Annotated in this window: 31 protein-coding genes; 8 read left to right on the top strand and 23 right to left on the bottom strand. The window is 62.8% G+C overall.

Annotation, left to right across the window (positions count from 1 at the left end; all coding sequences use genetic code 11):
- Positions 1 to 281: 281 nt before the first annotated feature.
- The 3 genes from E2H86_RS23210 to E2H86_RS23200 form a co-directional block, all read right to left on the bottom strand.
- Positions 282 to 1,040 carry a siderophore-interacting protein gene (locus tag E2H86_RS23210; protein WP_133331861.1) on the bottom strand — a complete coding sequence of 253 codons (759 nt, stop codon included), beginning with the start codon at positions 1,038 to 1,040 and terminating at the stop codon, positions 282 to 284.
- The gene (locus E2H86_RS23205) at positions 1,033 to 1,578 is read right to left on the bottom strand and encodes a PadR family transcriptional regulator (protein ID WP_133331860.1); all 546 of its coding nucleotides are present in this window, start codon (positions 1,576 to 1,578) and stop codon (positions 1,033 to 1,035) included. The genes E2H86_RS23210 and E2H86_RS23205 overlap by 8 nt, the downstream gene beginning before the upstream one ends.
- A gap of 90 nt (positions 1,579 to 1,668) precedes the next feature.
- On the bottom strand, positions 1,669 to 4,806 hold the full coding sequence (locus tag E2H86_RS23200) for a transglycosylase domain-containing protein (protein WP_133331859.1): 3,138 nt from the start codon (positions 4,804 to 4,806) through the stop codon (positions 1,669 to 1,671).
- Positions 4,807 to 5,077: 271 nt separating this feature from the next.
- Between E2H86_RS23200 and E2H86_RS23195 the strand changes: the two genes are divergently transcribed.
- Positions 5,078 to 6,541, top strand: a complete 1,464-nt coding sequence (locus E2H86_RS23195; RefSeq protein ID WP_133331858.1) for a glycosyltransferase family 39 protein — start codon at positions 5,078 to 5,080, stop codon at positions 6,539 to 6,541.
- Here E2H86_RS23195 and E2H86_RS23190 read toward each other — a convergent pair.
- Together E2H86_RS23190 and E2H86_RS23185 are read right to left on the bottom strand one after the other, a co-directional pair.
- A complete protein-coding gene (locus tag E2H86_RS23190; protein WP_133331857.1) occupies positions 6,530 to 8,140 on the bottom strand; it encodes an FMN-binding glutamate synthase family protein in 1,611 nt (536 codons plus the stop codon). The genes E2H86_RS23195 and E2H86_RS23190 overlap by 12 nt on opposite strands.
- A 122-nt stretch (positions 8,141 to 8,262) precedes the next feature.
- Positions 8,263 to 12,543 carry a DEAD/DEAH box helicase gene (locus E2H86_RS23185; RefSeq protein ID WP_133331862.1) on the bottom strand — a complete coding sequence of 1,427 codons (4,281 nt, stop codon included), beginning with the start codon at positions 12,541 to 12,543 and terminating at the stop codon, positions 8,263 to 8,265.
- A 100-nt stretch (positions 12,544 to 12,643) separates the two neighbouring features.
- Between E2H86_RS23185 and E2H86_RS23180 the strand changes: the two genes are divergently transcribed.
- On the top strand, positions 12,644 to 13,057 hold the full coding sequence (locus E2H86_RS23180) for an NUDIX hydrolase (RefSeq protein WP_133331856.1): 414 nt from the start codon (positions 12,644 to 12,646) through the stop codon (positions 13,055 to 13,057).
- On the opposite strand, the gene metR is transcribed toward E2H86_RS23180, so the two are convergent.
- Positions 13,041 to 13,958: a transcriptional regulator MetR gene (metR, locus tag E2H86_RS23175; protein WP_133331855.1), complete on the bottom strand. Its 918-nt coding sequence runs from the start codon at positions 13,956 to 13,958 to the stop codon at positions 13,041 to 13,043. The two genes, E2H86_RS23180 and metR, sit on opposite strands and share 17 nt — an antisense overlap.
- A gap of 196 nt (positions 13,959 to 14,154) precedes the next feature.
- On the opposite strand from metR, the gene E2H86_RS23170 reads away from it, so the two are divergent.
- A complete protein-coding gene (locus E2H86_RS23170) occupies positions 14,155 to 15,150 on the top strand; it encodes an alpha/beta fold hydrolase (protein ID WP_133331854.1) in 996 nt (331 codons plus the stop codon).
- 12 nt (positions 15,151 to 15,162) lie between these two features.
- Here the strand turns inward: E2H86_RS23170 and E2H86_RS23165 are convergent, their stop codons facing one another.
- From E2H86_RS23165 to E2H86_RS23135, 7 genes are all read right to left on the bottom strand, one after another.
- Entirely contained in the window at positions 15,163 to 15,498 is a 336-nt protein-coding gene (locus E2H86_RS23165; protein ID WP_133331853.1) for a GlpM family protein, read from the bottom strand.
- Between the two features lie 25 nt (positions 15,499 to 15,523).
- Entirely contained in the window at positions 15,524 to 16,852 is a 1,329-nt protein-coding gene (locus tag E2H86_RS23160) for a sigma-54-dependent transcriptional regulator (RefSeq protein ID WP_133331852.1), read from the bottom strand.
- Complete coding sequence (locus E2H86_RS23155; protein WP_133331851.1) at positions 16,849 to 18,753, bottom strand: sensor histidine kinase; 1,905 nt, start codon at positions 18,751 to 18,753, stop codon at positions 16,849 to 16,851. Before E2H86_RS23155 ends, E2H86_RS23160 begins: the two co-directional genes overlap by 4 nt.
- Before the next feature lie 68 nt (positions 18,754 to 18,821).
- On the bottom strand, positions 18,822 to 19,556 hold the full coding sequence (locus tag E2H86_RS23150; RefSeq protein WP_133331850.1) for an amino acid ABC transporter ATP-binding protein: 735 nt from the start codon (positions 19,554 to 19,556) through the stop codon (positions 18,822 to 18,824).
- The gene (locus tag E2H86_RS23145; protein ID WP_133331849.1) at positions 19,553 to 20,224 is read right to left on the bottom strand and encodes an amino acid ABC transporter permease; all 672 of its coding nucleotides are present in this window, start codon (positions 20,222 to 20,224) and stop codon (positions 19,553 to 19,555) included. Before E2H86_RS23145 ends, E2H86_RS23150 begins: the two co-directional genes overlap by 4 nt.
- Positions 20,225 to 20,971 (bottom strand): amino acid ABC transporter permease, encoded by a 747-nt coding sequence (locus E2H86_RS23140; protein WP_133331848.1) that lies wholly within the window; start codon positions 20,969 to 20,971, stop codon positions 20,225 to 20,227.
- A 141-nt stretch (positions 20,972 to 21,112) separates the two neighbouring features.
- A complete protein-coding gene (locus tag E2H86_RS23135) occupies positions 21,113 to 22,030 on the bottom strand; it encodes a glutamate/aspartate ABC transporter substrate-binding protein (protein WP_133331847.1) in 918 nt (305 codons plus the stop codon).
- A gap of 315 nt (positions 22,031 to 22,345) precedes the next feature.
- Between E2H86_RS23135 and E2H86_RS23130 the strand changes: the two genes are divergently transcribed.
- Positions 22,346 to 26,665 (top strand): NEL-type E3 ubiquitin ligase domain-containing protein, encoded by a 4,320-nt coding sequence (locus tag E2H86_RS23130; protein ID WP_133331846.1) that lies wholly within the window; start codon positions 22,346 to 22,348, stop codon positions 26,663 to 26,665.
- A 54-nt stretch (positions 26,666 to 26,719) separates the two neighbouring features.
- Here the strand turns inward: E2H86_RS23130 and glpD are convergent, their stop codons facing one another.
- The 4 genes from glpD to E2H86_RS23110 form a co-directional block, all read right to left on the bottom strand.
- Entirely contained in the window at positions 26,720 to 28,258 is a 1,539-nt protein-coding gene (gene glpD, locus E2H86_RS23125; protein WP_133331845.1) for a glycerol-3-phosphate dehydrogenase, read from the bottom strand.
- Positions 28,259 to 28,507: 249 nt separating this feature from the next.
- Positions 28,508 to 29,263 (bottom strand): DNA-binding transcriptional repressor GlpR, encoded by a 756-nt coding sequence (gene glpR / locus E2H86_RS23120; protein WP_133331844.1) that lies wholly within the window; start codon positions 29,261 to 29,263, stop codon positions 28,508 to 28,510.
- Positions 29,264 to 29,452: 189 nt separating this feature from the next.
- The gene (glpK, locus tag E2H86_RS23115) at positions 29,453 to 30,952 is read right to left on the bottom strand and encodes a glycerol kinase GlpK (protein WP_133331843.1); all 1,500 of its coding nucleotides are present in this window, start codon (positions 30,950 to 30,952) and stop codon (positions 29,453 to 29,455) included.
- 50 nt (positions 30,953 to 31,002) lie between these two features.
- Positions 31,003 to 31,854 (bottom strand): MIP/aquaporin family protein, encoded by an 852-nt coding sequence (locus E2H86_RS23110; RefSeq protein ID WP_133331842.1) that lies wholly within the window; start codon positions 31,852 to 31,854, stop codon positions 31,003 to 31,005.
- Positions 31,855 to 32,157: 303 nt separating this feature from the next.
- Here E2H86_RS23110 and ybaK point away from each other — a divergent pair, with 303 nt between their 5' ends.
- Positions 32,158 to 32,628 carry a Cys-tRNA(Pro) deacylase gene (gene ybaK, locus E2H86_RS23105; RefSeq protein WP_133331841.1) on the top strand — a complete coding sequence of 157 codons (471 nt, stop codon included), beginning with the start codon at positions 32,158 to 32,160 and terminating at the stop codon, positions 32,626 to 32,628.
- Positions 32,629 to 32,666: 38 nt separating this feature from the next.
- Here ybaK and E2H86_RS23100 read toward each other — a convergent pair whose 3' ends face one another.
- Positions 32,667 to 33,776, bottom strand: coding sequence for an ABC transporter ATP-binding protein (locus E2H86_RS23100; RefSeq protein WP_133331840.1), 1,110 nt, complete (start codon positions 33,774 to 33,776; stop codon positions 32,667 to 32,669).
- Positions 33,773 to 34,693, bottom strand: coding sequence for an ornithine carbamoyltransferase (argF, locus tag E2H86_RS23095; RefSeq protein WP_133331839.1), 921 nt, complete (start codon positions 34,691 to 34,693; stop codon positions 33,773 to 33,775). Before argF ends, E2H86_RS23100 begins: the two co-directional genes overlap by 4 nt.
- 364 nt (positions 34,694 to 35,057) lie before the next feature.
- On the opposite strand from argF, the gene E2H86_RS23090 reads away from it, so the two are divergent.
- Both E2H86_RS23090 and grxD read left to right on the top strand, forming a co-directional pair.
- The gene (locus E2H86_RS23090; protein WP_133331838.1) at positions 35,058 to 37,166 is read left to right on the top strand and encodes a molybdopterin oxidoreductase family protein; all 2,109 of its coding nucleotides are present in this window, start codon (positions 35,058 to 35,060) and stop codon (positions 37,164 to 37,166) included.
- 91 nt (positions 37,167 to 37,257) lie between these two features.
- Positions 37,258 to 37,593: a Grx4 family monothiol glutaredoxin gene (grxD, locus tag E2H86_RS23085; protein ID WP_010952251.1), complete on the top strand. Its 336-nt coding sequence runs from the start codon at positions 37,258 to 37,260 to the stop codon at positions 37,591 to 37,593.
- A 71-nt stretch (positions 37,594 to 37,664) separates the two neighbouring features.
- On the opposite strand, the gene bfr is transcribed toward grxD, so the two are convergent.
- Positions 37,665 to 38,138, bottom strand: coding sequence for a bacterioferritin (bfr, locus tag E2H86_RS23080; RefSeq protein ID WP_133331837.1), 474 nt, complete (start codon positions 38,136 to 38,138; stop codon positions 37,665 to 37,667).
- Positions 38,139 to 38,338: 200 nt separating this feature from the next.
- On the bottom strand, positions 38,339 to 38,560 hold the full coding sequence (locus E2H86_RS23075; RefSeq protein ID WP_133331836.1) for a bacterioferritin-associated ferredoxin: 222 nt from the start codon (positions 38,558 to 38,560) through the stop codon (positions 38,339 to 38,341).
- 213 nt (positions 38,561 to 38,773) lie between these two features.
- On the opposite strand from E2H86_RS23075, the gene E2H86_RS23070 reads away from it, so the two are divergent.
- On the top strand, positions 38,774 to 39,376 hold the full coding sequence (locus E2H86_RS23070) for a peroxiredoxin (RefSeq protein ID WP_133331835.1): 603 nt from the start codon (positions 38,774 to 38,776) through the stop codon (positions 39,374 to 39,376).
- A 61-nt stretch (positions 39,377 to 39,437) separates the two neighbouring features.
- Here the strand turns inward: E2H86_RS23070 and rnt are convergent, their stop codons facing one another.
- Positions 39,438 to 40,049 (bottom strand): ribonuclease T, encoded by a 612-nt coding sequence (gene rnt / locus E2H86_RS23065; RefSeq protein ID WP_230385459.1) that lies wholly within the window; start codon positions 40,047 to 40,049, stop codon positions 39,438 to 39,440.
- A gap of 59 nt (positions 40,050 to 40,108) precedes the next feature.
- Entirely contained in the window at positions 40,109 to 41,155 is a 1,047-nt protein-coding gene (gene pyrC, locus E2H86_RS23060; RefSeq protein WP_133331833.1) for a dihydroorotase, read from the bottom strand.
- Positions 41,156 to 41,178 lie beyond the last annotated feature (23 nt).

Below are 41,178 nucleotides of genomic sequence, written 5' to 3'. Positions count from 1 at the left end.
GCGCGGGCCCGGAAGGCGCCGTAGCGAGGGGACCCGTAGCGAAGCGGAGGGCCGGATGCAGGAGCAAGCGGTTTTGCGTCCCTTTTTGCCAAGACAAAAGGGACCCGCCGTAAAGGCGGAAGGGGCCAGTAGCGCCGCTACACACAATGGATCAACTCACGATCTAAATGCCAAGCCAAGCCAAGCCAAGCCAACTCCCCGACACCCCGCGAAGAACCAAGTGTGTAGCGGTCCACCGCGGGTGCAGGTCAGCCGGCGAAGCCGCTACGGGCACCGATGCCTCACGCGTCGTCGGCCCCCCCATCGGCGCGCCAGTAAGCTGCGGCCTTGAGCGCGTCGTCCGCCACGCCCCGGTCCAGCAGCAGCGCCTTGACCTGGCGGGTCAGGGATTTCTCCAGGGCCACCCAGCTATACAACTTGCCATCGGGCAGAGGCAGCGACTCGATCAGCGCCAGCAGGTTCTCCCCACGTTTCACCCAGAGCACCTCGAGCTGCGCCTGGCTTGGTAGCGGCTGGCGCTCCTGGTCGTCCTCGATCTGGATTACCGCCAGCACCTTGCGGCCCGCGGGCAGTTCCTCAAGGCGCCGACCTATGGCCGGAATGGCGGTTTCGTCGCCGATCAGCAGATAGCTGTCGAAGATATCCGGTACCACCATCGAGGCCCGTGGTCCGGCGATGTTCAACTCCTGCCCCGGAGCCGCCTGGGCCGCCCACGTCGAGGCAGGGCCGTCGCCGTGCAGTACGAAATCGATGTCCAGCTCGTTGATCGTAAGGTCGATTCGTCGCGGTGTGTATTCGCGCATGGTCGGCCGCACGCCGCCGTCCCGGCCCAGGCCGCCTGCCTCCAGGGCCTGTTGTTGCTCAGGCGTTTCGGCAAACAGCAGCTTGACGTGGTCATCGCTGCCCAGGCTGATGAAACCCTGCAGCTCGGGGCCGCCCAAAGTGATACGGCGCATGCGCGGGGTCAGATCGGTGACGCGCAGCACTTGCAGGCGACGGCGACGGATTTCGTGGTTGACGCGATGAATGGTGTCACTCATGGGGGATCTCCGTGACGGGTGCGGCTGGCCCGGAGGCGATGGCCTTGGCGGTTTCGTTGAGCAGGCCACGGACCCGTTCGATTTCTTCGGGGGTCCAGTGGCCACTGTGCATGTGCAGGGCATGGCGGAGGTTGCCCACCGCCTCGTGGATTTCTGGCGGACGGTCATGCCCACGCAGGGCTCGCTTGCTGACATCGATGCGCATGCGTACCCCATCCAGGGCGACGGCCTGTTCGGTCAGAGCCTGGCGGCCAGCATCGGTGATGCCATACAGGCGTTTGCTGCCTTGCACCTGGCCGCTGATCAACTCGGCTTCTTCGAGGAAGTTGAGGGTGGGATAAATGACCCCCGGGCTGGGGCTGTAGCTGCCATCGAAGAGTTTTTCGATTTGGCGGATCAGGTCGTAGCCGTGTCCCGGCTGCTCGGCCAGCATCGACAGGATCAGCAGCTTGAGGTCGCCAGGGGCGAAGACCCGAGGGCCGCGCTCACCCCGCCCTGGGCGGCGCTCCAGAGGGTCATGGGCGTAAGGGTCGCGCATGGGCAGAGGCTCCGTGTGTGTTTAGATATATCGGAAGATATTACTCAAGATATATCTAAACACAAGCCCCAGAATGCTGATGATTATCATCTAGCTTTTCGATGGGTTGGCCGAATGCATCGCCACCTGGGGCGGTTTGCATTCGTTCGGGTTGCCAGGTTGCAAATAGGGCATGAGGATCGGTGCCATGCCCTTGAGCACTTGCACCGGCAGCGCCGAGGTGAACGTGAAGGCCTCGGCGCTTCTGCCTGGGACGAAGGCGGTAAGGGTGCCGAAGTGGTTGTCGCCCAGGTAGAACACGAACGTGGCGGTCCGGTTGAGCGAACGCGAGCCGATCAACCGACCGCCGGCGCCGAAACTCTCGATACGGTTATCGCCGGTTCCGGTCTTGCCGCCCATGACCAGCGGGGTGCCGTCCTGCAGCTTGAAACTGCCGGAAATACGCCGCGCGGTACCGGCATCGACCACCTGCGACATCGCACCTTTCAGAGCCCGCGCCACTTCCACCGGCAGGATGCGCTGACCCCGGTCCGGATCGCTGATCAGTTTGGTCTCATAAGGCGTATTGGCAGCGAAGTGCAGCGTGTCGATGCGCAGCGTCGGCAGGCGCACGCCATCGTTCTGGATGATGCCGACCAGCTCGGAGAGGGCGGCAGGGCGGTCGCCGGAACTGCCAATGGCGGTGGCCAATGAGGGCACCAGGTGGTCGAAGGGGTAGCCTACGCGTTTCCAGCGTTGGTGGATCTCGGTGAAGGCTTCGATCTCGACCATGGTGCGGATGCGGCTATCGCGTGCGCCTTGGTGGCGGCTCTTGAACAACCAGCCGTAGACCTCCTGGCGTTCGAAGTAACTGGCGTTGAGCATTTCGGTGAGGGTGGCGCTGGGGTTCTTCAGCAGGTAGCCCAGCAGCCAGAGGTCGAGCGGGTGGACCTTGGCGATGAAGCCCTGGTCGGGCAGGTTGTACCTGCCTGGGCCGTAAGCGTCGTACATCTCCACCAGGCGGCTGTCGGTGAGTTTGGCCTGGGCTGCCTTGTCGTCCTTGCTGTGTGCGCGAACGAAGGCGTTGAAGGTGTCCTGCCCGGCCTCCGGGAACAGGTAGCGGTGCACTGCAGCCAGTCGCTGCGGCGTGACCCGCATGCTGTCGAGGAAGGTATCCAGACGCTGCTGGGAAGTCTTGCGCTGGTATTTTCTCCAGAAGCGCATCAGGTAGGTGCTGCCTTCCTTGTTGGCGAAGCGCGCCAGGTACTCCTGGCGGCGTGGATCGGAATCATCCTTGAGCAGCGGTACTCGGTTGTACGGCTGCTGGTAGGTGACGTAACGCACGAGGTCACGCATCAGGCGGATGAAGGGCAGGTTGATCGATTCGCGCAGGGCATCCTTGAGCGTCGGGTTGCGGCCGTTGTCCTCTTTGCGGAAGTTGTTGAACACGTGCATGCCGCCACCGGTGAAGAACGCTTCGCCGGTGTTGGCCGAGTATTTGCGTTCGAGCGCCGCGTCGAGAATGGCGTCAAGGCTCTGGTTCTTGCTGTTGAGCGCCAGCCACTCCAGCGACCACTGGGTGATGCGATCGAGGTCGGCGACCTCGACCTTCTTCAGCTCGGCAGGTGGCTTGCCGGCGTATTTGTCGTGCAACTCGGCGATGATTTCCAGGTAGGTGGTGAGCACGCGGAGCTTGGCGGTCGAACCGAGCTCTAGTTTGCTGCCTTCGTTGATATCGAAGGGCTGGTCGGTACTGTCGGTTTGCACCCGTACCCGTGAGCCATCGGCGGTGCGCTCGAACAGGGTAAAGCTGTAGCTCACCTTGTCCGTGGTCTTGGCAGTCAGCAGGCGCTCGCCGATCAGCCCCAACTGCCCGGCGAACTCGGGGTCGGCGAGGTTTCTCAGGTACTGGCTGACCTGCACCTGCAGGTCGGCCTGCAAGGTACTGGTGGCTGACAGATCGAGGCGGTCGAGGTCGTAGAGAGGTCGGTTGAGCATGCCTGCCAGGCGGTTGCGGGCCAGGCTGATGCCCTTGTTGGTGACGATCGGGACGATGGTCGGCTGGGCCACCCAGTCGCGGTAAACCGCTTTGCTGGCCAGTGCCGCGTCGGCCAGCGGCTGGTCGATCACATGGTTGGCGGCCAGCACGCGAATGTGCGAGTCGGTGAGTTCGGCCAGGTCGATGCGGCCCTTGGACAGGTAATAAGACGGCCGACGTTGGGCGATCATCAGTGACAGCACCTCGCGCAGGGCCAGGCCACGTGCCGCCATGCTTTCGGCGTCGCTGGCGGTCGAGGTCAGGGCCTGGTTGACCTTGTCGAAGTCGGCGCCGTACCACACCCGAAGGCCTTCGGCCATGCCATGCACCTCGCCGTGCCCCGGCACCGCCGACAGCGGCACGCTGTTGAGGTAGTCGCGGACGATGCGCTGGCGTGCCTCGGTGGTGTCCGGGCCGCCCTGATAGGCGCGCACGCTGGCGGAAATCATCTGGCGAATCTTCTCGGCGCCCGAGACGGTCAGGCCGTCGGGCGAGTGACGGTACTTCTCCAGTTGTGTCGCCAGGGTACTGCCCCCGGCAGACTGGCCAGGCAGGGCAAGGTACTTGGCGACCTGGCTGTAGGCAGCCTTGGCGAAACGAGGCCAGTCCACTGCCGGGTTGTTGCGCGGGTCCTGGGCGTCCAGCAAGTCGCGGTTCTCGATGAACAGCAGGCTGTTGACCATCACTGGCGGGATGGCGGCGAAATTGGGGTAGACGTGCTGCGGGTAATTGTACTGGTAGAGCGATTCGCCTCGGCAATCGGTGATCGACAGGCCCGCCTGGCTTTTCTCGATGAAGGGTGGGAACAGGCCGTGCTCGACATAGCTCATCAGGGCCGGTGAAAACTTGACTTGGTCGCTGATCAGGTAGTCGCGCTTGAGCAGGCGCGGAAGAAATTCGCCCAGCGCGCTGTAGCCCAGGCGTTTGTCGAACGGGCCTTCGCCGGGGTACACGATGGCATCGCTGGGGCCAGGCTCCAGGGAGTAGGTCAGGGTGCTGGCCAGGCGGCTGAACTCGCGCGACTGCAGTTCCGAGGTGCGGAACTCGTCATAGGCGGCGAATCCGATGGCGACGAACGCCACCAGCAGGATCAGCAGGATCAGCCGCCACCACAGCCGGCGCTGACGGGGTGACTTGGGCTGTGGCGCTTCGGCCTGAGGTGTCGTGGGTGCTTCCGTTCTGCTTGGTTCCGATTGCCACAGTGCGCCCATAGTCTTCAATCCGGCCAGGTGTTTTCGTCTTGCTTGACTGAAGCTTAGACGTTGGCGGGGTGAGGTGAAAAAATTGTGGAAAGGGGAGAAACACCTAGTTGGATGGTCGATGCCTGGCAACTGGTATTTCTGCCAGTAGCACATTCGGCCGGACTTTGCCTAATGTACCCGCCAGCGCAAGTCAGGGAGAGTTGGGTTGGAAGCGACAGCAAGATCGAGCCGCCGCGGGCGGGTTTTCCTGGTTGCCGGCATCCTGCTTGTTGCGCTGGTCGTGCGTGTCTATCAACTGAGCTTGCCACTGATCTGGCTTGACGAGGCGTATAGCATCCGCCTCGGGCAGTTACCCGTCGCGCAGATCATTTTCCACACCACTCGGGATGTCCATCCTCCGCTTTACTACGTGATCCTGCACTACTGGATGCTGATGTTCGGCAGTGGCGAGTACGCCGTCCGTGGGTTGAGCGTGGTCATCGGCACGGCCACCGTAGGCATGGCCATGTTGCTGACCTGGCGCTTGGGCAACTGGCGTGCAGCCGTGATCGGTGGGTTGCTGCTCGCTGTGCTGCCTGCCGCGGTCTGGTACAGCCAGCAGGTGCGGATGTACGCCTTGGTGGGCCTGTGCTTGATGACCGCGACCTATCTGTTGTGGCGCTGGGCAAGCACTCGGCGAACGCATTACTTGGCAGGCTATGGCTGCATGATGTTGGCCGCGATGTACACGCATTATCTTGCGGCGCCTTGTGTACTGGCGCATTGGGCGTTCGTCCTGGGTGTCAGTGGAATCCGTGAAGGCAGCCTTGGCAGATCACGCGCCTGGTGGATCTGTCACTTGGTCATGCTGCTGGGTTACCTGCCTTGGTTACCCCATCTGCTTTTTCAATGGGAAAACCGGCAAATGGTATCGCTGTGGCTGACCCAGGACGTCAGCTTCGTGAGCGGTGCCCAGCGCGATCCGCTGACCTTGATAGACGCGCCCTGGTTTGCCTTCTCGGCATTCGATCAGAACTTGCCGGTTCCACTCCTGCCAAGTCTGATGTTGGTTGCGGTGCTGTCGGTCGCGGCGATCCGCGTCTGGCGGCAAGGTCCCCAGGGCTTGCGAGCAGGTCTGTTGCTGCTGGGCTACTGCTTCATCCCGGTGGTGCTGACCTGGGCGGTGTCGCCGACCTATATGCACCGCTATATGCTTTATGCGCTCCTGGGGCTGCCACTGGTGCTGGCCATTGCCGTCGTGACCGTCCGCAAGTCATGGGGGATCGCTTGCCTTACCGCCATTCTGGTGTTCGAAGGTGTCCATCTGGCGCGCTACTACGAACGACAGGTCGCGCAGACGCCGGGGCCGGTGATGGCCCGGATCAATGCCCAATGGCGGCCCGGCGATGCGATATTGGCCGCTGATTATTGGATCCTCTACACGACCGAGTTCTATAACGAAACTGGGCAGGAAGTATTGCTCTACACCCAGAATCCGCCCGACAGCAGTGGCACGCACCCCGCGACCTTTGGCGTCTATTCGTTGCTCTACGGCAGATCCCCCGCAATCTATGTGGCGGACCCGATACGCCTGCTGGGGCGCTACCGGAGGGTCTGGCTGGTGTCGCAAAAGTCGCGGTCCGCGTTGGAAGACCAACTCGACGCAGTGTGGAAGCCACTCGAGACCGTGCAGGACGGTAGCTTGCGCACCGTGTTGTTCGCCGTCCCCGCAGATCGTCCTGGCTTCGCCCATTCAAGCCGATAACGGTTCGAAACTGTCGGCCCTCGCCATCCGCCACATCCGCGAATAGAACTCGCCGTCGATCTCGCCGGTCAGCAACTCGCCGGGTTTGAGAAACACATGCATCTGCGAGAACAGCTTGATCTCGGTGGCCGACACGCGTCGGACCAGGTGCTTGGCCTCCAGTTGCGCCGGGTGCTCCAGCCCTGCCGCAGCGAGCATTTCGGCCAGTGCGCGCAGGGTGTTGTGGTGGAAGTTCAGCACCCGTTGCGCCTTGTCCGGCACCACCAGCGCACGCTGGCGCAGGGGGTCCTGGGTGGCCACGCCGGTCGGGCACTTGTTGGTATGACAGCTTTGCGACTGGATGCAACCGATGGCGAACATGAAGCCACGCGCCGAGTTCGCCCAGTCGGCGCCGATGGCCAGTACGCTGGCGATGTCGAAGGCGCTGACGATCTTGCCGCTGGCGCCGAGCTTGATCTTGTCGCGCAGGTTGAGGCCGACCAGGGTGTTGTGCACGAACAGCAAGCCCTCGCGCAGCGGTACGCCGATGTGGTCGGTGAACTCCACCGGTGCTGCGCCGGTGCCGCCTTCCTTGCCATCGATGACGATGAAGTCGGGCAGGATGCCGGTCTCGAGCATGGCCTTGGCGATGCCCATGAACTCCCAGGGATGGCCCAGGCACAGTTTGAAGCCCACCGGCTTGCCTTCAGACAACTCACGCAGTTGGGCGATGAAGTGCATCATCTCGACCGGTGTGGAAAACGCGCTGTGGCGCGAAGGCGAAATGCAGTCCTCGCCCATCAGCACGCCACGGGTCTCGGCGATTTCCTGAGTCACCTTGTGCTTGGGCAGGATGCCGCCATGGCCTGGCTTGGCGCCTTGGCTCATCTTGATCTCGATCATCCGCACCTGGGGGTTGCGCGCCTGTTCAGCGAAGCGCTGTGGGTCGAATCGCCCATCGGCGGTGCGGCAACCGAAATAACCGCTGCCCAGTTCCCAGACCAGGTCACCGCCGTGTTCTCGGTGGTACGGGCTGATGCTGCCCTCGCCGGTGTCGTGGGCGAAGTTGCCGAGCTTGGCGCCTTCGTTGAGGGCACGGATGGCGTTGGCGCTGAGGGCGCCGAAACTCATCGCCGAGATGTTGAAGATCGAGGCCGAGTAAGGTTGGGTGCACTGCGGCCCGCCGATGATGATGCGAAAGCTCGCCGGGTCGGACAGCGGGGCCGGCCGCATGGAGTGGCCGATGAACTCGAAGCCCGACTGGTACACGTCGATCAGGGTACCGAAGGGCTTGTCCGCCCCTTCGTTCTTGGCCCGCGCGTACACCAACGAGCGCTGCGCGCGGGAGAACGGCAAGGCCTCGCTATCAGCCTCGAGCAGGTATTGGCGGATCTCTGGGCGGATGCCTTCGACCAGGTAGCGGATATTGCCGAGGATCGGATAGTTGCGACGCACCGCGTGGCGGGTCTGCAGCAGGTCGAACAGGCCGATCAGGCTGAGAACGCCGGTGGTCAGGGTGAAGGGCCACAGCCATTCGTGGTGCAACAGCGGCAGACTGGCCAGGGTGAACAACACACAGGCGGCGAAGACGGCATAGCGACTGAGAAGTGACAGGCTCATACAGGGTCCTTGCGATGGCTCGGTCAGGCTCAGGGCCTGGGCAAACCCCGACCATAGCCGGGATGGGCGGCGGTTGAAAATTAAAAATCGCGGTAGCGAAAATCATTCGCGGATGAAAGGGCTCAAAGCGTGTCGCGCAGCAGCTTCTGCCGCCAGCTCTCCTGTTCAATGGGCGGTGCGTCGACCAGGTAGGCGTAGTGCCCGGCAACCCGTGTCGCCACTGGCAGCCCGTCGCGGTACAGCAAGCGGTTGCCGCCGATTGCCGGAACCTTCGTCCCAGGCAGCAATGAGCCGACCAGGTTCAAGGGATCACTGGCGCTGATTACCGTCAGTGCGCCGTCGGGCGCGCGCCGACGGACCTGCCTGAGCAAGCCGACGGCCTCCGGCAGGGCGAATTGCTCGCCAGCCAGCCCAGCGATGAAGCGCCCGCCGCGGATCTCGCCGCGTGCCTCCAGACGGTGATAGCAGCGCAGCAGGTCGCGCCAGGGCGGCAGTACATCGCTTTCGCGCTCCAACAGCCGCCAGCAGATCACCCCATAGCGGCGCAGCAGCGCATGGGCGATATGCTCCAACCGCTGCTGCTCGTCCAGCGTACCTGAACCCCGGCGCAGCAGGGCCCAACGCCCAGCGTGGGCCATGCTGCTGGCGAGTGGCGCGTGGCCGCGCCGGCTATTGCGCGATGAGCGTTTAGCCGCCGGCGTGATCAGGCTGCGCAGGCCGCTGAAGCTGTCGGCACCGACCAGCCCGGCACCGACCAGCGCCTGCAGGGCGGTTTCGAGCTCGCTGGGCAACAGGTGGGCCTCCTGGCTCAGTTCATCGAAGAACAACGCCCCTTGCTCCAGCAATACGCCATGCACACGTTGCGCCCGGGCGCCCAGAGTGTCCGGCGCGACAGCCGGAGCGAGGCTGCGCCAATAGCCCAGGTGTTCCCTTGGCAGCAGTACCAGCGGTGTACTGGACAAGGTGCTGCTGGACACGCTCGTCGCCAGCCGACACCAGCTGAACTGGCCGCTGCGGCAGGCCTCATCGAGCCAATGCGGGCTATAGTCGGCGATTCGTGCTGGCAGCAGCTCGGCCTCCCACGCCCCCGCCGCACTGGGAAAACCCTGCAACTGGCCCAGCACCTCGGCCACCGCCTGAGGCCCACGCAAGCGCTCGGCGCCGGCCAGATGCTGCCAGTCGAAGAGAAAGCGCATGAAGTCCTGCAGGCTGACCGGTTCGATCTCCCGCCTCAGGCGTTTGACCGTGTAACGATGGATGCGCGCCAACAGGTGGCGTTCGCACCACTGCACATTGGCCTGTCCTGGGGTGAAATGGCCGCGCAGCACATAGCCTTCGGCTTCCAGGCGAGCCAGAGCCTGTTCGATTGCAGGTCCGGATTTGCCCAACGGCGCGGCAATCTGCGTCAGGGTCATGGGGCCATGTCCGCTCAGGCGCGCGCGCAGCAGTTCGCACAGTGCGGTGTCGGGGTCGATGACTTGGTCAAAACCAGGTAGCAGCTCCAGCGCGGGCTCCATCGGCAGGTTGGGATATAGCGCCTGCAACAGGTTCTGCCGCTCACGGGCCAGCCACAGTTTGTGTTGCGCCAGACGCAGGGCACGTCCGCCCTTGGCCAGTTGCCGCAGTAGCAGATCCCAGCTGGGGTTGGCCTGGACTTCATCCTGGCTGATAGCGCCCAGGCTCATCAGGGCTTCGTGCATCTCATCCGCCCCGTTGGGTTGTGGCCAGGCTTCCATGGCCACGGCAGCGATCGCATCGGCGTCCAGCGCGCCCAGATCGTCGCCGCTGTGCACCTCGTTCCAGCGCCGGTTGAGCACCGCCTGGGTGCGCCGCTCCTCCAGCGGCGCATCGTCCAGGAAGGCATAGGGACGCGCATTGAGAATGGCCGAGGCCAGCGGCGAAGGGGCGGGCAGGTCGCGGCTGAGCAGGCGCACTTCACCACGCTCCATGCGCCGCAACAGGGCCAGCCAGCCTTCGCTGTCCATCGCTTCGTGCAAGCAATCGTCGAGTGTCTGTTCCACCAGGGGATGTTCGGGAATCTCCCGCTCGCCGGCGAGGTTTTCCAGGCAAGCGATCTGGTCGGGGAACACCGCGGCGATCAGGTCTTCGCTTTTCATCCGCTGGATCTGCGGCGCCACCTTGCGACCGCCCACATAGCGCGGCAAGGCCATGGCCACGGCGGCGTTCCAGCGCCAGCGCACGCCGAACAACGGCGCGTCGAGCAGCGCCTGGATCAGAATGGCTTCGGCGCTGCGGCTGTTCAGGTAACGCCACACCTCGTCCAGTTCGAAACTGTGACTGGTCGACAGCGACAAGACGATCGCATCCTCGCTGGCTGCCGCCTGCAGCTCGAAGTTGAAGGTGCGGCAGAAGCGCTTGCGCAAGGCCAGCCCCCAGGCCCTGTTGATCCGGCTGCCGTAGGGCGAATGGATGATCAGCTGGGTACCGCCGGACTCGTCGAAAAAGCGCTCCATCACCAAGGTTTGCTGGGACGGCAGGGCACCGAGCACTTCGCGGGTACGCCCCAGGTAGTCGAGCAGTTGGCTGGCGCTGTCCTCGCCCAATGCGAAGGTCGCCTGCAGCCAGGCCAGCACCTGCGCGCAGTCGCCACCGGCCAGTGTCAACTGCTCATCGAGGCGAGCCTGCAGCCGCGCCACGGCGGCGGACAGTTCGTCACTGCGCCCCGGTGCTTCGCCAAGCCAGAATGGGATGGTCGGCGGCAGCCCGTGGGCGTCCTCCACGCGCACGCGCCCTGGCTCCACGCGCAGGATGCGGTAAGAAGCATTGCCCAGCTGAAAGATATCGCCGGCGATGCTCTCCACGGCGAAGTCCTCGTTGACGCTGCCGATGTTCAGCGCCTGGGGTTCGAGTAGCACGGCATAGTCGGCGGTTTCGGGAATGGTCCCGCCACTGGTCAAGGCGGTCAGCTGGCTGCCCCGGCGCCCGCGCAGCATGCCGCTGACGGCATCGCGGTGCAGGTAGGCGCTACGCACGCCCTGGCGACCGTTGTAGCCCTCGGCGAGCATGTGCAACAGAGCCTGGTAGTGAGCAAGGTCAAGGTCGGCGTAGGGGGTGGCCTGACGCAGGCAATCGAACAGCGCCTGCTCGGCCCAGGGGTGGTTGCTGGTCTCGGCCACGATCTGCTGGGCGAGCACGTCCAACGGCGCCTTGGGAATGTGCAACTGGTCGAGTTCGCCCCGGCCGATGCAGTCGAGCAGCGCCACGCATTCGATCAAGTCGTCCCGCGAGGTGGGGAACAGGCGTCCCTTGGGAATGCCCTCGACTTGGTGGCCGGACCTGCCGACGCGCTGCAGGAATGCGGCAATCGAGCCCGGCGAGGCGATCTGGCAGACCAGGTCGACATCGCCGATGTCGATGCCCAGCTCCAGCGAAGCGGTCGCCACCAGCACCTGCAACTGGCCATTCTTCAGGCGTTGTTCGGCCTCCAGACGCAGCTCCTTGGCCAGGCTGCCGTGATGCGCGGCGACTGCGTCCTTGCCCAGACGGTCGCTGAGGTGGCGGGTCAGGCGCTCGGCCAGGCGGCGAGTGTTGACGAATACCAGCGTCGTGCGGTGTTCGCGGGCCAGGGCCGCCAGGCGGTCGTACACCAGGTTCCAGACATCGGTGGCCATGACCGCGCCCAGTGGTACAGGTGGTACCTCGATGGCCAGGTCGCGTTGGCGCGCATGGCCGACGTCGACGATCGCGCATGGCCGTTGCTGGCCAACCAGAAACTGCGCCACCCGTTCGACCGGGCGCTGGGTGGCGGACAGCCCGATGCGCCGCAGCGGTCGGCCGCACAGGCTTTGCAGGCGCTCCAGGGTCAATGCCAGGTGACAACCGCGCTTGTTGCCGGCCAAGGCGTGGATCTCGTCGACGATCACCGTGCGCACGTCGGCCAGCCCCTGGCGACCGGAGGCCGATCCCATCAGCACATACAGCGATTCAGGAGTGGTCACCAGGATGTGCGGAGCCAGCTTACGCATGGCGGCCCGCTCCTTCTGCGGAGTATCGCCGGTGCGCACCGCGGTGGTGATGTGCGGTGCCGGCAGGCCTTGCTCGGTGAGGACCTGGCCGATGCCTTCCAGCGGGGCTTGCAGATTCAAGCGGATATCGTTGGACAGTGCCTTGAGCGGCGAGACATAGACCACCTGGGTGCGTGCGGGCAGCTCGCCGCCGTGGGCCAAGCCCTGGCGAAACAGCTCGTCCAGGACCGCGAGAAAAGCGCTGAGGGTCTTGCCCGAACCGGTCGGGGCGGCGAGCAGCATCGACTGGCCGGCATGGATCAGCGGCCAGGCGCGGGCTTGGGCGTCGGTGACCGTGGCGAAATGGCGACGGAACCAGGCGCCGACGGCTGGGTGGAACAGCTCGAGCACCGGGTGTTGGTGAGCTGGCAGGTTCATAGAGTGGTTATGGTGGGAACGACCGGTTTTAGCAAGGGGCCGTTCGTCGCGGATCACGGTAGACTGCTGCGCCTCTTCACTTCTGTCCAGCGAGCTCCTCATGCCCAACACCATTCGCATCGCCGCCGCCCTGCTGATCGACTCTCAAGGTCGCACCCTGCTGGTGCGCAAGCGCGGCACCCAGGCCTTCATGCAACCCGGTGGCAAGATCGATGCAGGGGAGACGGCAGTCCAGGCCCTGGCGCGCGAGCTGCACGAAGAGCTCGGCCTGTGCATCGACCCGGCCCAGGCTGTCCATCTGGGCCAGTTCAGCGCCCCTGCGGCCAACGAGCCGGGTTTCGAGGTACAGGCGCAGTTGTATCGGGTCGAGACCGATGCCGTGGTCACCCCCGCTGCGGAAATCGAGGAAGTGTTCTGGTTGGCCCCCGATCAGGTGCCGGCCCTGGAGCTGGCGCCACTGACCCGTGACCTGATCCTTCCGTTGTACCGCCAGGCCATCAGCGCACTGCGCTGACGCCGTCGAGGGTGGCGAACGAGGTGTCCTTGGCGGTCAGCAGGAAGTCGCGCATGTACGGCGCATCGAGCATGTCGGTGCGCACCGCTGCGTAGAGTGTGGCGAACAGGCCTTTTTCGCCGAGGCGCTTGCCTTTCACGTAGCCGCGCGAACTGTACTCGTGCAATGCCCAGTGCGGCATGCCGCACACGCCACGGCCGCTGGCCACCAACTGCATCATCATCACCGTCAGTTCCGAGGTGCGTACCGCAGCCGGCTCGATGTCGGCGGGTTCGAGGAACCGGGTGAAGATATCCAGGCGATCGCGTTCCACTGGATAGGTGATCAACGTCTGGTCGATCAGGTCCTGAGGCACGATGTAGGGTTTGTTCGCCAGCGGATGCTGGTTGGCCACCGCCAGCATGGCTTCGTAGGTGAACAGCGGCACGTAAGTGATGCCTGCCAGGTCCAGGGGATCGGACGTCACCACCAGATCCAGGTCGCCGCGAGCCAAGGCGGGCAGGGGGGCGAAAGCGAAGCCCGAGGCCAGGTCCAACTCGACCTCAGGCCAGGCGTCGCGGAACTGGTCGATGGTCGGCATCAGCCACTGGAAGCAGCTGTGGCATTCGATGGCCATGTGCAGGCGTCCGGCGGTGCCGCCGGCCAGCCGGGCAATGTCGCGTTCGGCACCCCGCAGCAGCGGCAGGGTGGCGTCGGCCAATTGCAGCAGGCGCAATCCGGCACTGGTGAAGCGGATCGGCTTGGTCTTGCGCACGAACAACGGCAGGCCCAGACGCTCTTCAAGCTCCTTGAACTGGTGCGACAGCGCCGACTGAGTCAGGTGCAGGCGCTCGGCGGCCTCCACCAAGCTGTCGGCTTCGCGCAGGGCATGAAGGGTTTTCAGGTGGCGCATCTCCAGCACGGCTGACTCCGGGAACAAGAATAGGGTGATAGACGGGATAAGTTGAGTTTCCCTCATGTTGGCGGCGCTGTCGACAGGTGCTTGTCGCTGACCGCTCGGCAGCGGTCACCAAACTGTCACTGAACTGTGGCAGCGCGACCGTCGGGAATTCATCAGACTCCCGATCTACTGGGGATCTGCATTCTGGTGTTTTTTCATGCGGGCTTTACTTGCTTTTGTCTTCTTTCTGTTCAGCACCTGCACGGCGTTCGCCGAACAGCGTTGCGACACCTCTGTCACGGTGCAACGTGCCGAGGTGGGCGCAGTCAGCCTGGTCTATCAGAGCGTGGGCGCGCCCCGTGACCCGGCATTGCTGCTGGTGATGGGGCTGGGCGGACAGTTGATCCACTGGCCCGACGACGTGGTCGAGGCCTTGTGCCGCCAAGGCTTCCGGGTGATCCGCTATGACAATCGCGACGTCGGTCTTTCGCGTTGGAACCAGCCGCCACCGGGGGCCAACCTCACCGTCGAACTGCTGCGTTACAAGCTGGGGCTGCCGGTGGCTGCGCCCTACACCCTGACCGACATGGCCGCTGATGGCCTCGGCCTGATGGATGCACTGGAAGTCCGTCAGTTCCACGTGCTGGGCGTGAGCATGGGCGGGATGATCGCCCAGCACATGGCGGCCATGGCGCCTGAGCGGGTGCACAGCCTGACCTTGGTGATGTCGAGCTCCGGTGCAGCTGGGCTGCCGGCCCCTGCCCCGGCGCTGGTCACCCTACTGGCCCGGCGTAGTGCGCCCAACCGCGAGATGGCCATCGAGCAGCAGGCCGATCTGCTGGCAGCGCTGGGCAGTCCCCAGGTCCAGGATGATCGTCAGGCGCTGTTGCAACAGGCCGCGGAGGCCTACGATCGGGCGTTCAATCCCGAAGGGGCGAAGCGGCAGATCATGGCGATTCTCGCCGAGCCGAGCAGGGTCGAGTTGCTCAACCGACTACGGGTGCCGACCCTGGTGGTGCATGGCACGGCCGATCCGTTGCTGCCGGTGATGCATGGCGTGCACCTGGCGGCGCACATCCGGGGCAGCCAGCTGCGGCTGATTCCAGGTTTGGCCCATCGCTTCCAGGAGCCGTTCAAGGCGCCTTTGCTGGGGGCCGTGCTGCCCTATCTGCAAGCGCACCGGCAGGACATGACCCATCTGGCCGGGCTGTAGGCCGGCGCTGCCTCAGTGCAGTCGCACCCACAGCGTCACCAGCACCGTCGCAGCCATCAGCCAGGCGACCGTGGCCAGGGCCAGCGAAGCCTCCAGGCGCAGGCGATCGACCAGCACATACAGCGTCGCCAGGTACACGAAGTACGGAATGATCGACCACATGCCGAAAGCGATGGTGGTCTTCAGGTCGTCCACGCCGCGCCCCTTGCCGACGATATAGTGGGCAATCAGGGCAAAGGTCGGGAACAGCGGTACCAGGCCCGCGATGTAGTAGTTGCGCGTCTTCGACAGAATCGCCAGCAGTACCACCACGCCAGCGCCCAGGGCAGCTTTGAAAACCAGGTCCACGTCGTCTATCCAGCAGAGGTTGAGGTCAGCCGAGGCCGTATTTTTTCACTTTGTCGAACAGGGTGGTCTTGGCCATGCCCAGCTCCTGGCTGGCCTGGCTGAGGTTGCCACCGGTGCGTTGCAATGCATCGCTCAGCAGGTTGCGCTCGAACGCCTCCACCGCCTCGGCGAATCCCAAGCCCTGGTTGGCACTGCCGCTGGGCCCTTTCTTGAATGCCGGCAGGCCAAGGGCATAGCGCTCGGCGACGTTGCGCAGTTCGCGCACGTTGCCCGGCCAGTCATGGGTCATCAACCGCGACAGGGTCTGGCTGTCGAGCGTCGGTACCTCCCGGTCGAAGCGCAATGCCGATTGCTGCAGGAAGTGCTCGAACAATTGCAGGATGTCTTCCCGGCGCTCGCGCAGCGGTGGCAGCTCCAGGGTCACCACGTTCAGGCGGTAGTAGAGATCGCTGCGGAACTGGCCGCTCTGGCCCAGGGCATCGAGGTCGGCCTTGGTGGCGGCGATCACCCGGCAATCCACCGGGATGCTCTGGTTCGAACCCAGGCGCTCCAGGGTACGTTCCTGCAGCACACGCAATAGCTTGATCTGCAGATTGATCGGCATGCTCTCGACCTCGTCGAGGAACAGCGTGCCGCCGTTGGCGTGTTCGATCTTGCCGATGCGGCGCTTGCCGGCACCGGTGAAGGCGTTGGCCTCGTGGCCGAAAATTTCGCTTTCGAACAGGTTTTCCGGCAGCCCACCGCAGTTCAAGGCGACGAAGGGTTTGCCCTGGCGTCGACTGGTGTCGTGCAGGCAGCGTGCGACCAGCTCCTTGCCAGTACCGGTCTCCCCTTCGATCAGCACGTTGGCCGAGGTGTCGGCGACGTTGGCGATCAGTTCGCGCAGCTGCTGCATGGCCGGCGAGCGACCGATGATCCGGCCCTCCAGGCTGCCCTGTTCGGCCAGTTGCCGGCGCAGGGCCGACACTTCGCGCGACAGCCCGCGTTGCTCCAAGGCGCGGCGTACCACGTCGACCAGGCGTTCGGGGGAGAACGGTTTCTCCATGAAATCGTAGGCGCCATTGCGCATGGCACCGACCGCCATGTCGATATCGCCATGACCGGTGATCAACACCACAGGCAGGCTACGATCGCGAGCCTTGAGGCGATTGAGCAGCTCCAGGCCGTCGATGCCGGGCAGGCGAATATCGCTGACGACGATGCCGGCGAAGTCATCGTCGATGCGCTCCAGGGCCTGCTCGGCGCTGCTGACGCCTTCACAGGCGATGTCTTCCAGGGCCAGAGCCTGTTGGCAGCCGAGCAACACATGCGGGTCGTCTTCGACGATCAGGACGGTGAGAGGCGTTGGCTTCATGGGTGCTCCGCAGGTTCCTGAAGGGGGTTGGTCAGGGGCAGGACGAGGATGAATGCCGTGCCGCCGCTGGCGGGGTGCTCGACGTTCAGGCTGCCCTTGGCGGCGGCGGCCAGGCTCGCCGAGAGAGTCAGGCCCAGGCCGAGGCCGTGCTCGCCGGGCTTGGTAGTGAAGAACGGCTCGAACAGGTGCTTGCGCGCCTCGTTGTCGATCCCGTGGCCGTTATCACGCACGCGCAGACGGTACTTGTCACCCTGCAGCTCGCCTTCAAGCCAGAGTTGCGGCTGCGGCTGGTGGGTCATGGCGTCGAGGGCATTGCCGATGAGATTGACCAGGATTTGTTCCAGGCGGGTCTGGTCGATGGCCAGGCCCACGTCATCGAACTGACTGTGCGTGCGCAACTGACAGGCGCTGATACGGTTACCCAGCACCTGCAGGCTGGCCTCCACGGCTTTGGCCAAGGACGCCTGGCCGCTGTCGTCGGCGCGTCGGGCGAACGAGCGCAGGCTTGCGGTGATCCGACCCATACGGTCGATCAGGTCGTTCATGGTGCGCAGGTTGGTGCTGGCGGTGTCCAGCGCGCCGCGCTCGAGAAACCGCACGGTATTGCCCGACAACGTGCGCAGTGCGGCCAGCGGCTGATTCAGTTCGTGGGCGATACTGGTCGACATCTGGCCGATGGCCGCCAGTTTACCGGCTTGTACCAATTCGTCCTGGGCATGACGCAGGGTCTGCTCGGCATGGCGGCGCTCGCGGATCTGGCCCTTGAGTCGTTCATTGCTGGCGCGCAGGTCGGCGGTGCGCTCGGTGATGCGCCGCTCCAGCTGGCTGTTGGCTTCTTCCAGCGCTTCGCGAGCAGCCAGCCGGGTGGCGATCACCTTACGCCGCTCGTTCCAGGCAATGCCGAGGATGGCCAGCAAGGCGAAGGCTACGCCGACCAGTATGCCCTGCACCATGGATTCACGGCGTAGGTCCTGCAGGGGGGTGAGCAGCGTGAAGTGCCAGGGGGTGTCCACCAAGCGCCGGGTCTGGGCCAGGTACGCCACTTCGTGGGGCTTGCCCTGTGCGATTTCGCTGTTGGCCGGGAAGGTGAGTTTTTCCACGCCGTCGGCGAGGATTTCGCGATCCAGCGGCTGCAGCTCGTTGAGCGGCCACCAGTAGTATTGCAGGCTGCGGGCGAGGCGCTCTTTGATCTGCGGGGTCAGCGGGCGCACCGACTTCAGGCGCCGGGCCGGATCGCTGGAGAGAATGATGATGCCGTTCTCGTCGCTGACGAAGGCTTCCAGACGGGCGCGCTGCCAGCGTTCCTCGAGAGTATCGAGGCGCACCTTGATCACCGCCACGCCAATGATCTTGCCATGCTCTTCCAGGCCGTGGGCCAGGTAGTAGCCGGCCTCCCCAGTGGTGCTACCGATGCCGTAGAAGCGCCCGGGTTCGCCGCGCACGGCAGTCTGGAAATAGGCACGGAACGACAGGTCTTCGCCTAGAAACGAGTCGGCATCGCGCCAGTTGCTGGTGGCCTGGACGCGGCCATTGGTATCGAGGACGAAGATCGCCCGGCTGCGGCTGCGCCGATTCAGGCCTTCGAGGTATTCGTTGACGGTCTGGCGGTTACCGCCGTCGGGATTGGTGAGCAGTTGCGAGACGCTGTCTTCGAGTTCCAGCAGGCTCGGCAGGTAGGTGTACTTGCTGATTTCGCTCTCGACCGTGCGCGCGTGCAGCTCGAGCTGGCGCTCGCCGTTTTCGCTCAGGGTGCGGATGCCGTTGTTCTCGCTGATCAGATAGCCGGCAAAACCCAGGCCGACCATCAGCAGGATGATCAACGGTGGCAGCAGCAATTGGCGGATCAGGCGGGATTTCACGACAGGCTTGGCAGGGAGAAGAAGCGAGGGGTCGCATTTCATCACAGTGGCCTTGTCACGACCAGCGTCCGCTGCCCGAAGGCGCTCGGGCAGCGGAAACGGGAGCCGACTTAGTGTTGCAGGATCTTGCTGAGGAAGTGCTGAGTGCGTTGGTCGCGGGCGCTCTGGTCACCGAAGAACTCTTCCTTGGTGCAGTCCTCGATGATGCTGCCTTTGTCCATGAAGATGACCCGGTTGGCGACCTTGCGGGCAAAGCCCATCTCGTGGGTCACGCACATCATGGTCATGCCCTCCTGAGCCAGTTGCACCATCACATCCAGGACCTCGCTGACCATCTCCGGGTCCAGTGCCGAGGTCGGTTCGTCGAACAGCATGACGATCGGGTCCATCGCCAGTGCACGGGCAATCGCCACGCGCTGCTGCTGGCCACCGGAGAGCTGGCCAGGGTGCTTCTTGGCGTGGGCACTGAGGCCGACGCGCTCGAGCAGGGCCAGGCCTTTCTTGCTGGCCTCCGCCTCGCTGCGACCGAGCACCTTGCGCTGGGCGATGGTCAGGTTCTCGGTGATGGTCAGGTGCGGGAACAGCTCGAAGTGCTGGAACACCATGCCCACCCGTGAGCGCAGTTTCGGCAGGTTGGTCTTGGGATCGGCAATGGAGGTGCCATCGACCACGATGTCGCCCTTCTGGAACGGCTCCAGCGCGTTGACGCACTTGATCAGGGTCGATTTACCCGAGCCCGATGGGCCGCAGACCACCACCACCTCACCCTTCTTGACCTCGGTGCTGCAGTCGGTCAGTACCTGGAAGTCGCCGTACCACTTGTTGACGTTCTTGATGGAAATCATACGGTGATCCTTTTTTGCAGGCGCTTGACCAGCCAGGAAGCGGAGAAGCTGATGAGGAAGTAGACGACGCCGGCGAAAATCAGGAACTCGTGTGAGCGCCCGATGATGTCGCCGTTGGAGCGTGCCGAATTGAGGAAGTCCACCAGGCCCACGGTGTACACCAGCGAGGTGTCCTGGAACAGGATGATGCTCTGCTGCAGCAGCAATGGGGTCATCTTGCGGAAGGCCTGGGGCAGGATGATCAGGCGCATGGTCTGCGCGTAATTCATGCCCAATGCCTGCGCCGCGCCCATCTGTCCTTTGGAGATCGACTGCACGCCGGCACGGACGATTTCGCAGAAGTAGGCGGCCTCGAACATCATGAAGGCGACCACGCAGGAGGTGAACGCACCGACCGGGGTATCCTCGCCGGTGATCCAACGCAGCACGAACGGCACCGCCAGGTAGAACCAGGTGATCACCAGCAGCAGCGGGATCGAACGGAAGTAGTTGACGTAGGCGCCGGCCAGATTCGACAGCAGCTTGCTCGAGGACAGCCGCATCAACGCCAGTATGGTGCCCAGCACGATACCGCCGATCACGCCCATGACCATCAACTTGAGGGTCATGACCATGCCCTCCCAGAGGGCGGGCAGGGCGGGGATGATTTCGCTGAAATCCATGTCCATTTACTTACCTCCCACGGAAATCAGACCGGGCACGGCGACTTTCTTCTCGACCAGGCGCATGAGCAACATCAGGCCCATATTCAGGGTGAAGTAGATCAGCGTGGCGAGGGTGAACGCCTCGAACAGGTTGGCGGAGAATTCGGCGGTCTGCTTGGTCTGCGCCAGCAGCTCCATCAGGCCGATCAGCGAGGCCACCGAGGAGTTCTTGAAGACGTTGAGAAACTCGGAGGTGAGCGGCGGAATGATGATCCGGTAGGCCTGTGGCAGCAGCACGTTGTTGTAGATCTGCGGGAGGCTGAAGCCCATTGCCCGGGCGGCGGCTTCCTGGCCTCTGGGCAGCGCCTGGATACCGGTACGTACCTGCTCGCAGACCCGCGCGGCGGTGAACAGCCCCAGGCAAATGACCACGCTGATCAGTGCCGAGGTCGTCGGGTTGAGGTCTTGCTTGAACCACACCTGCAGGCCCTCGGGCAGCAGGTCCGGCACCAGGAAGTACCAGATGAACAGTTGCACCAGCAGCGGTACGTTGCGGAACAGTTCCACATACGCGGTGGCGATACCCGATACCAAGCGGTTGGGTACGGTACGCATGACGCCGAGGACCGACCCCAGCAGCAGCGCGATGATCCAGGCGGTGATGGCGATGGCGATGGTCCAGCCCAGACCGGTGATGTACCAGTCCAGATAGGTTTCGCTGCCCACGCCGGTGGACTTGAAGAACACGCCCCAGTCCCAGTTGTAATTCATCGGGATTTCCCCTCAGACGGTTGTTTCACGGGCACCTTCGAACATCCGGGGGCGCGAACGCCCTCGGATGAAAGGTTAGACACTAATGGGTGGCCTGCAGGATTGATTGGCGCCCGTGGGCGCCGGGCCACAATCAGAGGGTCAGGACTTCTTCTCGTCCGCCGCCTTGTCGGTCGGCTCGGCGATCAGCTTCTTCAACTCGTCGCTCATCTTGAAATTGAGGTTCAGGCCTTTCGGAGGAATCGGTTGCTGGAACCACTTGTCGTAGCTCTTGTTGACCTCGCCCGACTTGAAGTAAGCCACGATGGCATCGTCCACGGCTTTCTTGAACGGAGCATCGCCCTTGCGCATCATGCAGCCGTAGATTTCGTAGGACTGAGGGGTCCCGGTGATGACCCAGTCCGACGGCTTGCGGGCTTTGGCCATTTCGCCGGCCAGCAGGGCGTCGTCCATCATGAAGGCGACAGCGCGGCCGCTCTCGAGCATGTTGAAGGCTTCGCCGTGGTCCTTGGCGGAAATCACGTTCATCTTCATCTGCTTGTCGGCGTTCATCGACTTGAGGATGCGCTCGGAAGTGGTGCCCGCGGTGGTGACCACGTTCTTGCCAGCCAGGTCCTGGAAGTCCTTGTAAGCGGGTTGACCATCCTTGACCTTGGTCAGCAGGCGGGTACCGACCTCGAAGATGCCGACCGAGAAGTCAACCTGCTGCTGGCGCTCGACGTTGTTGGTGGTGGAGCCGCACTCAAGGTCGACGGTGCCGTTCTGCACCAGCGGAATACGGGTCTGGGAGGTGACGAGGTTGTAGCGCACCTTGATGTCGGTGCCCAGTTGCTTCTTCAGGGCATCGACGACAGCCAGTTGGATGTCGTGGGAGTAGCCCACCGGTTCCGGCTTGCCAGCCAGGTAGGAAAACGGAATGGAGGAGTCGCGGTGGCCCAGGGTAATGGTGCCGGATTCCTTGATCTTCTTCAGGGTACCGGTCAGCTCATCGGCCATGGCCGGCGAAGCGATGACCGCAGCCGCGATAGCGGCACCCAGCAATTGACGAACGATACGCATCAAATTTTCCTCGACGTGTTTGTTTTTCTTATGGAGCCGTTGGCGGGGCTCTTCGTTCAACGAATACAGCATGAAGCGATGTGCATTCGGTTGAAGAGTGTAGAGCATGAGTCGTGCCAAGCTACCGATATCGATCATAGCGCCCGAGAACCCTAGGTATCAGAGTTTTCATACAGATTAAATCGGACGTAAATCCGAACGATGCGCACTTGGGCGTCCGGAAATCCGAATGAATGGTCTCCGTGACATATCCTGTTACCTCAATGGTCGCTGCATTGCTCGTCTAATGGTGTGCTTTCTTGTCAAGGAGGCCCCATGGTCGCTGCGAGCTTCGCCCCAGATACAATCGACGCCCTTATCACAACGCGCCTGCCAGCATGGCTTCGTACGGCGAGCGTTGACAGGTTCAACGGCTTGCGCAGGGCGCTACTGCGCCAGCAGCAAGCCTCCCAGCTGCTCCAGGGCATACTTGGCCAGATCCCTGACTTGGATACCTTTGCCGAGCCATTGCTCACGCAGGCGCTGGGCAAGTTGGGCCTGACGGAGGTCCAGCCACGCCAGGCGCAGGTATGGATCGAGCAAACCCTCGTGTTGCCAACAGCGGCCCCCCATTTACCGCCCCCCAGGGTGCCGCATTGTTCCAGGCAGTCCCTGCTGGCGGCAGCGTTGCACAATTACCACAGTGACGAGACGCGTAAGGGCTTGCAGCGGCGCGGCTACTTGCGAGCTGCGCAGAAGGGGCCGGACCTGCCCTTGTCCTTCGAGCGGTTCGCCAGTCTGTGTCGATCGTTGGATATCGGTAAGCGCTACCAGACAGTGTTGAAACATCATCTCAAGCCCATGGATGGCCCAGGGGAGCCTGCCGGGCAAGCCGCAGGCAGGGTGCGTGCGCGCATAGCGTCGAGCGTGCAGGCGCATTTCGAGGTCGCCATACGCCAGGCTGCCCTCCAGGGGGAGCTGGATGAATCGGTATTTCTGCAACTGTTGCCGTTGGTATCGTCCAAGCCCGTCGTACCGCCTGCTGCCGGGACGCGGACGGCTCGGCAGTTGTACCTGTTGGGCAAGTGCGTACGCGGCATCGTCACCGTCGAGTTACGGCAAAAGCCCGATGGACCGGTTACCGGTATCGTGGTCTGGATCCCTGGCGACCCGCGCGCCAGCGTGGGCCACTACGGTTCCTGGCAAGCCTTGTTCGATGAGTTGGGCATGCGCTTGGCGGTTGTCGAGTACAGGCAATTCTTCGGCCGATTCATCAGCGAACGCGATCGCCCGCAGTTCTTCGGCGTCCTTAAGCAGCGCTTGGAGTCGGGTTCGACGGCCGCGAAGGTTGAGCTCGATGGTCGCAATCTGCCCATTGAGACGGGACTGTTCGATCACTTGGCCAACCAGTTCGTGGAAAAGTTGCTCGATGATGCCCGGGTACTGGCCGTGCCAACCGACGATGAAGATGAGCCGGCGCGCCGCCGGCGGCTCGATGCCTACGTCGAACTGTCGCTGGATGTGGTCAGTCTGGCGGCGCTGTTCGTGCCAGTGTTGGGCGAGGTGCTGCTGGCGGTCGGCGCCGTGCAGATTGCGGGGGAGGTCTACGAAGGGTATCAGGATTGGCAAATCGGCGATCGGCAAGGCGCGCTGGATCACCTGTTCAATGTAGCGGGCAATGTCGTGGCAGGGCTGGCCATAGGCGCTGGCAGTTCCGTGGCCATGGGCGCGTTGGCCCGGGTTCCCTTTGTCGACGATCTGGTACCGATTCGCAACGCTTCGGGGCAGGTCAAGTTGTGCGCGAAGGACTTGCCTGGATATCGCCTGGGTGAAGCGGATCTGGTGTCCCTGGCGCCCGCTTCGGACCCCTCGTATTGGCAGTTGCATCAAGGTGACGCCATCTTCAAGGCTGAGACGGATCCCGCGACCGGAGCGAGCCGGCTACGCCATCCGCAACGCAGCGGCGCATACGCCCCGGCGCTGGAGGAAAATGCTGCCGGCGGCTGGCGGCACGCCTTGGAGCAGCCACAGGAATGGCAAGGCGCCCGCAAGCTAATGCGTCGCTTGGGGCTGGCGCTATCCGAACTGGACGATACGACTGCCGAATACCTGATGCTGACGACCGGGTTCGGCGAGGCCCGTTTGCGCCGTCTGCACCTGGAAAATGCCAATGTCCCGGCCAGGCTGCTCGATGCCTTGGAGTGGTATCGACTGCATGAGCAGTTCACGACGTTGCCTCGCAATGGCTTGGAGATGCAGATCAGCGCGCGTCAGGCACAGCCAGGTTCACTGGAGGCCCTGTTGTTGCGCGATTTTTCAGGTCTATCGGTACGCACGGCGCGCGAGCTCGTCAGCCAGGCCAGTGGCGACGAAATGGATGCCATGGTGGCTCGCCGACGCGTGCCGTTGACGCTAGCGGAGCGAGCGCGCTGGGTGGCCCGTGACAGCCGCTTGGACCGCGCCTTGGCCGGGGTGCGGTTGCCTCGTCTGATGAACGCCGACGGTGAGCGCCTGGTCCTGGGTTTGTTGCCCGAGACAGGATCGTGGCCCAGCGAGGTCGGTATCGAACTGCGTGACGGGGCGGCCGGCGGGGCGTTGCTGGGTAGGCTGGGCGCGGAGGCTGCGCAAAGCCTTCGGCACATCATCCGGGGGTCTGAAGGTTACCAGTTGGCGGGTAGTTCGACGTCGCCTTCAGGTTTGCTGCAGGTTGTGGTGCAATGCCGGCCTGAGGTCGATGTTGCGCTCACATCGGAGCAATTGGCCTCGCGCCTGTTGGCGCTCGCCGCAGCCGATCGCGAACGAGCTGCTCAGTTAGTTGGCATCGCGCCGATAGGCGGTGGCTTCCGTCCTCCCAGGCGTCTGGGCGATGGCCGACTGGGTTATACGCTGAGCGGGCGCGGTGAAAGCAGTCGCCAGGCCATCCGGCGCGGCATTCACCAGATTTTCCCTCTGATGAGCAATGGGGAGCTGGATGCTTACCTGATGGCATTGCTCGAGCGTCGGGAGGATCTCTGGGCGCACTATGCACGCTTGCAGGAGCAGTTGACGGGTATCCGCACCAGCCTTCGCGCATGGCAACGCACTGCGAGCAACCCGCTGGACGCCATCCGCAGGCGTCGAGTCGCCAACCAGCTGCGCAGAAGTTGGCGCCGCAAGCTTGTCAATGAGGGCGGAGAGTACGTACTGGTGATCGAGGGCGAGCGGGTGGGGCAGATGCCAAGCTTGCCGGACGGCGTTGACTATTCCCATGTCAGGCGTCTGGTGCTGCGCGGTATGAATCTCGCTGATCTCGACGAATCGTTCCTGGGGCGTTTCACCCGGTTGTACGAATTGGATCTGCGGGACAATCACCTGACCGCTATCCCTCCGGGCATCGAACTCATGAGCCAACTGCGTCAACTTCATTTATCGAGCAACCGCATCGTCATGGACGTGTCGGGTGAGCGTCGGCTTTCGGCCTTGCGCCACTTGCAGGTGCTGGATCTGAGTCATAACCCGCTCGGGCGTGCGCCCATTCTCCCGCGACTGCGTAATCTACGTGACGTGCGGCTGCGCAGCGTCGGATTGCAGGTCTCGCCTTCGCGCAGTTACTGGCGAGCCTATATCGACGCCCGTGATAACCGCATTCGAGAGTTGCGGCAGGGACTGCGCCAGCTGGGGGACAGGTTGGGGCGAATGGCTCTGCACGATAACCCACTCGATCAAGCCAGCGCTGCTTTGGTCGAGGGCCAAGGGGGCGTCCATCCGGGTGCACGGCGTAGCCCCGCTTATCAACATGAAGCGGTGACGGAGACTGTGCGCGACCGTTGGCTGGGAAGTGTCCACGTGAGTTTACGGGCCGAGCGGGAGCGGCGCTGGGAAGCCTTGCGGGCCGAGCCGGGTTCTGATGGGTTGTTTCGCTTTCTGGCCGATTTCTCTCGTAGCGAGGACTTCGATGCCCATCCGGGCCACTATCGAAACAGGGTGTGGCGCATTCTGGAATTCTGCGAGCTTCATGAGCACGTTCGCACCCGTCTGTTCCACGAGGCATCCGGCCCGCGCACCTGCGAAGATCGCTTGCTGTATACCCTTGGCCAGCTTGAGCTTGGGGTGTTGGTCGAGCGAGCGACAGGTGAAGGAGGGCGAGCGATAGCGGAGTCTCGGCTGGTGCGTCTGGCGAGGTCGTTGTTCCGCTTGGATGAGGTCGATCGGCTTGCTGCCCGGCATTTGCAGCGTATGCGTACACAGGCTTCGCGCCTGGTGGACGATATCGAGGTGCGAATGTTCTATCGAGCCAAATTGCAGCGGCCACTCGGGTTGCCGATTGAGCCTGTATCAATGCATTACGAGGCATTCGCCCACGTCGACATGGCAGATGTGCTCGCTGCACAGGAGCAGGTCATCGCTGCAGAAACCGCCGAAGCGCTGATCGACTCGCTTGCCCAGCGTCCCTTTTGGGAAACCCATGTGCGTGAGTACCACGCCGCACGGTTCGAGCAGGCGACCGAGCGCTTCCAGAGCCAGCTCGAGGCGAATGAATCCGAGCGGGAACGGGGGGCGCTTGGTGAGTGGGAATTTCTCCAGCGCAGCAATGCACTGATGCACGAGTATGAGGAGGCCGAACGTGCACTGATACGCACTTTGGCCCGTGAGGCTTACGAACGGCTCGAGCCTTGATTGCGTAAATGGTTTGGGCAGGCCGACATGGCCTGCCCAATTGACTACAGTCGGTCAGGCTGCTTGGGTCTGCTTGCTCTGTGCGTGCATTCGCTGCAAATACTCGCGTAACGCCTGTTGTTCCGCGGCACTGGTGAAGAGGCCCAATTTCGTCCGGCGCCAGAGGATGTCGTCGACATCCGTCACCCATTCTTCGCGGCACAGGTAATCCACTTCCCGGGAGAACAGGCCGCCACCAAAGGCCTGGCCCAAGTCATCCGGTCCATTAACGCTGTCGAGCAATTGCCAGACGCGGCTGCCGTAGGTCACCGCCCAACGCTTGGCGATCTCTACCGGCAACCAGGCATGTTTGCCCTGCAGCTGCTCGACCAGCGCTTGCGCGGTGGTCATGTGTTCGCCACCGGGCAGCGGCGCGTCGGCAGTCCAGCTACCGCCCATGGTGCTGAAGAATGGCTTGAGTTCGGCCATGGCCGATTCCGCCAGCTTGCGGTAGGTAGTCAGTTTGCCGCCGAATACCGACAACAGCGGCGCCTCGCCGGTGCTGGCCGAGAGGGCCAGGGTGTAGTCGCGAGTTACCGCCGAAGGGTTGTCCGACTCGTCATTGCACAGAGGGCGCACGCCGGAGTAGGTGTGCAGGATGTCCGCACGGCTCAACGGTTGATTGAAGTGCTGGTTGACCACGTTCAGCAGGTAATCGGTTTCCTCCTCGGTAATTGCCACCTTGGCCGGGTCGCCGCTGTACTCGCGGTCTGTGGTGCCGATCAGGGTAAAGCGCTCGAGGTAGGGAATGCAGAAGACGATCCGTTGATCTTCATTCTGCAAAATGTAGGCATGCTCGCCTTCGTACAGACGCGGCACGATGAGATGGCTGCCCTGGATGAGGCGAATGCCATAAGGCGCATCGAGTTTGAGGTCGTCTTTGATGAAGGTCGCCACCCAGGGGCCGGCGGCGTTGACCAGCGCCCGCGCGCGGATGCTGCGCTGGGAGCCATCGGCCAATTGCAGTTCGACCTGCCACAGGCCGTCGACGCGTTCAGCGCGCAGGCAGCGTGTGCGGGTATGGATGTGCGCGCCGTGTTCACGGGCAGCCATGGCGTTGAGTACCACCAGGCGGGCATCGTCGACCGCGCAATCGGCATATTCGAAACCACGGGTGATCTGCGGCTTGAGCGGGTAGCCCGGGCCGAAACGCAGGCTACGTGAGGCGCCCAGGCGCTTGCGCTTACCCAGGTGGTCGTACAGGAACAGGCCTGCGCGAATCATCCAGGCCGGGCGCAGATGCGGGCGGTGCGGGAGTACGAAGCGCATCGGCTTGACGATATGCGGAGCCTTGGCCAGGAGTACCTCGCGCTCGGCGAGTGCTTCACGCACCAGGCGGAATTCGTAATGTTCCAGATAACGTAGACCGCCATGGATCAGCTTGCTGCTGGCCGATGAGGTGTGCTGGGCAAGGTCGTCTTTTTCGCAAAGGAACACCTTCAGCCCACGCCCGGCGGCGTCGGCAGCGATGCCCACGCCATTGATGCCTCCGCCGATCACGGCGAGGTCGTAGCAGTCGGCAAGGGGCGGCTGGGACGAAACGGGCTGGGACACGGGCAAGGCCTCCTGAGGCTGTTCACATCGAATATGAACATTGATGTTCGTTTTCGAAAATACTAGCGCAACAAGGCACTGCTCGCCAGTCAGTCTTTATAGAAAATACTGATCGGACTACAGCAAAATGAACAAAAGCGAACATGGGGTGAGTGGGTTTCACAGCTGCCAAGCTGCGCACAGCGAGCACCGCCGGCGCGGCGCTCGACCGAAGGAAGCCAGGAGTATCGCGGTCTGCGCGGCCGGCGCTCAGACCACCTCGAGCCGCACCTTGTAGCGGTTCAGCAGCTCGCCCAGTGCCACTGTCGGCGCCTGGTCGGTCACCAAACAATCGACCAGGTTGATCGAACCCAGGCGAACCATGGCGTTGCGCCCGAACTTGCTGGAGTCTGCGGCCAGGATCACCTGCCGTGCATTGGCGATGATCGCCTGGGAAACCCGCACTTCCTGGTAGTCGAAGTCGAGCAGGCTACCATCTTCGTCGATACCGCTGATGCCCACCAGGGCGAAGTCGACCTTGAACTGGCTGATGAAGTCGACACTGGCCTGGCCCACCACGCCGCCATCACGACGCACCGTGCCGCCGGCCACCAGGACTTCGAAATCGTCCTTGGCAGCGAGGATCGCCGCAACGTGCAGGTTGTTGGTGATCACTTTGAGGTGGCTGTGGTTGAGCAGTGCCCGGGCGATGGATTCGGTGGTGGTGCCGATATTGATGAACAGGGAAGCATGGTCCGGGATCTGCCGTGCCACCGCTTCGGCGATACGCTGCTTCTCATCGCGCATCTGGTCGGCACGCATGGCATAGGCGGTATTCTCGATACTCGAATCGTAGGCAGCACCGCCATGATACCGGCGCAGCAGGTTGAGTTCTGCGAGCTGGTTGATATCGCGGCGGATGGTTTGCGGGGTGACGACGAACAGCTGCGCCATTTCTTCGATGCTGACGTAACCGCGTTCGCGCACCAGCTCGAGTATTTGTTGTTGGCGAGGAGGCAGATTCATGGGCGGTCCTTTTGGGCTGCCGGACAAATTCTGCAATGATGCCGTAGGAAATGGATGACGGCCAGTGACGATCGGGGCACGAAACGTCCGGATACCGGTCAGCCGTTTCCCCTTCGGAGCCGCAGCTGGGGTGAAAACGCTGCGGCATCCGGGGGATCCGGCTTGTCGGTGACCGTCGGTCGCGGGCGATCAGGCTTCGTGATCTTCCCAGTCTCGGGTGCGCTCGACCGCCTTCTTCCAGCCGGCATAGAGCTTTTCTTTGTGGGCCTCGTCAAGCTGCGGGCTGAACTCGCGCTCGATGATCGCCTTGTTGCGCAACTCGTCCAGGCCGCTCCAGAAGCCACAGGCGAGGCCAGCCAGGTACGCTGCGCCAAGTGCTGTGGTCTCACGCATTTTCGGGCGTTCGACGCAGGTGCCGAGGATGTCGGCCTGGAACTGCATCAGGAAGTTATTAGCCACTGCACCGCCATCCACGCGCAGCTCCGACAAGCGCTCGCCGCAATCCTGTTGCATGGCGTCAAGGACATCGCGGGTCTGATAGGCGATCGATTCGAGTGCCGCCCGGATGATGTGGTCGACTTTCACTCCGCGAGTCAGTCCAAACAGTGCGCCGCGGGCATAAGGGTCCCAGTACGGGGCGCCGAGGCCGGTGAATGCCGGCACCAGATAGACTCCGTTGCTGTCCTTGACCTTGCTGGCGAAGTACTCGGTGTCCAGGGCGTCGTTGACGATCTTCAGTTCGTCGCGCAACCACTGCACAGTGGAGCCGCCGTTGAATACCGCACCTTCCAGGGCATAGGCCACCTCGCCCCGAGGACCGCAGGCGATGGTGGTGAGCAGACCATGGGACGACTTCACCGCCTTGTCACCGGTGTTCATCAGCAGGAAGCAGCCGGTGCCGTAGGTGTTCTTGGCCTGGCCGGGCTCTACGCACATCTGGCCGAACAGTGCCGACTGCTGGTCGCCGGCGATACCGGCGATGGCGATACCGCTCTTGGTGTGGCCGTAGATTTCCGAGGACGGGCGGACCTCGGGCAGCATCTGCCGGGGGATGCCGAGAATCTCCAGCAGCCTCTCGTCCCACTGCAGGCTATGGATGTTGAACATCAGGGTGCGCGAGGCGTTGGTGTAGTCGGTGACATGCACTTTGCCGCCGGAGAATTTCCAGATCAGCCAGGTATCGATGGTGCCGAACAGCAATTCGCCGCGTTCGGCGCGCTCACGCACGCCTTCCACGTTGTCGAGGATCCATTTCAGCTTGGTGCCGGAGAAGTAGGGATCGGTGACCAGGCCGGTGGTTTCGCGAATGTAATCCTCATGCCCATCGCGCTTGAGCTGGGCGCAGATTTCGGTGCTGCGGCGGCACTGCCAGACGATGGCGTTGTACACCGGGCGACCGCTTTCCTTGTCCCAGACCACCGTGGTTTCACGCTGGTTGGTGATGCCCAACGCCGCGACTTGAGCATGGCTGATGCCTGCCTGGGCCAGCGCCTCGACCATGGTCGCGCTTTGCGTGGCGAAGATCTCCATGGGATCGTGCTCGACCCAACCGGCTTGCGGGTAGTGCTGGGCGAACTCGCGCTGGGAGGTGCCGACCACGTTGGCATCACGATCGAAAATGATGGCTCGCGAGCTGGTGGTGCCCTGGTCCAGGGCGATGATGTAGTTCTTATCCTGGGTATCTGTCATGGTCATAGGCCTTGCAAATGAGGAGGTCGGGGGCGTGTAGGATGGCCAGGTCAATTGACCTGGGCATCGGCCCGGCGATTGTCGTTCGGTTCAGCGTCAGCGTCCGGTGCCTGCGGCAGGTTGCGGGCAATCAGGCCGCGATAGATGGCTGCACCCAGGCATGCGCCCAGGATCGGTGCGAACACCGGTACCAGGAAATAAGGAACGCTGCGTCCACCCGTGAAGGCGATTTCGCCCCAACCGGCGAAGAAAGTCATTAGTTTTGGGCCAAAATCGCGGGCGGGATTCATCGCGAATCCGGTCAGCGGGCCCATGGCGCTGCCGATCACTGCGATCAGCAAACCAATCAGCAGCGGCGCCAGCGGGCCGCGTGGCAGGCCATTGTTATCGTCGGCAAGGGCCATGATCACTGCCATGAGGATAGCGGTGATCACCACTTCGACCAGAAACGCCTGGCCGATGGAGAGCGCAGGGTGTGGGTAGGTGGAGAACACCGAGGCCAGCTCCAGGCTGGCCGGGCTGCCGCGCAACATGGCGTGGGCTTGTTCGAAGTCGAAGAACAGGTTGCTGTACAGGGTGTACACCAACGCGGCACCACAGAAGGCGCCGGTGACCTGCGCGAGAATGTAGAAGGGCAGTTTGCGGCGTTCGAACCCACTGAACACCGTCAGCGCGATGCTCACCGCCGGGTTCAGGTGCGCACCGGACACACCGGCGGTGAAGTAGATCGCCATGCTGACCCCCACCCCCCAGATGATGCTGATTTCCCAAAGCCCGAAGCTGGCGCCCGCGACTTTGAGGGCGGCGACGCAGCCGGTTCCGAAGAAGATAAGCAGCGCGGTGCCGAGAAATTCCGCCAGGCACTGGCTGGACAGCGTAGGTTGGCGCAGAGCAGTCGTCATGTATGACCTCGTTTGTTTTTGTTGTGAGGCACGTGGCGCTCGACAGCAATGCCCGGTATCGATCCCCATTGAGACCGGGCAGATGTTGAAATATGCACATTTTGAGTGCACTGATTATTCACAAACGAAAAAATATAGACAAGAAACGCTGATGTCAAAGGTCGAAAGTGAACGCTCGGTCACGATTTGGCCCCGCATCACGGGTGCATATCCCGCCCTAGACGCATTGCTGCGTGTCTGGTTGGCTGGCGGGCGGGATTTGCCCTAAAGTAGCCGCCGACCTGTACCAGATCGGAGCACCACATGACCCCAGCCCTCGACCTGCTCAAGAAGGTGCGCGCCGAACACCGGGTGCACAGCTACGAGCACGACCCCAAGTCGGCCTCTTATGGGCTTGAAGCGGCAGAAAAGCTTGGCCTGGATCCACGCCAGGTGTTCAAGACGTTGCTGGCGGCCAGCGAAAAGGGCGAATTGCTCGTGGCGGTCGTGCCGGTGGGCGGCACCCTGGACCTCAAGGCCCTGGCCCAGGCCGCCGGGGTGAAGAAGTGCGAAATGGCCGACCCGATGGCGGCGCAACGCGCCACTGGCTACTTGGTCGGAGGCATCAGCCCGCTGGGACAGAAGAAACGCTTACGCACGTTCATCGATCAATCGTCGCAAGACTTTTCGACCATTCATGTCAGTGCTGGGCGGCGAGGCTTGGAAGTGGAACTGGCCGCGGCGGTGCTGGCCGAGCATACCCAGGGGGTATTTGCCGGGATCGGTCGGGAATGAAGGCGCCTGGAGCTGCGGCGCAGCCCCAGGTCATAGGATCAGCTGGCTGAGCTGTAACGGCGCACGCTGGTTTCCTGGCGCGACAGTTGGGCGGCGACACTGCCCGGTACCGGGAACAGCACCAGGTGATCGGCGGCCACACTGATGCCGACCTCGTCGCCAACCTGGTGATCGATATGGCTTGGGAAGATCGCCTCCAACTGGCTGCCGGTGGGCAATTGCAGGCGGTACAGGGTCGAGGCACCAAGAAAGCTCTTGCCAGTGATGCTGGCACGCAGGCCACTGTTGGGGGCGTACACGATGTCGTCGGGGCGCAGCAACACGTCCACCGAGCTGCCGGGTGCCATGGTATAGGCGCGGTTGCCACGCAGCTCGCCCAGCTCGGTATTGACCGCTTCGTGACTGCTCATCTGGCCGCGAATGAAATAGCCCTGGCCGACGAAGCTGGCGACGAAGGGGGTCTGCGGTTCATGGTAAAGGTTGTAGGGGGTATCCCATTGCTCCAGGCGGCCTTCCTTGAACACCCCGACGTGATCGCTGACGGCAAAGGCTTCTTCCTGGTCATGGGTGACCAGGATCGCACTGGTGCCTCGGTTCTTGAGAATGTCACGTACCTCGTGACTCAAGCGCCGGCGCAGCTCGACATCAAGGTTGGAAAACGGCTCGTCGAGCAGCAGCAACTGGGGTTCCGGGGCCAGAGCGCGAGCAAGCGCCACCCGCTGTTGCTGGCCGCCGGAAAGTTCATGCGGATAGCGTCCGCCCAAGCCGCCGAGCTTGACCAGTTCCAGCATCTCATCGATCACCTCACCCTGCCGGGGATGTTTGGCGATGCCGAAGGCGATGTTCTGGGCCACCGTGAGGTGAGGAAACAGTGCATAGTCCTGGAACACCATGCCGATCCGGCGTTTTTCCGGCGCAAGCGTGAACCCGGCTCGGGATATGACTTCGCCCGCCAGCTGGATTTCACCGGCATGCACTGGCTCGAAGCCGGCGATGGCGCGCAGGGTGGTGGTCTTGCCGCAACCGGAGGAACCCAGCAGGCAACCGATGTCGCCTGCGTTCAGGTGCAGATTGAGGTTCTGGACGATGCGCTGGTCGCCATAGCCGCAGGCAAGGTCGCGCAAGTTGAGCAGTAGGGTTTGACTCATGCGTGGTGGTAAGCCGGTTCTACAAGGAATTCGAGAAGGGCCTTCTGCGCATGCAGGCGGTTCTCAGCCTGGTCCCAGGCGACCGAGCGAGGGTCGTCGAGCAGGTCCTGGCTGATTTCCTCGCCGCGGTGGGCGGGCAGGCAATGCATGAACAGGGCGTCGGGTGCCGCCAGGTCGAGCAGTTCGCGGGTGACCTGATAAGGCGCGAAATGCGCCAGGCGCCGTGCAGTTTCCTCTTCCTGCCCCATGGAAGTCCATACGTCGGTGGTCACCAGGTGCGCGCCCCTCACCGCTTCACGCGGATCGCGGACGATCTGTACGCGCTCGCCACCCAGGGCCAGGAAGCGTGGATCGGGCTCATAGCCTTCCGGACAGGCGATGCGCAGCTGGAAATCGAACTGCACGGCTGCTTCGATGTAGGAGTTGCACATGTTGAAGCCGTCACCGACCCAGGCCACGGTCTTGCCCTGGATGGCGCCACGGTGCTCGAGGAAGGTCTGCATGTCGGCCAGCAGTTGGCAGGGATGCGACTCGTCGGACAGTCCGTTGATCACAGGGACGCGGGAATTGGCGGCGAACTCGGTCAAGGTGGCGTGGGCATGGGTACGAATCATCACGGCGTCGAGCATGCGCGACATGACGATGGCACTGTCGCTGATCGGCTCGCCGCGACCCAGTTGGGTGTCGCGTGGCGAGAGGAAGATCGCCTGGCCGCCGAGTTGGATCATGCCGGCTTCGAACGACAGGCGGGTACGCGTCGAGGATTTCTCGAAGATCATGCCCAGCACCCGGTTCTTCAGCGGTTCGAACAGTACGCCGCGGTTACGCAGGTCCTTCAGCTCGATGCCTCGACGGACCACGGCGAGCAATTCGTCAGCGGTGAAATCCATCAGGGAGAGAAAGTGCCTAGCGCTCATGTTTGACTACCTTATCTGCAACGGTATGCAGGTCGACCGTATGGTTTTTTTTGACAACGGGAGTGACCTGCGGCGTAAGCCGCACGGGGCGGACGAAATAGGGAAAGGCGCAATACTATAATTAAATGTCGCCTGAAACCAAGGGGGAGAACAGCATCACTGTTGCAAGGGGTGTCATGACAGGCAGTGTCGACGCTGTTCTTTATTTGCTACAGAGGTTTGTACACGGCTTGTCGCCGATTTGGCAAATGCGTGTCGCCAATGACCAGCCTGATGTCGCCTGATTCACGGCGCAAAGCGCACTGGCCGGGGGTCTGGCCTGAGCGCATAGTCGTGGCTGGACAACCACGAGGCCGAGGCGGCCATGACCAAGACCCTTCACCACCGCGCCTGTCATCTGTGCGAAGCGATTTGTGGATTGAACATCGAAGTCGGTCGAGACGACGACGGGCGGTCGCGCATTCATTCGATCAAGGGTGACCCCGAGGATCCCTTCAGCCGAGGACATATCTGCCCCAAGGCGGTCGCGTTGCAGGATATCCAGGATGACCCGGATCGTCTGCGCCAACCCCACAAGCGCGTTGGCTCGCAGTGGCAAGCCATCGGCTGGGACGAAGCCTTCGAACTGGCTGCCGAGCGGCTCTGGGCGATTCAGCAGGCCCATGGGCGCAATGCCGTGGCGGTCTACCAGGGTAATCCGAGCGTGCACAACTACGGCCTGATGACCCATAGCAACTATTTCCTTGGCCTGCTCAAGACCCGCAATCGCTTCTCGGCCACCTCGGTCGACCAATTGCCGCAACATCTGACCAGTCATCTCATGTACGGTCATGGCCTGCTGCTGCCGATTCCGGACATCGACAGTACCGATTTCATGCTCATCCTGGGCGGTAATCCGCTGGCCTCCAACGGCAGCATCATGACCGTCCCGGATGTCGAAAAGCGCCTCAAGGCCCTGTGCGCTCGCGGTGGCCGGCTGGTGGTGGTAGACCCACGACGCAGCGAAACCGCAGCGATCGCCGACAGCCACTTGTTCATCCGGCCCGGTGGCGACGCCGCGCTGTTATGCGGCTTGCTCCACACCTTGTTCGATGAGGACCTGGTCCGCGGCTCGCACCTGCCGATCGCAGGGTTGCAGGCGTTGCGCTCTGGCATTGCAGCGTTCGATGCCGAGTCGATGAGTGCGCATTGCGGCATCGACGCGGCCAGCATACGCCAGCTGGCCCGCGACTTCTCGGCGGCTGACAAAGCGGTCTGTTATGGCCGCATGGGCGTCTCGACCCAGTCTTTCGGCACGCTGTGTCACTGGTTGGTGCAGGTGATCAACCTGGTCACGGGCAATCTTGATCGAGAGGGTGGGGCGCTTTGCACCGAACCGGCGGTGGACCTGGTGGCGAGTACCTCGGGGGGGCATTTCAATGCCTGGCAGAGCCGCGTCTCCGGTTTGCCTGAATATGGCGGTGAGCTGCCGGTGGCCGCTTTGGCCGAGGAAATCCTCACCCCCGGCGAAGGCCAGGTGCACGCCCTGGTGACGGTGGCGGGTAACCCGGTGCTGTCCACGCCCAATGGGCGGCAGTTGGACAAGGCATTGGAAGGGCTGGAGTTCATGCTCAGCATCGACCTGTACATCAATGAAACCACCCGCCATGCCGACCTGATCCTGCCCTCGACCTCGGCGTTGGAAAACGATCATTACGACACGACCTTCAACCTGCTGGCGGTACGCAACGTCACCCGCTTCAACCGGGCGATCCTGGACAAGCCGGAGGGTGCGCTGCACGACTGGGAAATCTTCGTCGGCCTGGCCCAGGCCTTTGCCAAACGGGCCGGGCTGGAGCTCAAGCCGACCGTCCCGCCGGCGCGGATGATCGATCAAGCCCTACGCAGTGGGCGCTATGGTCAGGATTCGGCCTGGAATCTGTCCCTGCAGGCATTGGACCACTACCCCCATGGGCTCGACCTTGGACCACTGCGTGCCAACCTCGCGGCACGCCTGGCGACGGCCAGTAGAGCGGTCGAGGTCGCACCGCAGGTGTTGCTGGACGATCTGCAGCGGCTGGGCCGACAGGCCCCCGCTGCACCCGACGAACTGCTGTTGATCGGACGCCGCCATGTGCGCAGCAACAATTCATGGATGCATAACTTCCACCGCCTGGTAAAAGGCAAGCCGCGTCATCATTTGCTGATGCACCCATTCGACCTGCAGCAACGGCGCTTGCAGGATGGCCAGCGGGTCGTCGTGCGTTCGCGTACGGGGACGTTGGAAGTCGAGGTGCAGGCGTGCGAGGACATGATGCCTGGGGTGGTCAGCCTGCCCCATGGGTTCGGCCACGGACGCCAGGGCGTGAGGTTGCAGGTGGCCCAGACGCAGCCTGGGGTGAGTGCCAACGACCTGACCGATGAACGTCTGCGCGATCGGGTATCGGGCAACGCGGCGCTCAATGGCGTCCCTGTGCAGGTCGGTGCCGCTTGATGAACGGTAAGGCCGAGCATGCTGATCGGGTTTCCGTTACAATGCGTCACCGTGCCGACATTTGCGTCGGAAAGTTCAGCCGAGGTGCTACATGGATATCATCGAAACGATCAAAGAGCAGATTGCCAACAACACCATTCTGCTTTACATGAAAGGCTCGCCGAATGCTCCGCAGTGCGGCTTCTCTGCGCGTGCTTCGCAGGCCGTGATGGGTTGTGGCGAGAAGTTCGCCTACGTCGACATCCTGCAGAACCCGGAAATCCGCGCCAACCTGCCCAAGTACGCCAACTGGCCGACCTTCCCACAGCTGTGGGTTGCCGGTGAGCTGGTCGGTGGCAGCGACATCATGCTGGAAATGTTCGAAAAGGGTGAGCTGCAGACCCTGATCAAGGACGCTGCCGCCAAGGCCAAGGCTTCCGAAGCCTGATCCTCATTCCCGTGGCATGAAAAAACCCGCCATGAGCGGGTTTTTTCATGCCACGAGTCAGCGTGTGCGAATCATTCTTCGCCCATCTGCGACTGCAGGTAGTTCTCGATGCCGATCTTGTCGATCAGCCCCAGCTGAGTTTCCAGCCAGTCGATGTGTTCTTCCTCGGACTCCAGGATGTCCTCGAGCAGATCACGCGAACCGAAGTCGCCTTGGGTTTCGCAATGGGCGATGGCCGCCTTGAGGTCGACCAGGCCTTTCTGCTCGATCTTGAGGTCGCACTCGAGCATTTCCTTGGTGTGTTCGCCGATCAACAACTTGCCGAGGTCCTGAACGTTAGGAATGCCTTCAAGGAACAGAATACGCTTGATCAGTTTGTCAGCGTGCTTCATCTCGTCGATGGATTCCTTGTACTCGTGCTTGCCGAGCTTGTTCAGGCCCCAGTCTTCGTACATACGGGCGTGCAGGAAATACTGGTTGATTGCGACCAGCTCGTTTCCGAGGATCTTGTTGAGATGCTGGATGACGCTTACGTCGCCTTTCATTGCGGGTTCCTGCCCTTGAGATGAGTGCCAATGCAGGAAGTTTGAGCCCGATAGTAAGGGCTGTCAAACCTAAGTTCTTGAATAATAAGTGAAAATTAATAGGAATAAGAATGTTTGTGAACCGCGTTGGTAGCCTAACTTATTGAATTTAAGGCATAAAAAAACCGGACGCAGGGTCCGGTTCTTTGAAATCGGGCAATTCAGGCAGCGGTGAATTCCACAGGGTAGGGCAGGGCCGCCTGTTGGCTTACCTGCACACTCGTCAGGGTCTCGCGCACCACCTCTTTGGCCAAGCAAGCGCATTTGCCGCATTGGCTGGCGACGCCGGTCGCGGCTCGAACTTCCTTGTAGCTGCAGCATCCTTCATAGATCGCATCGCGGATCTGGCCGTCGGTCACGCCGACACAAAGACACACATACATAAAGTCGGACCATCGCTGGTTGAGTCGATGGGTTGGAGAGTAATGGTAATGAGAATGCTTGTCAAAGGGCTTTGCGGGAGCGCCGTGCTTGAGCGACCGGCGGTTCGATTCGGCCTGTCATGAGAAGCCGTGTATGATGGTCGGCCTTTGTTGGATGTCTGGCCTTTCCGCTTGGCCCGGCAAACGGTTCTTCACCCTCATCAGGAGATTACAATGAGCGTACTCGTTGGCAAACAAGCCCCCGATTTCACCGTCCCGGCCGTCCTCGGTAACGGCGAGATCGTCGACAGCTTCAACCTGGCCTCGGCCATCAAGGGCAAGTACGGCCTGGTGTTCTTCTACCCGCTGGACTTTACCTTCGTCTGCCCGTCCGAGCTGATCGCCCTGGACAACCGCATCCCTGACTTCGCCGCCCGTGGCGTGGAAGTGATCGGTGTCTCGATTGACTCGCACTTCACCCACAACGCCTGGCGTAACACCCCGGTCAACAATGGCGGCATCGGTCAGGTCAAGTACACCCTGGCTGCCGACATCTCCCACGAAATCTGCAAGGCCTACGACGTCGAGTCCGAAGGCGGTGTAGCGTTCCGTGGTGCCTTCCTGATCGACAAGAACGGCGTTGTCCGTTCGCAGATCGTCAACGACCTGCCACTGGGCCGTAACATGGACGAGCTGCTGCGTCTGGTCGACGCCCTGCAGTTCCACGAAGAGCACGGCGAAGTCTGCCCTGCCAACTGGAAGAAAGGCGACCAGGGCATGACCGCTTCGCCAGAAGGCGTCGCTGCTTACCTGAGCGAGAACGCCGGCAAGCTGTAATTGCCGAGCGCATAAAAAAACCGGCCTCGATGGCCGGTTTTTTTTGCTTCAAGGTGCAGCTTCAATCGTTGAAGTCGCGCCAGCCGCCCATTTCTTTCCAGCGGTTGACGATGCCGCAGAACAGTTCGGCGGTCTTCTCGGTATCGTAGCGTGCCGAGTGCGCCTCACGACCATCGAAGTCGATATCTGCGCTCTGACAGGCTCGCGCCAATACGGTTTGGCCATAAGCCAGTCCGGCCAGGGTGGCTGTATCGAAGCTGGAGAACGGGTGGAACGGATTGCGCTTGATGTCGTTGCGTGCCACTGCCGCGTTGAGGAAACCCAGGTCGAAGCTGCTGTTGTGGCCGACCAGGATTGCCCGCTTGCAACCGTTGGCCTTGAGCGCTTTGCGCACGCCACGGAAGATGTCGGTCAGGGCGCTTTCCTCGCTCACTGCCATGCGCAGGGGATGGTCCAGCTTGATGCCGGTGAACTCCAGCGCTGCGGGCTCGATATTGGCGCCTTCGAACGGCTCGACCCGGAAGAAATAGGTGTGCTCCGGGAACAGGAAGCCTTTCTCGTCCATGCCGATGGTCACCGCGGCGATTTCCAGCAAGGCATCGGTGGCGCTGTTGAAGCCGCCGGTCTCGACGTCCACCACTACCGGCAGATAGCCGCGGAAGCGTTCGGCCATGGGGTGGCGTGAAGCGCTGCCCGACTGGACATCCTGATCGTCTTCGTAGAGGTCTTCGCTCACGCGTTGTCCTCCAGCAGGCGCCAACGCAGTTGCTCGCCCGCGCGCAGCGGCACCACGGTCTGCTCGCCGAACGGCAGGCTGTCCGGGGCGGTCCACTCCTCGCGGACCAGGGTGATGGTGTCGGTGTTCGCCGGCAGGCCGTAGAAGGCAGGGCCGTGGAGGCTGGCAAAGCCTTCGAGTTTATCCAGTGCGTTGCGTTGTTCGAACGCTTCGGCGTACAACTCGATCGCCGCATAGGCGGTGTAGCAACCGGCGCAACCGCAGGCGTTTTCCTTGGCGTGGCGTGCGTGCGGGGCGGAGTCGGTGCCCAGGAAGAACTTCGGATTGCCGCTGGTGGCCGCGTCCAGCAACGCCACCTGGTGGGTGTTGCGCTTGAGGATCGGCAAGCAATAGAAGTGCGGGCGGATGCCGCCAACCAGCATGTGGTTGCGGTTGTAAAGCAAGTGTTGGGCGGTGATGGTGGCGCCGACGTTGGCCGGGGCCTCGCTGACGAACTGCGCGGCGTCGGAGGTGGTGATGTGCTCGAACACCACCTTCAGGGTCGGGAAACGCTCGACGACACGGCGCAGATGCTCGTCGATGAAGCGCTTCTCGCGGTCGAACACGTCGATCTCGCTGCGCGTGACTTCACCGTGCACCAACAACGGCATGCCAGTTTCGGCCAGTGCCTCGAGCGCGGGGAAAATATTGTCGATGCTGGTCACGCCGGAGTCGGAGTTGGTGGTGGCGCCGGCCGGGTACAGCTTGGCGGCGTACACGAAGCCACTGGCCTTCGCTGCACGGACGTCCTCTGGGCTGGTGCGGTCGGTGAGGTACAGCACCATCAGCGGCTCGAAGCGGCTGCCGGCCGGGCGAGCGGCGAGGATGCGCTCGCGATAGGCGCCGGCTTCTTCGGCATTGCGTACCGGCGGAACCAGGTTGGGCATGATGATGGCACGGGCGAAGGTACGCGCCACATCGCCAACGGTATGAGGCAGGACGGCACCATCACGCAGATGGATGTGCCAGTCGTCGGGACGCAGGAGGGTCAGGCGATCGGACATTGGGGATTCCAGGCGGGTCGAAC

The sequence above is a fragment of the Pseudomonas putida genome (assembly GCF_004357765.1).
GTDB lineage: Bacteria > Pseudomonadota > Gammaproteobacteria > Pseudomonadales > Pseudomonadaceae > Aquipseudomonas > Aquipseudomonas putida_U.
The sequence above is the reverse complement of the archived record's forward strand: the minus strand, read 5'-3'. Positions and strand labels throughout refer to the sequence as shown.

Bases quoted from the DNA above. Each gene is read 5' to 3' on its own strand.
- E2H86_RS23170 (WP_133331854.1), top strand. From the start codon at position 14,155: ATGCGGGCTTTACTTGCTTTTGTCTTCTTTCTGTTCAGCACCTGCACG.
- E2H86_RS23210 (WP_133331861.1), bottom strand. From the start codon at position 1,040: ATGAGTGACACCATTCATCGCGTCAACCACGAAATCCGTCGCCGTCGC.
- pyrC (WP_133331833.1), bottom strand. From the start codon at position 41,155: ATGTCCGATCGCCTGACCCTCCTGCGTCCCGACGACTGGCACATCCAT.
- E2H86_RS23145 (WP_133331849.1), bottom strand. From the start codon at position 20,224: ATGGACATGGATTTCAGCGAAATCATCCCCGCCCTGCCCGCCCTCTGG.
- E2H86_RS23140 (WP_133331848.1), bottom strand. From the start codon at position 20,971: ATGAATTACAACTGGGACTGGGGCGTGTTCTTCAAGTCCACCGGCGTG.
- E2H86_RS23155 (WP_133331851.1), bottom strand. From the start codon at position 18,753: ATGAAATGCGACCCCTCGCTTCTTCTCCCTGCCAAGCCTGTCGTGAAA.
- E2H86_RS23130 (WP_133331846.1), top strand. From the start codon at position 22,346: ATGGTCGCTGCGAGCTTCGCCCCAGATACAATCGACGCCCTTATCACA.
- E2H86_RS23150 (WP_133331850.1), bottom strand. From the start codon at position 19,556: ATGATTTCCATCAAGAACGTCAACAAGTGGTACGGCGACTTCCAGGTA.
- E2H86_RS23185 (WP_133331862.1), bottom strand. From the start codon at position 12,543: ATGAACCTGCCAGCTCACCAACACCCGGTGCTCGAGCTGTTCCACCCA.
- bfr (WP_133331837.1), bottom strand. From the start codon at position 38,138: ATGAAAGGCGACGTAAGCGTCATCCAGCATCTCAACAAGATCCTCGGA.
- grxD (WP_010952251.1), top strand. From the start codon at position 37,258: ATGGATATCATCGAAACGATCAAAGAGCAGATTGCCAACAACACCATT.
- E2H86_RS23200 (WP_133331859.1), bottom strand. From the start codon at position 4,806: ATGGGCGCACTGTGGCAATCGGAACCAAGCAGAACGGAAGCACCCACG.
- ybaK (WP_133331841.1), top strand. From the start codon at position 32,158: ATGACCCCAGCCCTCGACCTGCTCAAGAAGGTGCGCGCCGAACACCGG.
- E2H86_RS23100 (WP_133331840.1), bottom strand. From the start codon at position 33,776: ATGAGTCAAACCCTACTGCTCAACTTGCGCGACCTTGCCTGCGGCTAT.
- argF (WP_133331839.1), bottom strand. From the start codon at position 34,693: ATGAGCGCTAGGCACTTTCTCTCCCTGATGGATTTCACCGCTGACGAA.
- E2H86_RS23160 (WP_133331852.1), bottom strand. From the start codon at position 16,852: ATGAAGCCAACGCCTCTCACCGTCCTGATCGTCGAAGACGACCCGCAT.
- glpK (WP_133331843.1), bottom strand. From the start codon at position 30,952: ATGACAGATACCCAGGATAAGAACTACATCATCGCCCTGGACCAGGGC.
- E2H86_RS23190 (WP_133331857.1), bottom strand. From the start codon at position 8,140: ATGAGCCTGTCACTTCTCAGTCGCTATGCCGTCTTCGCCGCCTGTGTG.
- E2H86_RS23070 (WP_133331835.1), top strand. From the start codon at position 38,774: ATGAGCGTACTCGTTGGCAAACAAGCCCCCGATTTCACCGTCCCGGCC.
- E2H86_RS23110 (WP_133331842.1), bottom strand. From the start codon at position 31,854: ATGACGACTGCTCTGCGCCAACCTACGCTGTCCAGCCAGTGCCTGGCG.
- rnt (WP_230385459.1), bottom strand. From the start codon at position 40,049: ATGGCCGAACGCTTCCGCGGCTATCTGCCGGTAGTGGTGGACGTCGAG.
- glpR (WP_133331844.1), bottom strand. From the start codon at position 29,263: ATGAATCTGCCTCCTCGCCAACAACAAATACTCGAGCTGGTGCGCGAA.
- E2H86_RS23205 (WP_133331860.1), bottom strand. From the start codon at position 1,578: ATGCGCGACCCTTACGCCCATGACCCTCTGGAGCGCCGCCCAGGGCGG.
- E2H86_RS23075 (WP_133331836.1), bottom strand. From the start codon at position 38,560: ATGTATGTGTGTCTTTGTGTCGGCGTGACCGACGGCCAGATCCGCGAT.
- E2H86_RS23135 (WP_133331847.1), bottom strand. From the start codon at position 22,030: ATGCGTATCGTTCGTCAATTGCTGGGTGCCGCTATCGCGGCTGCGGTC.
- E2H86_RS23090 (WP_133331838.1), top strand. From the start codon at position 35,058: ATGACCAAGACCCTTCACCACCGCGCCTGTCATCTGTGCGAAGCGATT.
- E2H86_RS23180 (WP_133331856.1), top strand. From the start codon at position 12,644: ATGCCCAACACCATTCGCATCGCCGCCGCCCTGCTGATCGACTCTCAA.